The sequence below is a fragment of the Desulfogranum mediterraneum DSM 13871 genome, assembly GCF_000429965.1.
In the GTDB taxonomy this organism is placed as follows: domain Bacteria; phylum Desulfobacterota; class Desulfobulbia; order Desulfobulbales; family Desulfobulbaceae; genus Desulfogranum; species Desulfogranum mediterraneum.
Map to the genome: position 1 here is coordinate 346,176 of NZ_KE387004.1, position 57,671 is coordinate 403,846.

General features: G+C 59.3%; 39 protein-coding genes, 2 pseudogenes and 2 riboswitches (2 of these 43 cut by a window edge). Of the genes and pseudogenes, 29 read left to right on the forward strand and 12 right to left on the reverse strand.

Going from position 1 to position 57,671, the window contains the following annotated elements:
- On the reverse strand, nucleotides 1-865 hold the 5' portion of the coding sequence (locus G494_RS0116410; protein ID WP_232362584.1) for a glycosyltransferase family protein. Its footprint begins 323 nt before the window's first position; only the first 865 of its 1,188 coding nucleotides appear in the window; it begins with the start codon at nucleotides 863-865; its stop codon lies beyond the left edge, outside the window.
- Between the two features lie 316 nt (nucleotides 866-1,181).
- On the opposite strand from G494_RS0116410, the gene G494_RS0116420 reads away from it, so the two are divergent.
- The 4 genes from G494_RS0116420 to G494_RS0116435 all read left to right on the forward strand — a co-directional run bounded on the left by G494_RS0116420 (nucleotide 1,182) and on the right by G494_RS0116435 (nucleotide 6,412).
- A complete protein-coding gene (locus G494_RS0116420; RefSeq protein ID WP_028585384.1) occupies nucleotides 1,182-1,661 on the forward strand; it encodes a hypothetical protein in 480 nt (159 codons plus the stop codon).
- Between the two features lie 138 nt (nucleotides 1,662-1,799).
- Nucleotides 1,800-2,504, forward strand: a complete 705-nt coding sequence (locus G494_RS0116425) for a hypothetical protein (protein ID WP_028585385.1) — start codon at nucleotides 1,800-1,802, stop codon at nucleotides 2,502-2,504.
- A 694-nt stretch (nucleotides 2,505-3,198) separates the two neighbouring features.
- Nucleotides 3,199-4,932 carry an FG-GAP repeat domain-containing protein gene (locus tag G494_RS0116430; RefSeq protein WP_153305920.1) on the forward strand — a complete coding sequence of 578 codons (1,734 nt, stop codon included), beginning with the start codon at nucleotides 3,199-3,201 and terminating at the stop codon, nucleotides 4,930-4,932.
- Nucleotides 4,933-5,182: 250 nt separating this feature from the next.
- Nucleotides 5,183-6,412: a hypothetical protein gene (locus G494_RS0116435; RefSeq protein ID WP_028585387.1), complete on the forward strand. Its 1,230-nt coding sequence runs from the start codon at nucleotides 5,183-5,185 to the stop codon at nucleotides 6,410-6,412.
- A gap of 184 nt (nucleotides 6,413-6,596) precedes the next feature.
- Here the strand turns inward: G494_RS0116435 and G494_RS0116440 are convergent, their stop codons facing one another.
- Complete coding sequence (locus tag G494_RS0116440; RefSeq protein WP_051305783.1) at nucleotides 6,597-8,447, reverse strand: response regulator; 1,851 nt, start codon at nucleotides 8,445-8,447, stop codon at nucleotides 6,597-6,599.
- 157 nt (nucleotides 8,448-8,604) lie between these two features.
- Between G494_RS0116440 and G494_RS0116445 the strand changes: the two genes are divergently transcribed.
- The 9 genes from G494_RS0116445 to G494_RS24070 all read left to right on the forward strand — a co-directional run bounded on the left by G494_RS0116445 (nucleotide 8,605) and on the right by G494_RS24070 (nucleotide 17,989).
- Nucleotides 8,605-9,051 carry a hypothetical protein gene (locus G494_RS0116445; RefSeq protein WP_051305784.1) on the forward strand — a complete coding sequence of 149 codons (447 nt, stop codon included), beginning with the start codon at nucleotides 8,605-8,607 and terminating at the stop codon, nucleotides 9,049-9,051.
- Nucleotides 9,044-11,020, forward strand: a complete 1,977-nt coding sequence (locus tag G494_RS24050; RefSeq protein WP_035247026.1) for an ATP-dependent DNA helicase — start codon at nucleotides 9,044-9,046, stop codon at nucleotides 11,018-11,020. The genes G494_RS0116445 and G494_RS24050 overlap by 8 nt, the downstream gene beginning before the upstream one ends.
- Complete coding sequence (locus G494_RS24055; RefSeq protein WP_051305785.1) at nucleotides 11,007-12,020, forward strand: polyprenyl synthetase family protein; 1,014 nt, start codon at nucleotides 11,007-11,009, stop codon at nucleotides 12,018-12,020. The genes G494_RS24050 and G494_RS24055 overlap by 14 nt, the downstream gene beginning before the upstream one ends.
- Nucleotides 12,021-12,031: 11 nt before the next feature.
- Nucleotides 12,032-12,949: a divergent polysaccharide deacetylase family protein gene (locus G494_RS24060; protein WP_051305786.1), complete on the forward strand. Its 918-nt coding sequence runs from the start codon at nucleotides 12,032-12,034 to the stop codon at nucleotides 12,947-12,949.
- Between the two features lie 2 nt (nucleotides 12,950-12,951).
- Complete coding sequence (locus tag G494_RS0116465; RefSeq protein ID WP_028585390.1) at nucleotides 12,952-14,214, forward strand: glycosyltransferase family 4 protein; 1,263 nt, start codon at nucleotides 12,952-12,954, stop codon at nucleotides 14,212-14,214.
- A 73-nt stretch (nucleotides 14,215-14,287) separates the two neighbouring features.
- Nucleotides 14,288-15,433, forward strand: a complete 1,146-nt coding sequence (locus G494_RS0116470) for a glycosyltransferase family 4 protein (protein ID WP_028585391.1) — start codon at nucleotides 14,288-14,290, stop codon at nucleotides 15,431-15,433.
- Nucleotides 15,430-16,047 carry a histidine phosphatase family protein gene (locus G494_RS0116475; protein ID WP_028585392.1) on the forward strand — a complete coding sequence of 206 codons (618 nt, stop codon included), beginning with the start codon at nucleotides 15,430-15,432 and terminating at the stop codon, nucleotides 16,045-16,047. The genes G494_RS0116470 and G494_RS0116475 overlap by 4 nt, the downstream gene beginning before the upstream one ends.
- A 2-nt stretch (nucleotides 16,048-16,049) precedes the next feature.
- Nucleotides 16,050-17,222, forward strand: a complete 1,173-nt coding sequence (locus G494_RS24065; RefSeq protein WP_035247029.1) for a glycosyltransferase family protein — start codon at nucleotides 16,050-16,052, stop codon at nucleotides 17,220-17,222.
- A complete protein-coding gene (locus tag G494_RS24070; RefSeq protein ID WP_051305787.1) occupies nucleotides 17,219-17,989 on the forward strand; it encodes a DUF2334 domain-containing protein in 771 nt (256 codons plus the stop codon). The genes G494_RS24065 and G494_RS24070 overlap by 4 nt, the downstream gene beginning before the upstream one ends.
- An 18-nt stretch (nucleotides 17,990-18,007) precedes the next feature.
- Here the strand turns inward: G494_RS24070 and ispH are convergent, their stop codons facing one another.
- Nucleotides 18,008-18,928 carry a 4-hydroxy-3-methylbut-2-enyl diphosphate reductase gene (gene ispH / locus G494_RS0116490; protein ID WP_028585393.1) on the reverse strand — a complete coding sequence of 307 codons (921 nt, stop codon included), beginning with the start codon at nucleotides 18,926-18,928 and terminating at the stop codon, nucleotides 18,008-18,010.
- A 148-nt stretch (nucleotides 18,929-19,076) separates the two neighbouring features.
- Here ispH and G494_RS0116495 point away from each other — a divergent pair, with 148 nt between their 5' ends.
- The 6 genes from G494_RS0116495 (at nucleotide 19,077) to G494_RS0116520 (ending at nucleotide 30,754) form a co-directional block, all read left to right on the forward strand.
- Complete coding sequence (locus G494_RS0116495; RefSeq protein ID WP_028585394.1) at nucleotides 19,077-20,393, forward strand: BamA/TamA family outer membrane protein; 1,317 nt, start codon at nucleotides 19,077-19,079, stop codon at nucleotides 20,391-20,393.
- A gap of 52 nt (nucleotides 20,394-20,445) precedes the next feature.
- Nucleotides 20,446-21,096, forward strand: coding sequence for an ABC transporter permease (locus G494_RS0116500; RefSeq protein WP_028585395.1), 651 nt, complete (start codon nucleotides 20,446-20,448; stop codon nucleotides 21,094-21,096).
- Between the two features lie 63 nt (nucleotides 21,097-21,159).
- Nucleotides 21,160-21,888, forward strand: coding sequence for an ABC transporter ATP-binding protein (locus tag G494_RS0116505; protein ID WP_028585396.1), 729 nt, complete (start codon nucleotides 21,160-21,162; stop codon nucleotides 21,886-21,888).
- A complete protein-coding gene (locus tag G494_RS24075; RefSeq protein WP_051305788.1) occupies nucleotides 21,878-26,767 on the forward strand; it encodes an FtsX-like permease family protein in 4,890 nt (1,629 codons plus the stop codon). The genes G494_RS0116505 and G494_RS24075 overlap by 11 nt, the downstream gene beginning before the upstream one ends.
- The gene (locus G494_RS0116515; protein ID WP_028585397.1) at nucleotides 26,764-28,752 is read left to right on the forward strand and encodes a DUF6785 family protein; all 1,989 of its coding nucleotides are present in this window, start codon (nucleotides 26,764-26,766) and stop codon (nucleotides 28,750-28,752) included. The genes G494_RS24075 and G494_RS0116515 overlap by 4 nt, the downstream gene beginning before the upstream one ends.
- A 43-nt stretch (nucleotides 28,753-28,795) precedes the next feature.
- On the forward strand, nucleotides 28,796-30,754 hold the full coding sequence (locus G494_RS0116520) for a hypothetical protein (protein ID WP_028585398.1): 1,959 nt from the start codon (nucleotides 28,796-28,798) through the stop codon (nucleotides 30,752-30,754).
- Between the two features lie 53 nt (nucleotides 30,755-30,807).
- On the opposite strand, the gene G494_RS0116525 is transcribed toward G494_RS0116520, so the two are convergent.
- The gene (locus G494_RS0116525; RefSeq protein ID WP_028585399.1) at nucleotides 30,808-32,613 is read right to left on the reverse strand and encodes an AAA family ATPase; all 1,806 of its coding nucleotides are present in this window, start codon (nucleotides 32,611-32,613) and stop codon (nucleotides 30,808-30,810) included.
- A 276-nt stretch (nucleotides 32,614-32,889) separates the two neighbouring features.
- Between G494_RS0116525 and zwf the strand changes: the two genes are divergently transcribed.
- The 3 genes and pseudogenes from zwf to G494_RS28155 form a co-directional block, all read left to right on the forward strand.
- Nucleotides 32,890-34,350: a glucose-6-phosphate dehydrogenase gene (gene zwf, locus G494_RS24080; protein ID WP_035247033.1), complete on the forward strand. Its 1,461-nt coding sequence runs from the start codon at nucleotides 32,890-32,892 to the stop codon at nucleotides 34,348-34,350.
- A gap of 332 nt (nucleotides 34,351-34,682) precedes the next feature.
- The gene (locus tag G494_RS0116535) at nucleotides 34,683-35,318 is read left to right on the forward strand and encodes a PEP-CTERM sorting domain-containing protein (protein WP_028585400.1); all 636 of its coding nucleotides are present in this window, start codon (nucleotides 34,683-34,685) and stop codon (nucleotides 35,316-35,318) included.
- 422 nt (nucleotides 35,319-35,740) lie between these two features.
- A pseudogene (locus G494_RS28155) lies at nucleotides 35,741-35,935 on the forward strand (hypothetical protein); the annotation flags it as partial.
- Nucleotides 35,936-36,286: 351 nt separating this feature from the next.
- Here the strand turns inward: G494_RS28155 and G494_RS28160 are convergent.
- A pseudogene (locus G494_RS28160) lies at nucleotides 36,287-37,260 on the reverse strand (integrase core domain-containing protein).
- Between the two features lie 255 nt (nucleotides 37,261-37,515).
- Here G494_RS28160 and G494_RS0116555 point away from each other — a divergent pair.
- The 3 genes from G494_RS0116555 (at nucleotide 37,516) to aat (ending at nucleotide 43,975) form a co-directional block, all read left to right on the forward strand.
- Nucleotides 37,516-41,277 carry a hypothetical protein gene (locus G494_RS0116555; protein ID WP_028585403.1) on the forward strand — a complete coding sequence of 1,254 codons (3,762 nt, stop codon included), beginning with the start codon at nucleotides 37,516-37,518 and terminating at the stop codon, nucleotides 41,275-41,277.
- A 300-nt stretch (nucleotides 41,278-41,577) separates the two neighbouring features.
- Nucleotides 41,578-42,294, forward strand: a complete 717-nt coding sequence (locus G494_RS0116560) for a phosphoenolpyruvate carboxykinase (ATP) (protein WP_028585404.1) — start codon at nucleotides 41,578-41,580, stop codon at nucleotides 42,292-42,294.
- An 862-nt stretch (nucleotides 42,295-43,156) separates the two neighbouring features.
- Entirely contained in the window at nucleotides 43,157-43,975 is an 819-nt protein-coding gene (gene aat, locus G494_RS24090) for a leucyl/phenylalanyl-tRNA--protein transferase (RefSeq protein WP_084457001.1), read from the forward strand.
- Between the two features lie 117 nt (nucleotides 43,976-44,092).
- On the opposite strand, the gene G494_RS0116570 is transcribed toward aat, so the two are convergent.
- Nucleotides 44,093-46,198 carry a RelA/SpoT family protein gene (locus tag G494_RS0116570; protein ID WP_028585405.1) on the reverse strand — a complete coding sequence of 702 codons (2,106 nt, stop codon included), beginning with the start codon at nucleotides 46,196-46,198 and terminating at the stop codon, nucleotides 44,093-44,095.
- Between the two features lie 290 nt (nucleotides 46,199-46,488).
- Between G494_RS0116570 and rnr the strand changes: the two genes are divergently transcribed.
- The 3 genes from rnr to G494_RS24095 all read left to right on the forward strand — a co-directional run bounded on the left by rnr (nucleotide 46,489) and on the right by G494_RS24095 (nucleotide 50,320).
- Nucleotides 46,489-48,657 carry a ribonuclease R gene (gene rnr / locus G494_RS0116575; RefSeq protein WP_028585406.1) on the forward strand — a complete coding sequence of 723 codons (2,169 nt, stop codon included), beginning with the start codon at nucleotides 46,489-46,491 and terminating at the stop codon, nucleotides 48,655-48,657.
- A 233-nt stretch (nucleotides 48,658-48,890) separates the two neighbouring features.
- Nucleotides 48,891-49,397: a LapA family protein gene (locus tag G494_RS0116580; protein WP_028585407.1), complete on the forward strand. Its 507-nt coding sequence runs from the start codon at nucleotides 48,891-48,893 to the stop codon at nucleotides 49,395-49,397.
- A gap of 143 nt (nucleotides 49,398-49,540) precedes the next feature.
- Nucleotides 49,541-50,320, forward strand: a complete 780-nt coding sequence (locus tag G494_RS24095; RefSeq protein WP_051305789.1) for an RNA methyltransferase — start codon at nucleotides 49,541-49,543, stop codon at nucleotides 50,318-50,320.
- A gap of 53 nt (nucleotides 50,321-50,373) precedes the next feature.
- On the opposite strand, the gene ribB is transcribed toward G494_RS24095, so the two are convergent.
- Complete coding sequence (gene ribB / locus G494_RS0116590) at nucleotides 50,374-51,024, reverse strand: 3,4-dihydroxy-2-butanone-4-phosphate synthase (RefSeq protein WP_028585408.1); 651 nt, start codon at nucleotides 51,022-51,024, stop codon at nucleotides 50,374-50,376.
- Between the two features lie 107 nt (nucleotides 51,025-51,131).
- Nucleotides 51,132-51,276, reverse strand: a riboswitch (FMN riboswitch).
- A 345-nt stretch (nucleotides 51,277-51,621) separates the two neighbouring features.
- Here ribB and G494_RS0116595 point away from each other — a divergent pair.
- Nucleotides 51,622-52,500 (forward strand): NAD(P)-dependent oxidoreductase, encoded by an 879-nt coding sequence (locus G494_RS0116595; protein ID WP_028585409.1) that lies wholly within the window; start codon nucleotides 51,622-51,624, stop codon nucleotides 52,498-52,500.
- Between the two features lie 30 nt (nucleotides 52,501-52,530).
- Here the strand turns inward: G494_RS0116595 and G494_RS0116600 are convergent, their stop codons facing one another.
- From G494_RS0116600 to G494_RS0116620, 5 genes are all read right to left on the reverse strand, one after another.
- Entirely contained in the window at nucleotides 52,531-53,583 is a 1,053-nt protein-coding gene (locus G494_RS0116600) for a methyltransferase (RefSeq protein WP_028585410.1), read from the reverse strand.
- Nucleotides 53,580-54,650, reverse strand: a complete 1,071-nt coding sequence (gene cobT / locus G494_RS0116605; RefSeq protein WP_028585411.1) for a nicotinate-nucleotide--dimethylbenzimidazole phosphoribosyltransferase — start codon at nucleotides 54,648-54,650, stop codon at nucleotides 53,580-53,582. Before cobT ends, G494_RS0116600 begins: the two co-directional genes overlap by 4 nt.
- Before the next feature lie 76 nt (nucleotides 54,651-54,726).
- Nucleotides 54,727-56,076 (reverse strand): phosphomethylpyrimidine synthase ThiC, encoded by a 1,350-nt coding sequence (gene thiC / locus G494_RS24100; RefSeq protein ID WP_051305790.1) that lies wholly within the window; start codon nucleotides 56,074-56,076, stop codon nucleotides 54,727-54,729.
- A 103-nt stretch (nucleotides 56,077-56,179) separates the two neighbouring features.
- Nucleotides 56,180-56,373: riboswitch (cobalamin riboswitch) on the reverse strand.
- A gap of 179 nt (nucleotides 56,374-56,552) precedes the next feature.
- Nucleotides 56,553-57,200, reverse strand: a complete 648-nt coding sequence (locus G494_RS0116615) for an endonuclease III domain-containing protein (RefSeq protein ID WP_232362586.1) — start codon at nucleotides 57,198-57,200, stop codon at nucleotides 56,553-56,555.
- Nucleotides 57,201-57,202: 2 nt separating this feature from the next.
- On the reverse strand, nucleotides 57,203-57,671 hold the end of the coding sequence (locus G494_RS0116620) for a 6-phosphofructokinase (RefSeq protein WP_028585413.1). 629 nt of this gene lie beyond the right edge of the window; only the last 469 of its 1,098 coding nucleotides appear in the window; its start codon lies beyond the right edge, outside the window; its stop codon occupies nucleotides 57,203-57,205.

Consider the following 57,671-nt stretch of genomic DNA (forward strand, 5'->3'; position numbering starts at 1 on the left):
CCATCCTGGGATAGAAGGGCACCACCTTGATCTGCAGCTTACGCCCCCGCTTGGCCAGCTTACGCCGCTTATCCAGCGGCATGAAGGGACCGGTGACCAACAGGCTTTTCCCGCCCCTGAAGGCCCCGGATTCCTGCATGGCCAGGAAGCAGTCCATGACCTGATAACCGTCGCCACCTCCGCCGGTGGTCACCACGATCATCTGTTCATCCGCACCGACACAAAATTTTTTCCTGGTTTTCACCTTCACCTTGGGCGAAGAGACCCGCCGGGGCAGATAACCGGTAAAATGGATCTTGCCCTCCACCGAAGCGGGAATGGCATACTCCTCCACCGCATCGTAGATATTTTTCCGCCCATAGATCCAGATCTCGGAGTAAAGTTCATCCAAGAGCCGATATACCCCCTTGTTCTCCCAATCACCACGCACGGTCTCACGGTCATCCATGATGTCACGCAGGCCGAGCACGGTCTTGGTCTCAGGGCTGTAGTGGTGCAGCCACTCCAGGGTGGGCAGCACCTCCTTTTTCAATCCAAGGGGTTCCTTGTCCACCAGAAAGAGATTGGGGCGAAAGGTCTTGGCTGTGGAGAGAATGATGGATTGACGGATGTTGAGGGCATGTTCCGGATCGATCCGGATGGAGAGGGAGTGATACTCGTCGTTGGTCTTCTTGATCATCCCTGGGATCCGGACGAAATCGACATTCTCGGGAAAGGAAAAACGGCCGGCTAGGGGAGAGCCGGTGAGGATCAGCACATTGACGTTGGGTGCGCGGAGGTGAGCGGCTATGGCCATGGTGCGGCGAATGTGGCCAAGGCCATAGGTATCATGGGAATAGATGAGTATGTTATAGTGTCCGCTCATGGTCATCGGTCATCTATTCGTTGGTTCTCTGTTATCCAGCCAATATTCCTGATCCGGCCTTCCCCTATCCCTAGAGGAACCTTACCTAAATCTTTCAGCCTAACGTGTAGCCGGGGTTCGGGCAAGCAAAATTCGCAGGCCGGAAACATCTTCCCGGCCATGGCCTGGACAAACTCCCGCCCCTCAGGCCTCTCCGATGAAAAACGAGCCCATGATGACTAAGGTATAACCAAGGATGTTAAACCGTGCTCTCCGGGACTCTGCTCCGGCCGGCTGTAGCCGGAGTCGCCTTCCCCCGTACCCGAGGATTGATCCCATGTACCTTCACCCTCCAAGCTTCCTCTCTCCCCTCCTCCTGCTCTTCTTCCTCCTCGGCTGTGCGCCCAGCGGCCAGGGAGGCCGCTGGCAACTCGACTCCCGAGCTGAGCAGATCTTTACCTCGGTGACCCTGCTTGAGAATCACAGCTACTACTACACCGGCTCTCGAGTGGAACCCACGGCCGTGATTGCCCTGGACAACCGCTTTACCCTAAAGAGCCGCCTGTGGACCAGGCGCGAGGTCGACCGGCAGGTGCTCGCCGGCTGGATGCAACGCTACCGCATGGACCACAGCATCCATTGCCCCTACCGAGGCGGCACTATCCTCACCCCGGATCAGCAGGTCGCCGGTATCTGGTACTCCAGGGATCTGGCGAACACCATTCGAGTTCCGGCAGCCGGATTGATTACCATCTATCTGCCCTACTCACCCCCAGGCTCCATCTGCGAACGGGAAAAGCTGCGGCAAGACTTCTAGGCTCAGGCCCCTGCAGGCAGCGACGAGATACAATTTATTAAACCGCCCCCCAGTAAAAGTACAATTTTTTGGATTGCCTTGCCCGGGGCAACGAGGTATACTGACTATTAAGAATACCATCTATCGCAACCTGGGCTTATGCTGAATCTTTCCCTGAAAACACGCTCCATCCTGGCAGGCGCGACTCTGCTGCTCCTGCTCAGCACGACCCCAGCCTCCTGGGCCGGCGGCAACAGGAGCGCCATGGGCGGAGGCTGGGACAACGCCGTCAACAGCCTCTTGGCTGCCGGGATGTATGGTATCGACAACCTGGAAGGGCGAGGTCTTGCCGTTCAGCTCCAGCACTCCCAAAATCTCTATCAAGGAATGGCGGCGGACAAGATCGCGGTCAACAGCCAGGCCATCACCTTTTCCTACGAAGGATCCTCAGGCCTGCTTGGTTTCTCAGCCGGCTATATCTACACCAGTCAACCGGCCGCAGATGAGGTGGGTGCCGTCTTTCTCGGGATAGACCCTATCCGCAGCGAGAGCTTTAATCCTACCAACTCCTGGTACCTGGCCTTTGGTCTTTCCCACGCCTATGCCGTGGACCGTAACCTCAGCTTCAGCCTGGGCACCACCACCCTGCTCACCCGGAATCCCTTTGACACCGAAGAGGGAAAGACCTTTTCCATGCTGTTCAACATGCCCATCTCCTACAAGAACTACATCACCATTACCCCTGAACTGCAGTGGTCACGCCCCCTCTCCTCGGACCTCTCCTCCTTATCCGGCGACCTCCAGGATACAGAGCGAGCTCAGGATCGTTTTTACGGAGGCGTCTCCATCTCCTTCTCCTACTGAACCACCCCTCTCCCCAGCCAGGGGCAAAAGCGACCCGGGATAGCGTCGGGCGAGCGCTTCCAGCTGCCGGTCACCGCTGTCAATGAGCGCAGCCAGGCTCAGTTCATCCCCATCCCGTCCCAGCGGATCTTCCCCAAAGAAGAGAGGACAAAGAAAACTTTTGCCCCCACCATGGGGCCGCCCCCGTCTGCAGACCTGGCGAATGCCACCCCAATGAGAATAGACTTAAAAATATACTATACTGGGTCCATCATTTTGTGTAGAGTCTGCTCAGTCTTGCCCCCCTCTGGTCTGCTCTGGTCTGGTGGTTGACCCCTGGCACGGCTTTAAGCTGGAAGATGGGTCTCGGCAGTGGCCATGGCGCCTCATCCTCCAGGTCCTGCACAGGCCGGGTCATCCTGCAACGGCCGACAGAGGGAAAAAAGACCGTATGGTGCCTTGTACAGTTGATTTTTCTTCCGATCCGGGCCTTGCCGTCAAAATTGTATCCTCTAGATATCAAACATATCAATCACCTGGCTGCGGGCTGCGGTAAATATGTATCGCGCGGCTTGCACCTTGATCGAAAAATCTCTTTTTTCAAGATACCCTGAGTTCAGACAAATTTTTTTACTTGATTTTTCATCCCTTGATCCTGCAACAGGGTGTTCCCTTAGGGACCGCCCCCAGGACATACACCAGAGAGGTTGTCACCGTGAACCCAACAACTCCCACAGCATCACCTTCTCGTAGGCTCAGCCGGCACCGGGCACAGCCCCTGGTCAGACTGAGCCGACTGCTCCCCCTGCTCCTCCTGGTCATCCTGCTGATGGTGAACCAGGCCTGGGCTGAGTCCGGCCTGGAAAAAAGACCACGGGTGCTGTTTTTGCCCTTTACCATTAACCTTGAGGGCTCCTACACCTACCTGGAAAACGGTTTAACCTCCGTCCTCTCAAGCCGCCTGGCCGGCAGGGCGAACATCCAGGCCGTGGCCGACAACCAGCTCGGCAGCAGGTTGACCACCATGCTGCGCCAGGGCAAGGTCAATGCCTTTAGGCAGGCCCTGACCAAGGCCAGGGCAGATTATCTGGTATTGGGTTCCCTGGACCGAGAGGGCAGCGCCTACAATCTCAGTTGTTTTGTCTTTACCAGCGTCCCGGGAACACGGCCGCTCAAGCTGGAGGAGCCCCTCCCTTCCATCGATGAGGCCATGGCAGCCATGGACAACCTCTCCTGGAAGATCAGCGCCCAGGTCTTTGGCCGGTCCAAACCCGTCAAGGCCGGCAACCCTGCCGAGGCCGGCGACGGTGTAGCTGCCTTTCACACCGCCCATCCTGATCGCTCCTACCGCCAGGGCCTCTTCACCAGCGGGGAACTCGAACTTGGGATGGGCGATCAGTTCCAACTGGTGAACAGTCGGCGCAGTAAACCGATCTACGCCGGAATCCAGGACATGAACAGTACCGACCTGGATGGTGACGGTTCCCTGGAAATTGCCCTGCTCAGTAACGATCAACTGCGTATCTACCGCTACCAACAGGAGCGGTTTCAACAGATCAGCTCCCTTGAACTGAGCAGGCACCTCCGCCGCCATAGCGTTACCTTTGCCGACCTGAACGCAGACGGCCTCCAGGAAATCTATCTCAGCGGCAACAACGGCAACCGCCCCAGCTCAAGCGTTATCCGCTGGCAGGACGGAACCCTCCAGCTCGTGACAGAGGACATCCCCTACTATCTCAGGGCGGTCTCCCTGGCCGGCGAGCAGCCGGTGCTCTACGGCCAAAGCGGCAAGATCGACACCCCCAACGGCGGCGCGATCTACGAGCTGGAGGCCAACCGAGACGGCAGTTTCAGCCGGATCAGGCGGCTTGAGCTGCCCCAGGGAACCGAGATCTATAGTTTCATTATCGCCGATATCAACGGCGACGCCGAGCCGGAGACCGTGCTCATCACCCCAAACAACCGCCTGCAGGTCCGGGACCAGAGCAACAGGGTGCTCTGGACCAGTGGCCGCAGCTATGGTGCGGGCCGCAACTTCTTCGGCACCCTGAGCAGCAACGAGAAACGGGCCATCCGGGTACCGGCCTATATCAAGACCAGACTGGTGGTCAGCGATGTCAACCGGGATGGGGTCAAGGACGTGGTGGTCGGCGACAACGTGGTGGAGACGGTGCCCTTCATGCCCAGGCTGCGCTATTTCGACGGCAGCAGCATCAGTGCCCTCCACTGGCAGGGCAAGGGCCTGACCCCTCTCTGGGAGACCAAAAAGATCCCCGCCTATACCGTCAACTACCAGCTCAGCCCCTGGAAGGGCAGTCCCGAGGGGGAAGAGCTTGAGCTGCTCTTCTGTGCAGCCGATTCCAGCTACCCCTTTGCCTTCTGGCAGACCGACGCAGCCACCATCAACCGCTACCTGCTCCGGCGTACGGCCGAGGCCCCTGCGCCATGAAGGTTCAACTTTTTGGTCGCCACAAGGTCTCACAACCGGAATCGTGCCCCTACGGGCGTACCGAAAAGCGGATCCAGGCCCTGGAGCGGCATGAAAGCGCAGCAAAAACAAAAAAGTTAAAAAAATTAAACTTTGGGTAAAAAAAACTTGACGGTGACCCGGGAGCGATATAGTCTAGAGTTGTACTCGAAAGTAACAACCGCTTTTTTTTTAAGAGCCGTTTAAAAACACCTCTAATAAGGAGAGAACAATGAAAAAGGTACTTGCCACAGGTGTAGCCCTGCTGATGGCCGGAAGCATTGCCACCGCCGCCGAGATGGAAGACAAGTCCGGCGTATCCATCAAGGGTAACGCCCGTGCCCGTGTTATCTATAAAGACAAGTATGACTTCGGCAACTCTGATAACGATGCCAACTGGACCATGGATTCCCGTGTACGTTTCGACGTCACCGGTACCGCTGCCGGCGGCGCCTACATCAAGGGCCGTATCCGCTTGATCGAGCAGAAGTTCAACGGCGAAGCCGACATCTCCGAGAACAACAACATCTACGCTGACAAGGCCTACATCGGCGTTCCCTTCACCGATGAGTTCACCCTGGAAGCTGGTAAGTACCGGGTAACCTATGGTAACGGCTTCATGTACGACGATATCGGCCTGGCCGGTGTGCGTGGTATCTACCAGAACGAGCAGATCCTGGTGGTTCCCTTCTTCGAGGTAGAGTCCGAGGGACAGGTTTCCGATATCGCCAAAGACGTAGAAGAGGACAACGACTCTGTCCGCTTTGGTGCCGCTGTTCAGGGTACCATGGACGCCTGGACCGGTGGTATTCTGGCTGCCTACCAGACCGATGACCGTGTTGAGAGCTACATCGACGATTCAGGTGCCGTGGTTGCAACCGGCAACGGCGAGAACGACGGTTTCTTCGGTTCTGTCTTTGTCAAGGGCACCATGGGCGCCTTTGGCGTAGAGGGTGAATTCGCCTACGCCGAAGAAGGCATCACCGATTTCACCGGCGTTGATGACGGTTACGGTGGTTACCTCCGCGGCAGCTGGACCATGGATGCCCTGAGCCTGGCTCTGGATCTTGGTTTCACCAAGGACGGCTACAAGCCTGACCCCTTCTACGGTTTTGTCATGATCGGTGGCGAGGAGCCCATCGGTGCCCAGGCTATCGGCGAAAACAGTGACTGGATGTGGGCCGGCCTGCGTGCCAGCTACGCCGTTACCGAGGCACTCAGCCTGACCGGTAACCTGGTATATGCCGACATCGACGGCAACGACGACCTGGGTATTACCGATCCCCGTCTGGCCAACATGTACGAGCTCTCCGGTGTCCTGAAGTATGCCGTATCCCAGGGCTGCACCTTCTCCTGGTACGCCGGTTACCTGACTCCTGACTTCGACGGTCGTCTTGACGCCGTTGGCGTGGAAGATGACGGTGCCTTCGGTACCTATGCCAAGTTTGACGTCAAGTTCTAAGCGTGATCCACGCATAGGCTAGACACGGCGCATAAAAAAACGGGCTCTTGAAAAAGAGCCCGTTTTTTTTATCCTGTCACAGCTGGGCAAGGAGACAAGGACTTACCTAACGCTAAAGGACTCAGTCCTCTTCCGGCCGTCCTCCCCCAAGGGGGAAACCGAGAACCATTCAAGAAAGAAGAAGTCAGCCCTCTTCCTCTCCTCCCTCCTCACTCTGCAGCAACGGTAACCTGATCACTGCTCTGGTGCCGCCTTCCGGACCGGCAGCAACCTCCAGGCTGCCATGATGATCCTCCACCACCCGCTTGACCAGGGTGAGCCCTATGCCGGTACCGATGGACTTGGTGGTAAAAAACGGCTCAGCAACCTGCTCCAGGTGATTCTGACTGATCCCCACGCCGTTATCAGCAAAGATGACCTCCAGCTCCTGCTCTTTGGGACAGACCTCAACGATCAGCTCTCCGCCGGCGGGCATGGCCTCGATGCTGTTGCGGATCAGATGCACCATCACCTTCTGGATCAGCTGGGGATCAATCCAGAGCTCCGGATCCTCATCCGGTAAGAGCAGTTGATAGGCAATCTCCTTATCCTTGAAGGCGGTATAGTGGAGCAGCAGGGCCTTCTTCACCAGGGAAGCCATGGGCACCAGCTGCAGGGCCGGCTTCACCTTCTCGACAAAGCTGAAGAGATCCTCCAGGATGCCCTCGATTTTTTCCGCCTCTGTGGTCATCATGTTCAGGAACTGAAGCCACTCCGGATCCTTGGTCTTCCGTGAAAGCAGCCGGGCCGTCCCGCCGATGGAGGTAATGGGGTTACGGATATTATGGGCCAGCTGGGCAGCCATATGACCGACCACCGAATAACGCTCTGCCTCCACCAGCAGGTCCTTGTTCTTCTCCAACTCCCGGGTCATGGCCTCCAGTTCCGCCACCTTGCTCCGCTGTTCCAGATAGAGGCGACAGTGTTCTATGGCCAGGCTTGCCTGGGAGGCAAAGCTCTCCAGGGCCTGGATACGCTCAGCGCTGATGGGTTTGCCGGTAATGAAATGATCGGCAATGATCACCCCCAGGGGACGGTTGGAGGAGAACAGGGGGACCACCACAAAGGACTCTTCCTGGAGCAGGCCGAGCAGTTCCACCGGCACCGGAAACTCACATTCGCCATGGTCTACCAGGATGGAACGTTGACTCTGCACCGCCCGGATAAGGATATGCTCCTCATCGCCGGCATCCACCCGCAGGGCCTTGACAATACGGTTCACCACCTGGTCACGATCGAGCATATCCGGGGAGGAGAGCAGATCCTGAAAGTCCAGCTCGACCTCCTGGATCTGCCTCCAGATCCTGCCGCCATCCTCCCGGCTCCCCGGCCCGATGGCCATCCGTCCCTCCAGCACCTGACCGCTGCTGTCAAACAGGGCCAAGAAGGCCCGGTTAAACTGGAGCCCCTCGTCGGCGGTGATCCCCACCAGGATGGCCTTGAGGATCTCATCCAGATCCACCAGGCTCAGGAAGGCGGTGTTCATCTTGATGGAGAGTTCATGGGCCAGCTGGATACGAAACCGGGCCTGCTCCAGTTGCCGCTGGTAGCGACGATTATTGATCTTCAGGCGCCGCTTCTCCAGGACCTTACGCAGGGTGGCCAGCAGATCCATGAAGTGGACCGGCTTGGTCAGATAGTCGTCGGCACCGTGCCGGATACAGGAGAGGGCGGTCTGCAGGTCATTGACGGCCGTCAACATGATGACCGAGAGGTCCTGGTCGTGGGCGGTGAGCTCCGGGAGGAGCTCCATGCCGTCGGCGTCGGGCAGACCGATATCTAAGAGGACCAGGGCCACATTGTTGTCCCCCAGGGCCTGGCGCAGTCCCTGGGCCGAGTGGGCGGTGATGGTGGGAAACTGTTCCTTGCTAAGGAACTCCTGGAGCAGCTGAACAATATCGATAAAGTCATCAACAACAAGGATGACCTCTCCCGGGTCGAGGAGTTGGTCGTTTTGCAGGTCAGGTGCGGTCAGTTCGTGCGGGGAGATATCCATAGAGCGGGGCCACGAAAAAGAGTTTCCAAAGAAAATCCGATAGCTTTGTTTGTACTCATGAAATTTTGGTGTGTCAAGCGTGGAAAGTGGATTCACGGTTGCCGGGAGCCGGCCGCCATGGTATGCAGGGACAGTTCTCCTTCCAACAGATGAGCCAATGACCGACACAGCCAAGCCTACAGCCTCAGCCATAGCCACACCCAGCCCCCCGGTTCCCGACGCCTCCGAACTGCGCAGGGTGATCGCCGACTTTCTGGCCATGGGCCATGTCGACAACGTCAGGGCCATGTTCAAACAGGAGCCCCGCTACCACAGCTGGACCGGCCTGCTGCTTGAGGATGAGCGGCTCTCGGTCCGCCTCGGCCTGGCAGTCCTCTATGAGTACCTGCTGGAGGAACGGCCCGAAGAGCTCCACCGCGCCATCCCCTCCCTGGCCCTCCAGTTGAAGAGCGACCAGGCCCTGCTCCGGGGAGAGGCCGTCAACCTCCTGGGGATCATCGGCACTCGAGAGGCCCTGGAGCTGGTGGCCACCATGACCCAGGACCCCTCTCCCCAGGTGGTCGAGGTAGCCGCCGACATCCTGGAATGTGGTGAAGATGCGTAACTATTTTGGCCGTGGGGGCCTGCTGGCCCAACACCTGGGGAACTTTGAACCGCGCTCGGGCCAGGAGGAGATGGCCAGCGCGGTTCAGGAGCTCTTGGCCACGGCCATGGAATCGCCGCTGGGTGAGCACGACCAGGCCGATTGCCTGGTGGTGGAGGCAGAGACCGGCCTGGGCAAGACCCTGGCCTACCTGATACCGGCAGTGCTCAGCGGCCGCAAGGTCGTCATCTCCACCAATACCCGCAACCTCCAGGATCAGATCCTCCAGCGGGAGATCCCCTTTATCCGCCAACACCTCGCCCCCAAGCTGGAGGCCATCTGCGTCAAGGGACGGCAAAACTACCTCTGCCGCTACCGCTGGCAGCAGCTCCACAGTGAACAGCAGACCAGCCTGCTGCCCGATGAGCGTTCCGCCTCCATCAGCCAGTGGCTCGAAGAGACAACCTACGGCGACCGGGCCGAACTCTCCTGGCTCTCCAGCGGCTCGTCCCTGTGGCAGAAGATCTGCTGCCTCTCCCACTTCTGCCTGGGCAATGACTGCCCGGAAAACAGTCGCTGTTTCCTCAACCGGCTGCGCCGGGATGCAGCCGCCAGCCAGTTGTTGATCGTCAATCACCACCTGCTCTTTTCCGACCTGGCCGTACGCAAGACCGGCTACGGCGAGGTCCTGCCCCGCTATGAGGCGGTGATCTTTGACGAGGCCCATCACCTGGAAAATGTCGCCACCACCTTTTTCGGCCACTCCTTCTCCAGGTTGCAGATCAACGATCTGCTCGGCGACATCGAACGTAGCACTGCCAGCCTCTCCCCTGGCCCCAAAAAACAGCTCATGGCCCGGACAAGCTCCCTGGCCGCCTCCACCGAGGCCCTGGCCAGCCTCTTTCCCCAGGAGCGGGGACGCTTCCCTCTCCAGCAGCTCGCCTCGCTCCATCCTGCAATCCGCACCGCTGCCGACAGCGTGCTCCATACTCTGGAGAACCTGGAAGAGCGCCTCTCAGACCTGGGGGACAGCAGTGAGCCCTGGGAACAGTACGCCAACCGTTGCCGTGACCTGGCCGAGCGGCTCAAGCTGATCTGCGCAGAGCTGGAGAGTGCAGAGGCAGCCGAAGATCCCCACTATACCTACTGGTGGGAACGCAGCGACCGCAACCTCTCCCTCTTTGCCACCCCGGTGGATGTCTCCCAGGAACTCCAGACCACCCTCTACGCCTCGGTGGCAGCCTGCGTCTTCACCTCGGCCACCCTGACCACCGGCGGCAGTTTCGACTACTTTGCCAAGCGGTTGGGCCTGCCCGAAGAGACCATCACCCTCTCCTTTGCCTCGCCCTTTGACTACCGCAACCAGACCCTGCTCTACGTGCCTGGCCAAAATTTTCCAGAGCCGGCCTCGCCGCTCTATCCCCAGGCAGCCCACGGCCAGATCGAAACCCTGATCAGCCACGCCCGGGGCAGGGCCCTGGTCCTGTTCACCTCGTTCAAGGCCATGGAGACCGCCTATGCCACCCTCAAGGATCGCCTGGACTACCCGGTCCTGATCCAGGGTCAGGCCCCGCGCCATACCCTGTTGTCGCAGTTCAGCCGGGAGACCGACTCGATCCTGTTTGCGGTCTCCAGCTTCTGGGAGGGGGTGGATATCCCGGGTGAATCCCTGAGCCTGCTGATCATCGACAAGTTACCGTTTGAAGTCCCCAGTGACCCTGTTCTCATGGCCCGGATAAACCAGATCAAGGCCAGGGGCGGCAACCCCTTCTTCTCCTTTCAGGTGCCCAGGGCCATCATCAGCCTGCGCCAGGGAGTGGGACGGTTGATGCGCTCCTCCACCGATCGGGGGGTCATGGCCATCCTCGACATCCGACTCTTTACCAAAGGGTATGGACGTCGCTTTCTTAAAAGCCTGCCACCAAGCCCTCTGACCAGAGACCCACAACAGGTGGCCCATTTCTTTACCGATACCCATGGAAACCACTGAAATCGATCCCAGCCGACTCCTCCGCGACTACGCAGCAAAGGTGAACTCCAAGGTGGAGGCGGTCATGGAGGCCGACCTCTCAGGGGTGCTCAGCCAATGCGATCCCCTGCTCCAGGAGATCATCCGCTACGCGATCTTTGGCGGCGGCAAACGGATTCGCCCCCTGCTGACCATCCTCTCTGCCCGGCTCTGCGGCCGTGATGATCCGGACCTCTACCGGTTGGGAGCGGCCTTTGAGTACCTCCATGTGGCCAGCCTGGTCCACGATGACCTGATCGATCACGCCGGCCAGCGGCGGGGCCGGGCCTCGCTGGTGGCCAGGTATGGTTCCGCCCCGGCAATCCTGGCCGGGGACTGGCTGCTCTCCCGGTCCATGCGCCTCATCGGCGAGCTGGGCGGCAGTGCCGGCCTGACCATCTTCTGCCGGGCCACGGAGGGAATGGTTGACGGCGAGTTTCTCCAGCTGCGCTGTGTTGCCCGGACCACGGTGAGCGAAGAGGAGTACTTTGCGGTGATCCGCTGCAAGACCGGCAACCTGATCGCCTCGACCTGTGAACTGGGCGCGCTCTACGCAGGCGCGACCAGCGAAGAGCAGGCCGCCCTGGCCTGCTATGGCGACAAGATCGGCACCGCCTTCCAGGTAATCGATGACCTGCTGGACTATCTCGGTGATGCCGCCACCACCGGCAAGGCCACAGGCAACGACTTTGTCGAGGGCAAGGTGACCCTGCCCCTGATCCGCACCCTGGCCCAAGCCTCCAGCGAGGAGCAGGAAGTACTCCGGGAACTGATCAGCGGCGACCGCAGCCAGGTCAGCGCTTACGAGCAGCTCCAGGGACTGATCCATCGGTATGACGGCTTCAATTCGGCACGCCAAAGCGCTGAACAGCTGGTCCGGGAGGCCTGCGAGCGCCTGGAGCGGGTCTTTCCCCAGGCTGACCGGGAGAGCCTGACCATGCTCCAGGCCCTGGCCCACTACATCCTGGCCCGCAAGTCCTGAGCCCCGGCCCCATGTCTTCCAGCCTCCCCCCTATCCGCAGCCTGGTGCTGCTGCTCCTGCTGGTGCTGCTCAACAGCTGCAGCCCCCAGGCCACGCCCGAGCAGGGTCAATCGTCGTCCCCCTCTGCTCCGGGCCAAGCCTACAGCCAGGCCAAGGCCCCGGAGAGCGTGGCCATTATCTTTGAAGAACCCGATCCCCCGGCCCACCCGGAGCTTGCTGCAGCCGGGGGAGAGCAGGCGCCGCCTGCTGCCGGGCAGGAACACCCCCAGTCACGGGCAAAGGCAGCCATCATCATCGATGACATGGGCTACCATCGCCGGGTGGGCGAAGAGTTGCTGGCCCTTGAGCTCAACCTGACCTTCTCCTTTCTGCCCCACGCACCCTTTACCCCGGAGCAGGAGCAGCGGGCCTACGAGTTGGGACGTGACATCCTGGTCCACCTGCCCATGGAAGCCAAGGACAGGAAATGGAACCCCGGCAAGGGGGCACTGCTGCTCAAGGATAGCGACCAGCTGCTCAAGGAAAAGACCGGCCAGCTGCTCACCCTGGTCCCGCATGCCACCGGCGCCAACAACCATATGGGCTCACGCTTCACCGAGGATCGGGCTGCCATGCGCGCAGTGCTCCAGGTCCTGGCCGGAGGCGAGCTCTTCTTTGTCGACTCCTTTACCACCGCCGACTCCACCGGGATGAGTGAGGCCCGCCAACTGGGTATCCCCACGGCTAGACGACATGTTTTCTTAGACAACGTCCAGGATCCCGACAAGATCTGCCTCCAGCTTGAGACCTTGACCGAGCTGGCCCGGAAAGAGGGCAGCGCCATCGGTATCGGCCACCCCTACCCGGCCACCCTGCGCGCCCTCAGCCGGTGCAACCAAGACCTTCTCGCTGCCGTGGACCTTGTCGGGGTCCACCAGCTGGTACAATGACCATGACTCCTGCTCAACAACCCACCCTCGGTATGATCCTCAAGGGATACCCCCGGATCTCGGAAACCTTTATCTCCAACGAGATCCTGGTACTGGAACGACTGGGCATCCCTGTCCGCATCTTCTCCATGCGCTTGCCCAGGGAGTCCTTCTGTCACGACTCGGTTAAGGAGATCCAGGCCCGGGTGGACTACCTGCCCACCGACCTGTGGCTCGATTTTCCCAGACTGCTCTTGCCCACCACCCTCTATGCCATGGCCCGGCCCAGCCGTTTCCTGGCCGCTCTTGCCCGGGCAGGAACCCGTTTTCAGCGGACCCGCAGTCTGGGCACCCTGAAGCACCTGATGCAGGGCTGCTATCTCAGTCAGCATCTCCTGGAGAAATCTCCTGAGGTGGTCCATCTCCACGCCCACTTTGCCCACTCTCCCTCTTCGGTGGCCATGTTTGCCTCCATGCTCAGTGGTCTGCCCTTCAGCTTCACCGCCCATGCCAAGGATATCTACACCTCCAACCCGGCCCAGCTGCAGGAGAAGATTAAAGAGGCGGAGATGGTGGTCACCTGTACCCAGCATAACGTGGAATACCTCCGCTCCATTGCCGGCACCACCGCCACCCCGCTCCACTGTGTCTACCACGGCATAGACCTACGGCTCTTCGCGCCGCCGGCAGTGCCGAAACAGACGGCACCGCCCTTCCGCATCCTTACAGTGGCCAGGTTGACCGAGAAAAAGGGCCTCCCTGACATCCTCAAGGCCCTGGTGCTGCTCCGGGAGCAACAGCTCCCCTTTCAGTTCACCCTGATCGGTGACGGTGATGACCGTGACGAGCTGATGGCGCAGATCGTGGCCTGCGGCCTGCGGGAGCAGACCCGCTGGCTGGGCACCCTCCCCCACCACCGGGTGATCGAGGAACTCCGGAATGCGGACCTCTTTGTCCTGGGCTGCCGGATCGCGGCCAGCGGTGACCGGGACGGCATCCCCAATGTCCTGGTGGAGAGCCTGGCCATGGCCTTGCCCGCGGTCGGCACCCGGGTCTCGGCCCTGCCCGAGATCCTCCATAACGAGGAGACCGGCCTGACCGTGCCGCCTGACAATCCCGCGGCCCTGGCCGAGGCCATGATGCGGCTGCTCAACGACCAGGAGCTGCGTGCCAGGGTCCGGGCCGCCGGCCAGCGACACGTGGCAGAAAACTTTGACAACCAGGTGCTGATTGAACGGCTGGCCGAGCTCTACCGCCAGGCGATCCCCCAGCTCAGGGGCGACTGAAGTGGCCTTGACCCGGCGGCCGGGCTCGCGCCCTTGCACTCCCCCGGCATCCCTACGGCCGGCCTGACTCCCCATGCGCATCGCCTTCTACGCCCCGTTCAAACCCCTGGATCACCCCACCCCATCCGGGGATCTGATGATCGCCAGGGGACTCTACCAGAGCCTCCAGCAACAGGGCCACCAGCCCCTGATCGTCAGCCGCCTACGCTGCCGCTGGATCTACTGGAATCCCTGCCGCCAACTGGATGCGGCCCGGGAGATCCGTCGGCTCAGTCGACTCCTGACCCGTGAGCCGGTTGACTGCTGGCTGACCTACCACTGCTACTACAAGTCCCCGGACATCCTCGGCCCGATCCTGAGCCGGAGACTGGGGCTGCCCTATGTGATCTTCCAGGGAAGTTATGCCAGCAAGTACCGCAGACAGGGACATACCCTGCCCGGATACCTGCTCGCCAGGCGTGCCCTCAGCCAAGCCCAGCTCCATATCAGCGACCGGGGCCATGACCTGGTCAACCTGGCGAGACTGATCCCCAAAGAGCGACTCCGCTATGTCCGGCCCGGGATCGTGCCCAGGCACTTCAGCTTTGATCCCCGCGCCAGGGCAGCAATGCGCAGCCGCTGGCGCTCGGGAAGACGGCCGGTTATCTGCACGGCAGCCATGTTCCGGGCCGATGTCAAGAGCCAAGGGATAGCCTGGGTGATCGACTGCTGCCAAGAGCTCCACCGTCAGGGGCTTGACTTTCAACTGGTCATTGCCGGAGACGGTCCCCAAGGGGAGACCCTGCAGCGACATGCCCGCCGGCTGCCCGGGGAGAAGGTCCTCTTCACCGGTGCCATCCAGCGGGAGCAACTCTACCGTTTCTACTCGGCAGGCGACCTCTTCGCCTTTCCCGGTTTCCAAGAATCCCTGGGCATGGTCTTTCTCGAGGCCCAGTCCTGCGGCCTGCCGGTGGTGGCCTGCCGCAACGGCGGCATCCCCGAGGTGGTGGCCGAAGGACGCACCGGCCTGCTCTCCGCCCTGGACGACCGGGATGCCTTTTGCACCAACCTGGCCACCCTGCTCCGCGATCCCGAGCATCGCCGGGCCATGGGCCAGGCTGCGGCCCGACATATCCGTCACCACCATGATCGGGAACATAACTATCGCCACATCGGCCGGCTGCTCCAAGAGGTGGTCCACACCCATGGACGACGATCCGGGGCAGGCAACCAGCCATGAGCACGACCACCGTCATCGGATTGATCCGCCACAGTCTCACCCTCTGGAACGAAGAACAACGGATCCAGGGCCAGGCAGACAGCCCGCTCTCTGCGCGGGGGCGGAGCATGGCCATCTCCTGGGGCGAAGAGCTGGCTGGGTTCCACTGGGACCGGCTGCTCTGCAGTGATCTTGAGCGGGCCCAGGCGACTGCGGCCCTGGTCAACCGCCGACTCCGGCTGCCCTGCCACCGGGACTCCGACCTCAGGGAGCAGGATTGGGGAAGATGGACAGGCCAACGGCTGGCAAGGCTCAGGCAGGAGCAGCCGACCCTGATCCAGGCCCAGGTGGAGCGCGGCTGGGGTTTCCAACCACCGGGAGGGGAATCCAGGCGCCAGATCCTGGCCAGGGCTGAGCAGAGCCTGCACAGGGCCGCAGAGCGCTGGCCCGGACAAAGGGTACTGGTGGTCTGCCACGAGGGGGTGATCAAGTGTTTGCTCTATCGCCTCAGCAAGCGGGCCTTTCTCCCGGAAGAACCCCGCCTGCTCAGACCCTATCACCTCCACCTGCTCAGGGTCGACCAGGGGTGTCTGAGCCTGGGCGGAGTGAATCACCACAGCCTGGAGGTGGCTTAACCATGCGCATCCTGGTCTACTGTCAACATGTCCTGGGAATAGGGCACCTGGTTCGCACCTTTGAGATCCTCAGGGGACTCAAGGGCCACCAGCTCACCCTGCTCCTGGGTGGCGCGGCAAGCAGCATCCCGCTGCCTGCAGGGGTGGAGCTGGTCCAGTTGCCGCCCCTGATGATGGACCCGGCCTTCTCCGGTCTGAGGAGCGAGGCGAACAGGCCCCTGGAAGAGATCAAGGCAGAACGCTGCCGGCTGATCCAGGAGACCTTCAGCCGCATCAGGCCCGAGATCCTCTTCATCGAGCTCTATCCCTTTGGCCGCAACAGCTTTCACTTCGAACTGGCCCCCCTGCTGCGCCATGCCCGCACCGAGCGACCGGACTGCCTGATCGCCTCCGGGGTCCGGGATATTCTGGTGGAACGGGACAACCAACAAAAATTTGAGCAACGGGTGATCGATCGCCTCAACAGCTCCTTCGACCTCCTCCTGATCCACAGTGATCCGGCCCTGATCCGGCTGGAAGAGACCTTCAGCCGGATGAACGATATCCGGGTGGAGGTGGTCTACACCGGCTATGTCCATCGACCCGCGGCCTGGGACCGAGATGACCGTCCCCCCGGTTCCCCTGCGGCCCAGGCCGACGAGCCGCCGCTGATCATTGCCAGTGCCGGCGGCGGCAGTGTTGGCTTTGCGCTGCTGGAGGCCACCTGCAGGGCCCACGGTCTCTTGGCTGGGCAGACCAGACTCCACCTCTACACCGGGCCCTACCTGGGAGAAGAGAAACGGCAACGGCTACAGCGTCTGGCCGCGCCCCTGGCCACCGTCGCCACCTTTGCCGTTGACCTGCCCGGAGAGCTGCGCCGAGCCGCCCTCTCGGTCTCCATGGGCGGCTACAACACCACCATGGATGTGATCAGCGCCGGTTGCCCTGGTCTGATCTATCCCTTTGCCCAGAACCGGGAACAGGGCTTGCGGGCCGAGCGGCTCCAGGCCTTGGCCCCGATCATCACCCTCAAGCCAGGCGACCTGGAACCGGAGCGTCTGGCAGGATTGATGCAGCAGGCCCTGGGGCTGCCCACGGGCCCAACACGCATCCGGCTGGGAGGCGGGCCATACTCGGCCAAGGCCCTCCTGGCGGCTGCCCGGCGTAAACAGGGACTGGAACCCGAAAGAACATGAATCTCCCAGCTGCTGCCATCTGGCGCGCTCCCCTGCCCGGGGACTGCGAAACCAGACTCCGCCGGATCCTCTCGGCCCACCGGGAGGTACCGGTCTTCTTTCGTGCCGATGATATCGGAGCCCGAAACGATGATCGTTTCCCCCTGCTGATGGAACTCTTTCAGACCAGCAGAACCCCCCTCTGCCTGGCCGTGGTTCCGGCATGGCTCGACCCCGAAGGCTGGCAGGGCTACCAGGCCTTCCAGCCCCAAAGCTCCCAGTGGTGCTGGCACCAGCATGGCTACAGCCACCACAACCACCAACCAGAGGGCAGGAAGGCGGAATTCGGCGAGGCCCGCAGTGAAGAGGCCATGTTCCAGGATCTCAGCCAGGGCCGGCAGAGGCTGGAACAGATCCTGGGCAGCAACCTCCAGCCCTTTTTCACCCCTCCCTGGAATCGTTGCTCGGCCGCCACCATGGAAGGTCTGGTCCGGCTCCGTTTCAGGGCCATCTCGCGCACCGCCACGGCCCAGCCTGCGGCCCCCCCCGCTCTGCCGGACATCCCGGTCAACATCGACCTCCACACCCGCAAGCTCAAAGAGGACGTCGACCCCTGGGACCAGTTCTACGCGGAAATCGCCACAGCAGCCGCCGACGGAAGAATGGGCTTCATGCTCCACCATCAGCTGATGAACCGACAAGCTGCCGCCTTTCTTTGCCTGCTCCTGGCCCTGCTCCGGGAATATGGCCAGCCCTGCCTCGGCTTCAGCGAACTCCTGGCCCCCTGAAGCGCCTCCCGGCCAAACTCAGACCCTGAGGTCCGGGAGCTGAAAGCTGATGCTCTCCTCCTCACCCGCCATCTCTTCCACCGAGATCTCACCCCTGGCCGCAAACCAGGACACCACCTCGCTCACCAGGTGCTCCGGTGCCGAGGCGCCGGCGGTGATGCCGACGCAACGAACCCCCTCCAGCCAACCAGGATCGATCTCGTCGGCCTGATCGATCAGAAAGGCCGCCCTGCCCTGATGGGCGGCAACCTCACGGAGCCGGTTGGAGTTGGAGCTGTTCTTGGAGCCCACCACCAGGACCAGCTCCACCCGATCGGCCAGCCTCCGCACCGCAAGCTGACGGTTGGTGGTGGCATAGCAGATATCGGTTCGTTCAGGCGCACTGATCCGGGGGAAGCGGAGGCGAACGGCCTGGAGGATATCCCGGGTATCGTCCACACTCAAGGTGGTCTGGGTGACGTAGCCGATCTTTTCGGGATCAGCCACAGCCAGGGCAGCCACCTCTTCGGCCCTGGAGAGGACATGCACCCTGCCGCGGGCATGGCCGCAGGTCCCCTCCACCTCGGGATGCCCCTTATGGCCGATGACCAGGACCTCGTAGCCCCGCTCGTTGAGGCGACTCACCCGATGGTGGACCTTGGAGACCAGGGGACAGGTGGCATCGATGGTCCGCAGGCCCAGGGCCCGGGCCCGCTCCTTGACGGCCAGGGCCACCCCATGGGCACTGAAGATGGTCACCGCGCCCCGGGGGATGTCCTCCAACTCCTCCACAAAGATGGCCCCGCGCCCCTGCAGCTCTTCTATCACGTGGGTGTTGTGGACGATCTCATGGAGCACATAGACCGGTGGTCCGTGCAACTCCAGGGCCTGGTTGACAATGGCAATCGCCCTGTTGACTCCGGCACAAAAACCACGTGGTTGCGCAAGCAGTATCTTCATATCTTTCCTGTAGCCAATTAAAGTTGATTCAAGTGTAATAAAATTAGTTAAAACATCCCCTGAAGGATAGTCATATCCAGAGGAACATGCTACCCTGTAAGCAATGTCTGTTTCTCCTTGACCATACCAACTCAATCGCCTGGAGAAAATGAAATTATACCTCTGCCCCCTGCTGCTCCTGATCCCCCTGCTCAGCCTGCTGGTCTGCCCTGCCCAGGCCAAGCCGCGGGCCTCGGTCAAGGACAGCACCATCCGGGCGGAAAATCCCCGCAAGCAGCAGTCCAGGCTCCTGCTCCCCTACGGCTTCTCTTCCGACGCCATGGGCACCACCCTGGGACTGGGCGGGATGATGAAGGGCTATGGCCAGGACCAGCTCCTGCTCGGCTCCACCCTCTTTGCCAGCTTTGACCAGGCCGTGGGCCTGTTCCTGGGGCTGTGGGACTACCAGCCCCCCTGGAGCCGACGGCTCTTCTTCAGCGCCCAGGGCATGGTCGGCCACTATCCACGTCAGCGAGCCTACAGCGCCCCGGTTTTCAGCTCCGGACTGACCCGGCCGGGCAGTAACGACTCTGCCCAGGCCGACTATCTTGAAGAGAGCGGCTACGACAACTGGACCGACTTCAAGCTGGAGTATGTCCTCCCCCTGGGCAGCGCTCGCCAGCGGGCCACCATGCGCTATGAGCTCCGGGGTGGCCTCCTCCAGTCCTCCCCGGTGGGCGGCGAAGAGTGGAACCCCCTGGAGCATGGCGTCACCACCCTGCTGCTCCGTCAGTTCAACCGCTACCGCAGCCTTGAGGCCGACCAGGGCGAGCTTGCTGCCACCGTCCATCCGCTTGAGCTGGCCCTGGCCCATGACAACACCGACTTCCCCACCAACCCATCCCAGGGCAGTTCCCAGTACCTGGCCCTGACCCACGATTTCGGATGGCTGGAGTCGCCCTATGAGTGGACCTTTATCGAGTTTGAGGCCAGCAAGTACTTCAACCTCGGTCCCTCGGCCCATGCCCGCCAACGGATCGTGGCCCTGAACCTCTGGACCGGAGACACTCCCAGCTGGCAAGAGGACGAAAGGGAGGATGGCTCTGTCCTGGTCAGCCATCGCCCCCCCTTTTACGAGGGTGCCAGCCTGGGAGGATTCTACCGGATGCGCGGCTACCCCCAGGACCGCTTCAACGACCGCGCGGTGATCTACAGCAGCGCAGAGTACCGCTACACCCTGGACTGGAACCCCCTGGCTCGGATCTCCTGGCTCCGTTTCCTCCAGGCCGACTGGATGCAGCTGGTGGCCTTTGTCGAGGGGGGCAGGGTGGCCAATGACTATAGCTTTTCCCAACTGCTCCGGGAGTGGAAGGTGGATGCCGGGGTCAGCCTGCGCTGCCTCTTTGCCGGCTCGGTGGCCCGTTTGGATCTGGCCTCCTCTGAGGAGGGAACCTCCATGTGGGTCATGTTCGGTCACCCCTTTTAACGGAGAGGGGCGGCCGGAAAATCCATCATCAGCAACCACTGCGAGGTATCCCATGGACAGGCTCCCGCCTCTGCCCCTGGCAAAATCCTTTGAGATTGCCTACAAATCCATCAAGGCGCGCTTTTTCCGCTCCCTGATCACCACCACCAGCCTGGTGCTGGCAGTGGCCTTTCTCTGTTACATCCAGGTGTGTACCGACCTGGCCAACGCCCTGCTGGCCAGCGGTACGCCAGAGGCCATCCAGGCCCTGATCCGGGGCGGTTTTGATCTCAGCGACCAGACCGGCACCATCGGCGAGAGTGCCAAACAGCAGTGGCTGGTGGTGCTCTCCCTGCTGGTCTGTGTGGTGGGGATCGTCAATGCCCAGCTGATGGCGGTAACCGAACGGTTCCGCGAGATCGGCACCATGAAATGTCTGGGCGCCCTTGACCGGGTGGTCCTGCTCCTCTTTCTGATCGAGGCCTCCCTCCAGGGATTGGTCGGGGCCTCGGCCGGAGCCCTGCTGGGGGCCATCGCCGGTGTGCTCAGTTCCCTGGCCTCCCTGGGAAGCATGATCCTGACCGACTTCCCCTGGACCGCCATCCTCTCCACCACCCTCAAGGCCACCCTGATCGGCTGCCTGCTCAGCCTGATCGGGGTGATCTATCCGGCCATCAAGGCCGCCCGGATGGAACCGGTGGAAGCCATGCGGGTGGAACAGTAACGCGCCTTTCCGGCCTCGCCCTCGCCCCGGGGAGAGGCTGCCAGCTCAGCTTGGAGGACGACCATGGAGCATGCAATAGTCCGAACCACGGATGTGACCAAAAACTTCCAACTGGGCCAACACCAGCTGGAAGTACTCAAGGGCATCAGCCTGACCATTGCCCCGGGCCGCTATATCTCGATCATGGGCCCCTCGGGTTCCGGCAAGTCCACCCTGTTCAACATGATCGGCGGTCTGGATAAACCCAGCTCCGGCAAGGTCTTCATCGACGAGGTGGATATCGCCCAGCTGGATGCCTACGAGCTGGCCTGGTTACGCTGCCGCAAGATCGGCTATATCTTTCAGACCTTCAACCTCATTCCGGTTATGACGGCCCTGGAAAACGTCACCCTGCCCATGACCTTTGCCGGCACCTCCGGTGACGAGGCCATGGAACGGGGCATGGAACTGCTCAGCCAGGTGGGCCTGGCCAGCCGCTACGGCCACAAGCCCTCGGAACTCTCCGGCGGACAGCAGCAGCGGGTGGCCGTGGCCCGGGCCCTGGCCAACAATCCGGCCATCATCCTGGCCGATGAACCCACCGGCAACCTGGATCTGACCACCGGCGAAGAGATCATCACCCTGCTCAAGGAGATGAGCGTGGAGCGGGGGGTGACGATCATCTCCGCCACCCACGACTTCAAGATGTTGAATGTCTCCGACGAGGTCATCTGGATCCGCGACGGCAGAATCGATAAGATCGAGAAGCGGGAAGAGTTGAACATCTCAGTAGGGACCATCCATGAACGCTGAGCACTGCCCCCTCCACCTCCCGGACGGGCAGCCGGGCCGGAGCTTCCCCTTACAGCTGGTTTGGCTGGCTCGGCTGCCCCTGATCCTGCTCTGGGTGATCCTGCTGAGCGTTCTCCGCGCGCCTGCCCCGGCTCAGGCTGCAGAGTCCATCGCAGCCACAGGGGAAAACGATCTCGGCCAGGAGCTCCGCCGAACCGTGGCGCAGCTCGCTGCAGCTCCGGAACGAACCACCGGCAGCCCGGGCAGCCTGGCTGCCGCCCAATACATCCAGGCCCGCTTAGAGGCGGCCGGTCCGGCTGAACTGGGTGTTATTGACTTTGGTCTGCCCATCCGTAAGCATCGGGGTTCAAGCCTGCGCCGGGGCAGCCAGACCGTAGCGCTGAGCCCGCTGCTCTACAACGCCATCACCCCCCAGGACCTGCCCCCGGAGGGCTTGAGCGGCGACCTGATCTATGTGGGCCCGGGTGAGCTGAGCGACTTCAACGGCCTGGAGGTGAAAGGTGCCATCGTGATCATGGACTTCAACTCCGGTCGTAACTGGCTCAACGCCGCCTCCCTGGGGGCCTCGGCCCTGATCTACCTGGCCGAGGAGCCGCCCTTCAGGGCCAGGTTCCTGGAAAAAGAAGAACTCTCTCCGATCCAGTTTCCCTGTTTCTGGATGAGCACAGCCCAGCTCCGTGCATTTCTGAACCCAGCTACCGGGACCGCCCTGCCCCGGCTGACCCGGGAGGTCAGCCTGACCAGCTCCATCCGCTGGGAAAGAGGGGTCGGCCGCAACCTCTATGCCCTCTTTCCCGGCAGCGATCCCCGGCTCAAGGATCAGCTGCTGGTGGTGGAGGCCTTCTACGATGGTTCCTCCTTTATCCCGGGCAACAGCCCGGCAGCCGACCAGGCCCTCTCCATTGCCGGCCTGCTCGAGCTGGCAGACCGGCTCAGGCGTCATCCCCCGCAAAGACCCTTCCTGCTCATGGCCACCAGCGGCCACAGCCAGAGCCTGGCGGGCATGCGGGAGATGATCTGGACCGCCGGAGTGGCCTCCAAAGAGCTGCGCCGCCAGGCAAAGACCCTCAAGCGTGACGCCGGGAGCCGAAGCCGCTACCTGGAGGTGTTGGCACTCTTCCAGGCCAGAGAGCCGGAGCCGCCCGACGGCCTGCTCTTCCAGGAGGCGCTGGCAGAGGTGCTCAAGCTGGAGATCGACCGCCTCTCCAGCCGACTGATGGAGCTGCGCCTCCGGGAGGGAGAGCAGAGTCCGGAAGAAGAGATCGCCGCCCTGGCCCAGCAGCGGTTGGAGTTGCGCCAACTCAGCTGGCGCACCGATTTTTCCGGACTCAAGGCGGCTGAACTGGAGCTGCTCCAGCCCCTGTGCCTGAGTGCCCAGGCACGCCATCGCCGGGTCTTGGCCGAGATCCGGGAACAGCAGGAGATGCTCAGAAAGAACCGGGCCCTGCGTTCCCTGCTGACAGATTACGAACCCAGGGCGCTGGTCTCCCTCCACCTCTCCAGCCACGGCAACGGCCTGGGCGCCTTTGAACGCGGCTTCATGTATCCCCTCCGCGCCCGGATCAACCGCACCAGTGCCTTTCGGGAGATCGACCGGGTCCTCCAGGAGGTTGCCGCAGCCGCCCCGCCCTCGGCGCCGGTCTTTATCTCCACCCTGCGCCCCAACCGGCTCCAACCCTGGCAGGACCTGCTCCCGGACAAGCCCCAGCTGGGCGGCGAGGTCAGTTGTCTGGCCGGCCTCCCCGGCCTTACCCTGGCCACCACCGGCGACCTGCGCAGCGCCTGGGGCACCCCGGCAGACACCGTAGAGCAGGTGGACTGGCCGAGAGCCGCAGCCCAGTGGCAGCTGGCCAGAGAGCTGATCCTGGGCCTGGATCAGGCCCAGGACCTGCCCCTGGGCTATATCCGTGACGGTTTTTCCACGGTCTCCGGCAAGGCCAGTCTCCTCCTCCATGGCGAGCTCTTTGCCGAACAACCGGCCCCCGGGACCATGCTGCTGGCCTTCCAGGGCCCCAGCCGCTACCATGCCCTCAGCGATCAACAGGGCCGCTTTATCCTCAAGGGCATGGCCGACAAGAAACATGTCCAGGATAAGGTGATCATCGAGGGCTATCGATTTTCCCGCCATGACGGCAGGGTACGTTGGGCCATCGACAAGAAGCTCACCGGCAAGTCCTCCTACCGGATCAAGATGCAGCGCCGGGCCATGCGCACCGACCTGGTGATGTTTCCCTGTGAACAGCTCACCCTCTTCAACCTCCTGGAACCCCGCAGCCTGCGCTACATGACCAAGCTGCAGCTCATCGATGGCCGCCGGGAGGCGCCGCCGCTGCGCTACTGGTACAGCCGGATCGATACCCGCTCCTCCATCATCGCCTCCCTGTTTCTGGAGCCGGGAACCCGGCTTAAGCTGACCCTCTCCGACACCATCCTCAAGAAAAAGATGATCCTCACCCATGGGGATCCGACCACCCCCATGGGCAGCGGCTATGACCTGGACACCAGCCCGGCCCTCCACAACACCGCCTACCTGACCGCCAGGGACCTGTGGAGCCTGCTGGGCCCACGGATCGAAAACCTGGAGCAGCACGGCATTCACAACCAGCGCATCACCACCCTCCAGGAACAGGGACTGGCAGCGCTGGCCCAGGCCGAGCAGGCCCTGAGCAAACGCAGCTACGCCACCTTCTACGAGGCTGCCAACACCTCCTGGGCCCTGGCCGACCGGGTCTATGACGATGTGGAGACCACCCAGAAGGACGTCCTCTTCGGAGTGCTGTTCTACATCGCCCTGTTCGTACCCTTTGCCTTCTGCCTGGAGCGGCTGCTCTTTGGCTATGTCTCCATCTATAAACGCATCCTGGCCTTCTGCCTGATCCTGCTGCTGCTGATCGCCGTCATTGCCCGGGTCCACCCGGCCTTTGCCCTGGCCTACAGTCCCACGGTGGTGATCCTGGCCTTCTTTATCATCGGCCTCTCCCTGCTGGTCACCATGATCATCTTTTTCCGCTTTGAGAGCGAGATGACCCTGCTCCAACGGAGGGCCTCCCATAAACGGCCGGCAGAGATCTCCACCTGGAAGGCCTTTGTGGCCGCCTTTTACCTGGGGGTCTCCAACCTCCGCCGCCGCAGGCTCCGCACGGCCCTGACCTGCCTGACCCTGATCATCCTCACCTTTACCATCATGAGCTTTACCACGGTGAGCACCATCCGCAGTCAGCATAAGCTCAGCTTCGACCCCCAGGGCTCCTACCAGGGCATCCTCTTAAAAAACATCGGCTGGCAGAGCCTTCCCAGGGAGAGCCTCTCCATCTTCCGGGCCCTCTTTGAGGGGACCCCGCTGGTTGGGCCCCGGGTCTGGCTGGCCGCCGATGAACCCAGCCGGGCGGCCCGCATTCAGGTGGAGGTGCAGGAGCAGCCCTTCCTGATCCAGGGGCTGATGGGGCTCAGTCCCCGGGAGCCGCTCCTCAGCAGCCTGGACACCATCCTGCTCAAGGGACGCTGGTTCACGGAAGAGGAGAGCAACGGGGTCCTGATCCCCGCTGCCCTGGCGGCCCGGCTGAACATTGATCCGGACCAGGCAGACCAGCCGCCCCTCAAGCTCTGGGGTATCCCCCTCAAGGTCACCGGGATCTACTCGGAAAAGCTGCTGGCCCAACGTCCGGATCTTGACGGCGAACGGCTCACTCCGGCCATCTTTCCCGCCCAGGGCATGCGGGAGATGAGCGAGGTGGAGAAGGAGGCCCTTGAATCGGGTGAAGACCTCCACAACGTCCAGGGCCGGTACCGCCATATCGGTACCGACCAGATCCTGATCCTGCCGGCCTCGACCCTGCTCACCCTGGGCGGGGAGTTGAAGAGTGTGGCCCTCCGCACCCGGGAGCCCGTCAGCAACCAGATCCTGACCACCCTGACCGATCGCTTCAACCTGACCCTGTTCAGCAGCGAGCCTGACGGGGTCTTTGTCTATAATGCCAGTGACTCCATGAGCTACTCCGGGATGCCCAACATCCTGATCCCCCTGATCATCTCCGTTTTGATCGTCCTCAACACCATGATCAGTTCGGTCTACGAGCGCAAACGCGAGATCGCGGTCTACACCTCGGTGGGCTTGGCTCCCAGCCATGTCGCCTTCCTCTTCATTGCCGAGGCCATGGCCTTTGCCGTCATCTCCGTGGTCCTGGGCTACCTCCTGGCCCAGATCAGTGCCGGCTTCCTGGCCGACACCCCCCTCTGGGAGGGGATTACGGTCAACTACTCCTCCACCGCCGGGGTGGCGGCCATGATCCTGGTGATGGGGGTGGTGCTGCTCTCCGTGATCTATCCCTCCAGGGTGGCGGCCGAGATCGCCATCCCGGATGTCAACAAGAGCTGGGAGATGCCCACGGCCCAGGGCGATACCCTCGGTGTGACCCTGCCCTTTTTGATGCGCTACAGCGAGCACCCTTCCATCTGCGGCTTTCTCTACAGCTACTTCCAGGCCCACCAGGATGTCTCCCACGGGATCTTCTCCACCGGCCCCATCGAGGTGGTCGACGCCACCGACATGCAGGCGCACAACAGCCGCCAGCTGCCCATGGCCGACGGCTGTCTCCATCTCCGGGCCAAGGTCTGGCTGGCGCCCTTTGACTTCGGGATCATGCAGTGGGTGGACCTCCAATTCTGCCAGGCCGCCGAAGGCAAGGACTTCCTGGAGATCAGCGTGACCATGAGCAGGAAGTCCGGAGAATTCACGGTCTGGCGACGGGTCAACACCGCCTTTGTCCACACCCTGCGCAAGCAACTGCTGGTCTGGCGTTCCCTGGAACCCGAGGGGCATCGCCACTACGCCGGGCTCCTGCCCAGCAACCAATCCCAGGCCGAGGAGAAGCGTTCATGAGCAGCCAAGCAAGCCAGCCACGTCCCATCAGGCCCAGGGCCATCATCATCGGCACCCTCCTGGCTGCCCTGATCTGCGGGCTGACCCCGATCAATAACATCTACAACCAGGCCACCCCCCTGGGCGGCGGCCACTTCCCCCTGGCCCCCTTCTACTTCCTGCTGCTCACCACCCTGCTGGCCGGCCTGCTCTCAAGGATGATGCCCAGGGCCCGGCTGATCACCGGCCAGGAGCTCCTGGTGATCTGGATGCAGATGGTGATCGCCTCGGGCATCGCCTATACCGGCCTGACCAGGACCTTCTTCATCAATCTGACCGTGCCCTTCCAGTTTGCCACGGCCGAAAACAACTGGCAGTCCATCCTCCAGCCGCTGCTGCCCAAACTGCTCTACCCCGAGGAGGGGGCGGTGGCCACCCTCTACAACGGCCTGGTGGACGGCCGCCGGATGGACTGGCTGGAGGTCCTGGCCAACATCCCCTGGCACTACTGGAGCCGGCCCCTCTTGGCCTGGTCGATCTTTATCTTCCTCTGCTACACCGTGATGGTGGCCCTGATCAACCTGCTCTCCCGGCAGTGGATCCACAACGAACGGATGAACTTTCCCCTGCTGCGGGTGCCCATGTTGATGAGCGAGAGCTATGACCAGCAGGGACTGGCGGGCTTCCTGTTCCATCCCTACCTGCTCTGGGGCCTCTCCCTGCCGGTGCTGCTCCACCTCTTCAACGGCCTCAACTACTACTTTCCCTCGGTGCCGGCCCTGCCCACCCTGGTCCTGGCCGGGCCCTACTTTCCCAAGGTGGGGTTGCTCTCCGGCTTCATCAAGCTCAAGCTCTACCTCTACCCGGTCTTCATCGGCTTTGCCTTTCTCACCGCCCGCCAGATCTCGCTCTCCTGCTGGTTCTTCTTTCTCCTGGGCAGCCTGCTTGTCGGGCTGCTGACCGTGATGGGCTACAACATCCCGGCCTCTGCCCTGGGAGTGACCTTTGGCCCCACCCTGGCCCGCCCCGAAGAGATCCAGATGATCGGGGCCTACGGGGTCTTTGCCCTCTTTCTGCTCTGGCTCTCCAGACAGCAGCTGGCCTATGTGCTCAGGCAGGCGGTGAGCCCGGGACCGGTGGCGGTCAACACCGAATGGTTCTCGGTGCGGCTCTCCTTCTGGATCGCGCTGGCCGGGATGGCGGCCATCGTCGCCTGGAGTGTGTTCTTCGGGATGCGGCCCCTGAGCGCCCTGCTGCTGGTGCTGGCCTTCTTCATGATCACCCTGGTGGCCTCGCGAATCATCTGCCAGGGCGGCCTGGGTTACTTCACCCTGACCGCCGCCCCCATCGACGGCCTGCTGGTCCTCTTTGGCCCGGCCCTGTTTTCCAAGGCAGGGCTGTTGATCGCAGCCGTGGCCCAGAAGGTCCTGTTTGTCGATCTGCGGGAATCACTGACCCCCTCCCTGCTCCATGCCCGTGAGGTCCACCATCGCCTGGGTAACCGCCGCCTGCTGCTTCTAGGCATCGGCCTGACCCTGGTCACGGCGGTGGCGGTCTCCTTTACGGCCATGCTGGCCCTCTGCTACAAGTACGGCATCCGGGAGCTCCAGCTGGAGTGGGCCACCCGCACCTCCCTGGGGGTCTATGAAAACATCGTCCGCTTCAACGACTCCGGGGTCGAGGCCAGTCGCTGGCTCAAGATCTTCACCCTGGTGGGGGCGGTGGTGATGCTGCTCCTGGTCAGCTGCTACCACCGCTTCTACTGGTGGCCCATCCACCCCATCGGCTACCTCACCGCCTACTCCTCGGCCATGCGGATCCTCTGGTTCTCCTTCTTCCTGGGCTGGCTCTGCAATGCCCTCTGCATGCGCTACGGCGGGGTGAAGCTCTTCAAGAAGCTGCGCTTCTTCTTCATCGGCCTGATCATCGGCGACCTGCTCATGGGAGGAAGCTGGGCCATTGTCGGCCTGTTCGCCGATGGCTCCTACCAGGTCCTGCCGGACTAGAGAGCGCCACTCCACCAACCTGTGCAAGGGATAGAACGACCTGATGTATGATGATAAGGAATTACAAGAATATCGGGACCTGCTGAAGACCCCGGAGCACTTTGAAGAGGGCTTTGACTGGAAGACCGTGGTGGGTGCGGTCTTTATCGGCTTCCTGATGATGCCCGGCTCCATGTATCTCCAGCTGGTGATCGGCGCAGGCATCGGTCCGGCCGCCCGCTGGGTGACGATCATCCTCTTTGCCGAGATCGCCAGGCGCGCCCACACCAGCCTGCGCCAGCAGGAGATCTTCATCCTCTACTACATGGCCGGTGCCGCCCTGGCCTCCCCCTTCCAGGGGCTGTTGTGGAGCCAGTACCTGGTCCAGTCCGATGCGGCCAAGATGCTGGGGGTGGCCGAATTCATCCCGAGCTGGATCGCCCCGGGTGCCGACTCGGAATCCATGCTCCAGCGCAGCTTTCTCCACCGGGACTGGCTGATTCCCATCCTGCTGCTGGTGGGCTCCCAGATCATCCAGCGGATCGACCGTTTCGGCCTGGGCTATGCCCTCTACCGGATCACCTCGGATGTGGAGAAGCTGCCCTTTCCCATGGCCCCGGTGGGGGCCCTGGGGACCATGGCCCTGGCCGAGTCCTCGGAGGAGCAGCAGTCAGGCTGGAAGTGGCGGGTCTTCTCCATCGGGGCGGTGGTGGGGCTGGCCTTTGGCGGCATCTATGTGCTCCTGCCCGTGGTCTCGGGCCTGATCTTCACCGAACCCATCCGTTTGATCCCCATCCCCTGGATCGAGCTGACCCGGCACACCGAAGAGCTGCTCCCGGCCGTGGCCACCGGGGTCCAGCTGGATCTGGGCCTGGTCTTCATCGGTATGGTCCTGCCCTTCTGGGCGGTGATCGGCGGCCTGATCGGCCTGATCATCACCATCGTGCTCAACCCCATCCTCTGGGACAAGGGCATCCTCCACCGCTGGCACCAGGGCATGGGCACAGTGGACACGGTCTTTGCCAACAACTTTGACTTTTACATGAGCTTCGGCATCGGCCTGGGGCTGGCCATCGGGGTGATCGGCATCTGGTCGGTGGTCCGCTCCTTCGGCAAGAGCGGCCCTGATCGGGGCAGCCTCAGAGACCTGTTCCACCCGCCTCAGGGGCGGGGGGACTTCAACTTCTGGATATCCATCGGCATCTACGTCTGCTCCACCCTCAGCTATGTGGGACTCTGCATCTGGCTGGTGCCCAACTTTCCCTGGATCTTTTTTCTTGGCTACGGCTTTCTCTATACCCCGATCATCTCCTATATCACCGCCCGAATGGAGGGGATCGCCGGTCAGTTTGTCAGCCTGCCCATGGTCCGGGAGGCGAGCTTCATTGCCGGGGCCAAGTACTTCGGCTACCAGGGGATCGAGATCTGGTATGCGCCCATCCCCATCCATAACTACGGCGAGGCCACGGTGGGTTTTCGGGAGATCGAACTCACCGGTACCTCGCTCCGGGGGATCATCAAGGCCGAGCTGGTAGTCTTCCCGGTGGTGATGGTGGCCAGCCTGCTCTTCTCCCAGTTCATCTGGCGGCTGGCCCCGATCCCCTCGGCAAGCTATCCCTATGCCCAGGAACTGTGGCACCTCCAGGCCCTCAACACCCTGTTGATGCAGACCTCCACCCTGGAGGGCAACTCCCTCTTCTTCCAGGCCCTCAATGCCGGCTACGTCTTCTCGGGCCTGGGCCTGGGGGTGGTGATGTATATGCTGCTCTCGCTGCTGGGACTGCCGGTGCTCTTGATCTATGGGGTGGTGCGGGGATTGGGGCAGTCAACGCCCCACGGGGTCATTCTGGAGGTGGCCGGCGCCATCTTGGGCAGATACTACTTCCACAAACGCTACGGTACGATGTGGCGGCAGTATGCGCCGGTACTGCTGGCAGGATTTTCCTGCGGCATGGGCTTGACCGGGATGTTTGCCATGGGCTTTGCCCTGATCCTCAAGTCCTTGAGTTACATGGCCTACTGAACAGAGCCTGGGGAGCAAACCAAGACCAGGGGGTCCCCCCCCCCGGCATCCGGTCAGTCTTCGCTCTTTTTCAGGGCCGCGGCAATGGCCACGGCATAGGGGTGGTGTTTGCGAAGAAACACCGGCATGGTATTACGCACCTGCCTGGCCTCTTCCATGGTGGGATAGATGCCGTAATAGACAAACAGGGTGGGCGGAGTGGTTTTTTTACGGAGGATATAGAGCTGGTCCTTGATGGCGAAATAGGCATCCTGGGTCAGCATCCGGGTCAGGTTCTGCTCGGCCTGGGTGGAGGTCAACATCATCAGCTGGATGGTATAGGAGCCACGGTAGGCCTCGGCCAACCAGTTGGCACTGGCCCGCCGACGTTCCTTGAACAGCAGGCTGCCGTCGCGACCGTTGACCGGCTGATCCTGGGGAGGCTGCACCACCACCGGCGGGACGACCAGAGACTGGGCAGCCCTGCTCCCCCTGGGCTGGGGGGGCTCCACCGCGCGTTTCTTCTGCTCCGGACCGATGGTCACCACCACCGGCTCAGCCTTGGTCGCAGGGGCAACCACCACGGCTGCAGGATCTGCAGTCGGCGTATCCAGGGGTTCGAACCGATTCTCCAGGCGCTCTTCAGCAATGGACGCCTGGCCGGAACTGTCTGCCCCTGACTCAGGCTCCTCCAAGACCTCTCCTGCCAGCGCGTCCTCGGTCTGCTCTGCTGCCTGCTCAGATGCCTGCTCAGGTGCCTCTTCAGCTACCTGAGCAAAGCTCCCTGCCGCTGAGCCGGCAACCGGCTCAGCGGCAGGGGGAGGCGTCTCTTCAGCCACGGGTTCCAGCTCCCGTTCTTCCGGAGCAGGGGAGATGATCGCCAACGAGTCTTGCCCCGAAGTCTGGCCCGGCTCCTCCTGGTCCGTCCCATCTCCTGAGAGCAGCATGATCAGCAACACGACCATCACCAGGGCACCGCCAGCAGCACCTGCCAGGAGCCGGTTCTCCCGGAAAAAGCCGGGCAGGAAGCCCAGCTGCTCCTCCATCCGGACAAAAAGCGAATGAACGGCTGGTCCGGCAGGCTCCTCTTCCACATCGACATGATCGAGGAGCACCATAAAGGATTTATCGGTGCAGGAGTTCTGGAGCGACTCTTCGGCCAGGATGTTGATCATCCGCATGTTGCCCTGGGCCGAACCATGGATCTTGGTGATGGCCTCCGAAGAAAAGATCTCCTCATGGACATGGCGGGAGAGGCCAGCCTCCTCCAGGCGGAAGGTGAGGTACTGGCCGGTCTCCTCCTCGCTCAGGGGCTCCAGGGTATAACCGGCGTTGATATCCACATTGGCACAGAAGATCGACAACTGTTCCAGATTGACATCCAGGCCCGGACGACCGGCCAGCAGGATCCGCAGGGTCTGGGCATCCTCGGTATCGCAGATGGCCCGGACCAACCGCTCCAGGGTCGCCAGAAAGAGTTTCTCGGCCTCATCGATGATGATCAGCACCTTCCTCTTGGCCTGTCGCCGCTGGCTGACCAGTTTGTGGAGCTCCTGGGCAAAGTTCACCTCTTCATGGCCGCCGCTGGGATTCATCCCAAGGTCCAGACAGATGATCCGGAGCAGATCGTCAAAGGAGCCGATGGGGTTATCCAGGTAGACCACATCATAGTCGGCTGGGATCTGCTCAGCCAGAAGCCGGCAGATCAGGGTCTTGCCGGAGCCCTCACGCCCGATAAACTTGAGCAGGGGTGAGCCGCCGCTCATATCCCGGATCAATGAGCGGCAGATAGCCTCCCGCTGACCGCCCGGATAAAAGATATGAACATCGGGCTCTTCCTTAAAGGGCGGGTGGTTTAGATTAAAATGTTCCAGGTACATTGCGGTATATGGGAATTCAGGTTGAGGTCTAGGAAAAATACACTTCAAGGGATTCTATCACAAGTCAGGCGATTATCAACGACTTACCAGCTCCTGTACACCTCTTTTTTCCCATCTGCTCCTCTTTTTTCTTAAAAATGGGCAAACGCCGAGCGCTGCCGCCCCGACTGCTCGCTCATTTTTCTGGACATTTGGGCGACCACTGATCATGGTTTAGGGTAATCTCCCGATTCAGCTCCAGCCGGCACAGTCAACAGCACCTCCAGAGGAAGAGCTATGGACCAGCACGCCTGCGAAATCCTTCCCCGAGCAGAGCTCGAGCCCTGCACCATCATCATCTTCGGCGGCTCAGGGGACCTGACCTCCCGAAAGTTGATCCCCGCCCTGCTGACCCTGTTCAACAGCGGCCAACTGCCGGAGCACTTTAGCATCATCGGCTGCAGCCGGACCAGGATGACGGACCGCCAGTACCGGGAACACCTCCAGCGCAGTGGATCGGCAGGGCGCAGTGCAGAGGAACTCCAGGGCTGGCAGGCCTTCAGCAGACACCTCCACTACTTCCCACTGGAGTACAACCCGGCAGGCTTTGCCCGCCTGGCAGCCCACCTCCGCCGACAGAGCGGCAGCCGGCAGCCAAGTGCCAACCTCCTCTTTGAGCTGGCAGTACCGCCCCGACTCTATCCCCTGATCGGCGAACTCCTGGGCCAGGCCGGCCTGGCCGACCAGACCCGAGGATGGTCACGGCTGGTGGTGGAAAAACCCTTTGGCCACGATCTGGCCACGGCCCGCTCCCTGAACACCACCCTCCACCAATTTTTCCAGGAAGAACAGCTCTTCCGGATCGACCATTACCTGGCCAAGGAGACCATCCAGAACCTGTTGATCTTTCGCTTTGCCAACGCCATCTTTGAGCCCATCTGGAACCGCCGCTACATCGACTCGGTACAGATCATGGCCGCCGAACAGCTGGGGGTAGGCACACGGGCCGGCTTCTATGAGCAGGCCGGGGTCATCCGCGACATGTTCCAGAACCACCTGATGCAGCTCCTGGTCCTGACCGCCATGGAACCGCCCTATTGTCTGGAGGCCGAGGCGGTCCACGACGAGAAGATCAAGGTGATCCGCAGCCTCCGGACCTTCTCCGCCGAGCGCGGCAGCGCTATCCGCCTGGGACAGTACAGCCCAGGGATCATCGCGGGCAGCAGGGTGCCCGGCTACCGTGAGGAGGCAGGGGTGGCCCCCCACTCCACCACCCCCACCTATGCCCGCCTGACCACCTATGTGGACAACTGGCGCTGGCAGGGGGTTCCCTTTTTCCTGGTTTCCGGAAAACGGCTCCCACGCAAACAGACCCGGATCACTATCCAGTTCAAGGCCGTGCCCCACTCGCTGTTCAGCGACAGCCTGGGCGACGGGATCCGGGCCAACACCCTGACCATCGAGACCTATCCCGAAGAGGCCATCCGCCTGAGTTTCCAGACCAAGAACCCCAGCCCCCAGCTCTGCCTGCGGACCATGGAGATGGACTTCGCCTACCATGAGCACTATCCTGGTCCTGCTCCGGATGCCTATGGCAGGGTCCTGCTGGACTGTATGCTGGGCGACCAGTTGTTGTTCTGGCGCCAGGACGGGATCGAGGCCTCCTGGGCCTTCCTGGAACCGGTGCTGGAGGCCTGCGCAGACTGCGGCGGCCTCCAGCAGCTTCACTTCTACCCGGCCGGCAGCGAGGGCCCCTGAACCCTCCCCGACACAGCCAACCGCCCACGCCAACCACTAATTCCGGAAAACCGTAACAAACAACCATTCAACCTATTATTCCGGAAAAACACCCCTCCCTCTCGCCCCCCCCCTGTCGCCCCAGGGCATCACCGTGACCTTCAATTTGAACGATTGCTCAATAACTTGGAAATAAGTTGTCGCAAAATTAACAAACTGGCACCCCAAATGCAAAAAAGCTGAGAATGTACAGCCAGGGGCCAACTCGGCCCGTTTCAAATCTTGCCCGACTTTTCTTGAGCGTTTGAGAAGGAGGAGCACCATACCCGACAACGCTACCAAGGAGAGTTACCATGAAAGCAGTACAGATCGTTATGGCCGCCACCCTCATTGCCTTAAGCTGCGTAGCCAGCGGCTATGCCCTGCCCGTTTCCGGTGATAGCGTCACCTTTAAAGATGGTATCGGCAGCACCAGTGGCGGTGAGTTCCAGGCCACGGTGACCGACAACAGCGGCAAGAGTGAAACCTACATCACCTTCTGCCTCGAAAAAAATGAATACATCAACTTCAGCTCAGAATACACAGTGACCAATGTGTCTGATGCCGCCGAAGCAGGAGGCATTGGAGGAGCTACAGGAGGAATGGATCCTGTTGAAGATGCGACCAAGTGGGTCTTCTGGAACTATCTGCAGGGAACCTTCGGAGCAAAGTCCACCACTCTGGCCAACCAGGTGCAGAAAACCATCTGGCAGTTGGAAGGTGAGATTAACTGGTTTGGCAACGACACCTTTTTCAAAAACGTTATGAATCAAGCCGATTACTCCATCCAGGGCGGCGTGGTAAAGGTGATGAACATCGAGCGCAACGGCAAGCCGGCCCAGAGCCAGCTCTTTGCCGCCCCGGTTCCGGAACCGGCCACCACCCTGCTCTTCGGCATCGGCCTGGCCGCCTTTACCGGGATCAGCCGGAGAAGAGGCAAACGGGACTAAGCATTAGCCCCCACTGATCGTGGATCCTGGATCCTGGATCCTGGATCATATATAAGGCAGGCCTTCGGGCTTGCCTTTTTTGTTGGCAACGGGCAGAATGAGCTGCAGTGAACCTCCACCAACACCACTCCTTTATCCCAGCCCCATTTGCCCAGATAGGTGATCAGGCGGGCACAGGCATTTTTTCCTTTTTCCCGGAAATCGACTACCGTGCAATCAGACCCGGATCACCATCCGGTTCAAGGCCGTGCCACACGCGCTGTTCAGCGACAGCCTCACGACAGGATCCGGGCCACCCCTGACCATCGAGACCTAACCGGAAGAGACCTCCGCTTCTGTTTCCGGGTCAAGCCCCCCAACCCCAGATCCTGCTGCCGACCATGGGGTTAAATTAGACCTACCATGAACATTATCCTACCCCGGATGCCTATGTGAGGATCCTGCTTGACTGTATGCTGGGCAACCAGCTGTTGTTCTGCTGCCAGGACGGCATCGAGGCATACTGGGCCTTCCTGGCGCAGCTACTGGCGGCCTGCAGCTGCTTCACTTCTACCCTGCCGGTAGCGAGGGACCCTGAACCTTCACCTACGCAGCCGCAAACCCAGGCTAATCACTAATACCGGAAAACCGTACCAAACAACCAACCAGACCATCATTCCGGAAAAACACGTCTCCCCCCCCTTCCCTGTCGGCCCATGGCATCACCCCAACCTCCAATCTGAACGACCAGTCAACAACTTGCCGACAGCCTGTCACAAAACAGACAAACTGGCATTCCTCATGCATAAAACATGGAAATTTTCATCCCGGGCCAGAGCGGAAAAAAACAGGATCATCAAAATCGTCAAAAACGGGGCCAGTGGATTCAGGAATCTGGAGGCCTTCTCAGACATGATTTTCCTGACCGTGGGGGACCTGGATATTCCGGGGCAAATTCCGGCTGCCTTCCGCACACTATAAATGTACTATCAAACCATTGGCCCACCGGCTGTAGCAGGAATCACCTCCGTCGGAAGGTTCGGATACAGCCAGTTTTTCAACGCCTCTGCTGGAGTGACATGACCGAGTGATTTCTGAGCAATATGATGGTTGTAGAACTGACGGTATTTAAGCAATGAATCCTTGAGATGATTGGCCGACTTGAATCTGGTTTGACAAAGAATATCTTCAGTTCGGCTGTTAAAATGTTCAACCATCCCGTTTATCTGTGGATGCCTGAGCTTGATCAGCGGTGCTCAACACCGTGGATTGCGCAAACCTTGTCAAACAGGTGATTACCAATTGGCTCCCTTTGGCCAGTTGCGCAGAAGCGACCAGTGAACTCCTTACCGTTATCGGTGAGAATCTTGCTAATGACAAAAGGAACCGCTTTAATCAGGTATTCTAAAAAACCTTCTGCAGACCTGGTCGATTTATTGGACCTGATTTCCATATAGACCCAAAGCGTTGCCCGGTAAATAGTCGCAAAGAGATATTTCCTGCTTGTCACAACCGGCATTTGCGGCAAGCACTTGACGTCAGCGTGGATAAAACCTGGGCAGTAGGACTTAATCACCTTCTCGAGATGCTTTTCCCTTCTTGTTCCGGCACAAGCTTCTTCAAGTTGAAGACGCCCTACCGACGGAGACAACGGTCCAGGGCATATCGTGACATGGCAGGTTGAATGAATTCACCTATTGCCAAAAGGAGGTCATCCAAAAAAAGAAGCAGGGATTTGCACAGTTCAACGGCTATGGCCTCTTCTGCCGGGGAGCGTGTTGCATGGAGGTCATGGGGGGCGATGGGAGCAATCTTCCACTGATTCCTTATTCTTCTATTTTCCAACGGTTGCTCTGGTAATGTTATATTTCTCTGCCAACATCCTTTCAGAAAGGGTGGATGGCCGAATTTCCTCTCGGATGGCTGGGGGAGTACCAGCCCACCTATGTAGTTTGATAGGCATCTTAGGTCCCTCTGGGGTTATAACCTACCGCGCTTCGCTTAGTGACCTCAATTTCCATATCAGGCTACGTTCCTCAGCCAGACAGAGAAAATGAGGTGTTATTCTGGCTTCAACTCCCCTTAAAGTATGTGCCAGCTATAACACGGAATAAAGGGTAACTCATTCTAGGGATACAATTACTCGGGACGCAACACATTAATCTCAAGCCACCGGTAAAGCCGGTGGATACTTACTGACAAATGGAGGTCCATCTATATGCTTATCAAGAACAAAAAACGATACCGAAAATATGGCCTGGGTATACCCGCCATATTATGTTTTTTATTATTATTTAGCGTTCAGTCGCACGCATCTGGCATGTGCATGAACACGGACGTGGTCGAAGATGGAGACAGTTTAGGAGAAAAAAGTGTATATGACTTGAAGCGAAAATACAGGAAAAAATATTTCTCTTCCGAGTCTGAAGAAAAAGCATTTGACGATTCCCCATTAAATTATCGCGACAAGGTTGAATACTCACCATACTCACCAGCAAATTCAGAAGCAGGGAAGGCAAGGTTTGAATGGTTTAATAAAACGCACCCAAAGACTGCAGACGCATTGACTGACAAATCGTCCATAATTCCTGTGAGCAGTGACGAAGATTTTGTCGAGAAAATTGGTAAGAATCTGTTGTCGGATACGGAAGGCATACTACTAGAAAGAGGAGAGGCTCTGACCAGCGATTTACTGGGAACTTTGGGTGGACCAGCGGATGTTGTAATGTGGGGGCAATTCATGCTAAGCACATTCAACGATGAGAACGCGACCTCGTATGATAAAGCTGCTGCAATATTGAGCTTTTCGCCAATAGGCGTGGTTATGCAGCTTTGGGGTCCAGCTATTGATCAGTTGATAACTAGAGCCAGGGCATCAAGCATACGTCACAGTAGCCATCCGTTTGATACGACCAAGAGGACCATGGCAGATTACGATACAGATCGTAAAAGATGGTATGGCTTTTTTAGGAATTATAGAGATAGGTACCTTCTACAAGCTGCCCGTCAGGTAATAGATGAAACTGTGCTGCAGTATGACAATGCGTATAAAATATCTGTAAGCAACATAGAAAATGCACTGAACGTCCAATTTGAACATTATGACCATGAACTATACAAAGCTATCCAAATTTCCTGGCTACAATACTTGGATAAACAGGACAATGACGAAGGGGACGGACCGGACAATGGTGAAAATTTAATACATACATTTATGATGGATAGTGGATGGAAATATTGTCTCGACCAAACATTGCCGCTAGGTGACAATTTTGTCAATTTGGCTATTCCGATGGCAAAATGTTTAACCGAGGATATTTACTATGAAGCGTACCCGAGTTTTATTGATTTCGTCACAAGCTCAGCCGATTACCACTCCACTGTAAGGGAGTATATCATTCAAAGGCAATGGGCGACACGCAATGCTATTACCTCTATAGATGATATAAAAAAGACACTAAAGAACGATATCAGCAGACAAGTCAGGGAAGAGTGGGAGGCGATTACGCGTAGCTCATTTGCCATAAAAGCGAACGAGACTCTTGAAAAACACTTCACAGCTAGCGCAATGCATGAATTTGTGGATGCGGAATTAGATAGAATGGCAACCGATGAGGAAATTAGGGAAGGAAGGTTTTTGTATTCGGCGGCATGGACGGAAGATCTCTGCGGGGGGCAAGTCACGGGGGGGAGATTATTCACGAAGAGGTGTTCCAAGAAACGAAATCATCCAGCTGTTTACAAGACATTGCAAGACGACTCCCATCCTGAAGTCAGAGCACAATACAACGAGATCCGATCTGGGTTAAACCAGGAGGAGCAGGCTCAAATTATTGAGATGGAGCTAGATAGGTATTTACCAAAGCTGTTAAGTGGTGATGCGTTGGTATTTACAAAGGATAATTTCATGCATTTACCATCTAGGCAACAAGTTTGGCAACAAGTAGACCGTTGTCTCGCTAATAGTCCGCTGTTGCAATGGTTTCTATCGATGCTCTATCCGGGATCGACCCCAGAGCAAGCCGCGAACCTCGTTCTCGACAATCCGAACCTACTAGCGCAGGTAGCAGCGTTTTGCCCTACGGAACCTGCCAATTCAAAGGAAAATAAATTTTTCCTGTATAAACCTGGCGAGATAAATAAAGCAAACGCTGCAGCTCTTTTCTACGCATCCATTTATTCTTTTTATCCAAATGTATACAATGCTAGCCGAAAAATGGACGAGATGTACGAAAAACTGACCAGTTTATTTGATCAATACAAAGATGATAGAAGAATGTGGACTTCGGTATGGCTGGGGCACAATAAGGTATCAGCTTACGAGGTATTGAACAGAAACGATCTCAATGCCCTTATGCGTTTCAAGTTGTTCCTTGATGACAAGGATAAGACTTCATGCAATGGAGCTATAAATAATAACGGATATATTATCGAATCTTTTCAAGGGGCTTTAGACTTGCGCACTTATTATAAATATTTGGAGTATATTGTTTACCCATATTTTTCTAGTACAGCACTATTGACCCATGCTGATCAAGTAATGAACAACCCTGTATATTCCTACTGGAAGGATACGTATAGTGCGCTTGTTGACGAGGCTGTTAATGCAAAAGATAACTCGATATACTTTGACAATATCGATATAGGACAATTTTATTCTGCTGTTTCCGGTCTATATGCAGATTACATTGAGAGCAACCTGCCAAACGATGCAAAAGAAAATGACTACCAAAAACTTGATAACTTCTATCCATTTAACAACCTATACCACTTAAGGTCGACCATTAACAGTTCTTCGAGCGTCCAGAAAATGGAAGATATGGATGGAGCTTTTTTTCAACATACACTTTCTCCAAAATTTATGAAATGGGTAGAAAATAGAGATGTCGATGATATCATAAGCAAGCTCTCAAGCATTAACGGTTACAAACATGAAAATTACATGAAGGGGTTATCGATAGGAGATAACTTTGGCCTGAACAATATATGTGATTTTAAAAATATTGAGGATGCTGTATACACGATGCTAAAACATGAGGATGCATTCGGGAGCAGATATTTCAAGTTGGTTCCTTTCCTGGAGGACTCTTTTAGAGATTTGCTTGGTGTTAATCTCATGGCTTTAGGTGTTGCAGATATGGTGCAGGATAAAGTGTGCGCAGAAGAAGGAGGTTACCAGGAACAGCTATGGCAGGATCATCAGCTGGAAGCAGATGATGTTTTTTCATTTACCTCCGACAATCAACGTCACTTTTACTCGTTAACCCCTACGGGTTTTGAAAATAAAGAACATCTAACTTGGCCAGACTGGGACGAGTCTGATGGTTTTTTTGAACAGGTTGGGTCTATACGTTTAACCGGAAACAGTGTTTACGATGTATTTACGATAGATAACAACCACGAAATAAAAGAGTTGGAAAACAATTCACAAAGGCTATTGGAATATTTCTCTTGGTCACGGAAGGTTATCATCAACACTTACGACGGACACTGGACACAAAATATCGTCCTCCCGGCACATGTGCCTGAGAACACAGAACTAGAGCTTAATGTAAAATCAACATATCCGGTTAACATACACCTAGGTGATAGCATTTACCCTGTTATCAACAATCAAACAGCGAAATTCTACTACAGTTACGGTTCCTGGACAGTCGACCTTGAAGACTACCTTGTAATAAGTGACAATGAGCAAATAAGAAAACTAGAAAATAACCCTGAACAGCTATTAAGATATTTTGACATTGTCGAAACTGTATACATTAAATTACAAAACGGTCATTGGACTCGCACTTTAATTTTGCCCGACAATGCTCCGGACGGGTCAGAATTAATCTTAGACTGTTATGCAGATTGGCACACTATGGTTTTCAACGGAGATCTTGAATATCGAACACTGAAGAATATGCGCGATAAATTCAGAAAAATAAATGGTAGATGGATAGCTACCGGAAGTGTAATACTGCAACCGAGCGAATGAGCTTTGACCTTATCAGACATCAGGTTTATCGACATGAGGGTTACAGGTCTTGATCGTTGCTCATCAACGATGAAAACCAAAAAGGTAACCCTCACGCCCAGACCTGAACCTTAACTTCTACAAAGATAAAAAAGGATTTCAACTAATAGCACCGCGTTATCCGTGACAACGATAAGGAATCTGGTATCTGGAGTTACCACGTAGAGATACGTTATGAAATTTGACTCTACGATTTTTAGCAAGAAATTGTAAATGCAGGAATTTTGTCTTTAAAGTTTCAACAAAAAGAGGACCAGTTAGATGCGTAGAATTATTCTGATGACAGTAACTGTTTTAGCTGTTTTAGAAGGTGTCGCTACACTTTTGTACGGAGGTGGTACTGACGAGTGTACAGCGGCCAAAATAAAGGGAACAGCATTTGTTCAAAGAGCGGAGGGCGAGAGATTCATTTCTACCTTCGAGCTTGATCGTATCAAAAATATGAATCAGTCCCTAATGTGTGAAGGGAATTGCATGAAAGTTGCAGAAAGAATTTCCGACTATCTGAATACAGGTAATTTAGACCGCCTAAAACTTCCTGGTTTTTTCGATAGACTGCGTTTTAAAGAAACATTTTTTTATGCGGATGATGATGGTGCTTATTGGGCCAATCAAGCCGCTAAAGCTGATAAGCTATCAATCCGGGTTTATCAACCAGGGTCGCTGGAAGGTGCGCTTGATGCTCTTAACGAAGGGGGACCAGGTAGCCACGGAATCGTTTTTGGTACTTTGAAATCAACAGCCAAGGTTTCTCCGGTATCTGAGGCTTTGACGGATGCCTATATTAGATTTTCCGGGGGTGGGCACGCGTTCAATCTTGCAGCTGTTGAAGGTGAAAGCGGCACCGAAATAATTGTGCTGGATGGTTATAGCCAGGGAAAGTTTGATAAAGTAATCAAATACTCATCGGCTAAGGACTATTTTGACGAAAATTACGACTACGACATGGGAATGATCTTTTTCCCTCCTGGACAATAGCAGTGCCCTCACAACCAGATAGCAAAAGATATCGAACGCTCTCAAAGTACGATTTCCCGTAAAATACTTCGTAAGACCGGTCTAAGGGGCTATCGGCACAAACAGGCTAATCGTTTGTAATAGTTCACCTGGGTAGTTGGTATAAACTGAGATATACCCACCGATCAGTAGACCGGCGGGATCTAGGGGGTATTGGACTCAGGAAGGATAGCAGGTAGCGATTTTGTCGCAAATGAGGCAGTCACTAATCCGGAAAGGTATATAAAAAAAAGAGGTGGCTTCACTTGTTCAGACAATTTTTCCTGATTGTTAGGTGGAGCCTCTACTCACATTACGCTGCCAGTTCAACTGTTGGCAGCATTACGGCATATGCCTCATTGGACGTTTTCTTTTCTAATTTTGAATGGGGTTTATTGCGGTTATACCAATCAAGATAGCGCATGATTGCGCTTGCGTGCCGCGGCGATGAGTCATTGTCAAATGTGGTGTACGAGGGTCAGGCAGCTTTCCTGTCAGGCTGATCGGTAACTCGTACTCCATCTCTGAACTCCACCCCGCTTATGACCTCTGCTAACTTTGTCTTAAAGGGCCCTCTGTGTGTTACCTCGGGTACGCTTTGTCATTGTTCTACTCCTTTTTGAGCCTACTTCAGGACTCTATAGGTAGCAGATTTTCCAATTAAGGGCTTGTCCGGATTTTTGGCGCCACCTCTGCCCCCCACACAGATAGTTCCAGGCAGGCCTTCGGGCTTGCCTTTTTTGTTGGCAACGGGCAGAATGAGCTGCAGTGAACCTCCACCAGGAACATCCGGCTCCGTAGCGGAACCTGGCCCCTCTCCCTTAGCCCCGGCCCCAGCACCCCCATGCCTGTCTTCCGCCTCACCCAGGAACTGATCTTTCCCCCACCCCAGCTGGCCGAGCCCGAAGGGCTGTTGGCCGTGGGCGGCGACCTCTCGCCGGAGCGGCTGCTGAGCGCCTACCGAAGCGGCATCTTCCCCTGGTACAGCCAGGGCGAGCCCCTGCTCTGGTGGTCGCCGGCCCCCCGGCTGGTCCTCTTTCCCGAGGAGTTCCACCTGCCCAGGCGACTGGCCCGGACCATCCGCCAGGGGCGGTTCAGGCTGACTGCGGATACCGCCTTTTCTGCGGTGATTGCGGCCTGTGCCCGGACCATCCGCCGGGACGAGCCCGGCACCTGGATCACCCCGGAGATGCAGCAGGCCTATATCCGCCTCCATGAGCTGGGTCATGCCCACTCCATCGAGTGCTGGCAAGGGGGGAAACTCGCCGGCGGGCTCTACGGGGTCGCTCTGGACGGGGTCTTTTTCGGGGAGTCCATGTTCACCCGGGTCAGGGATGCATCCAAGGTGGCCCTGGCCCAACTGGTCCACCATGCTCCCGGGCTTGGCCTGGCAGTGATCGACTGCCAGATGACCACCCGGCATTTGCTCGGCTTCGGGGCCAGGGAGGTGGAGAGGGAGGTCTTTCTTTCCCTGCTGGCCCAGCACATCCGCTCCATCCCGGCGCTTCAGGCGGTAGAGGCGGTTCAGGTAGTACAGGCAGTACAGGCGCAAAAAAAATGGCGTCTGTACCTGGGTAAGGAGGGAACCCACAACACAGACGCCTCTCAGGAAGGAATGATCACCACCCGCCCGCTGGCCTCAGGGGAAGGTGGTGACGGCTGAGTGGCTACTCCTGATCACTCAACCCATGGCCAAGGGCTCTTTTCCCTGGCCATGCCTTTAAAATAAGTACCACAACGTGACTGTCAAGATCAAACAAGAGGATCGAGGGGGCCAGGTTCACATCTCAAGCGCAAAGTCATAGCGCAGGGCAGAGCGGGCCAGGTGGCGGTTGAACTTCTTTAAACCGTAGAGGTTGGTCACCGTAAAGTTGATCTCCCAGTCGCCCACCACCGAGGCCGCATGCTCCAGGTAGATGATGTCCACCACCTTCATCTCCTGGGGGGCCACCGAAAGCAGCATGAACAGCCGGTTGCGCGAGACCTTCATGACGATCACCTTCTGGGGCTTCTCTATCCGGGTCTCCTTGAGCTTCCAGCGCACCTCGATGGCGTCTTCCCGCTGGAACTTGATCCGTTGCAGCTGGGCACAGTCTTTGCGATGGAGCGACATCCCCCGTTCACTCAGCAGGCCGATGACCCCCTTGTCCAGGGGCGTGGGCTTACAGCAGGCCGAAGACTTCATCACCACCGGATCCAGGGTGGCCAGGTCCACCCGATTGAAGACCCCGGTGGGTGAGTAGAGGGTCGGCCGGCCCACATAGAGGCCATTGCGGATCTCAAAGATCAGCTCACGCAGCCGGACCCTGCCCAATCCCAACTGGAGGAAGAGGTCGTCCAGGGACTCCAGGTTAAAGTAGGCCAGAATATCCTTCATCCCCGCTTTTTCGATGACCTCAAAGGGGACCCCGTAGCGACGCATCTCCTGATGGAGGATGGAGGAGCCGATCTTGGAGAGCACCTCCTCACGTCGCAGACGAAAGGTCTTGGCCAGTTCCGACCTGGCCCGGGGGGTCTGACATTTTCTCTGGGTATCCCGGTCAAAGTTGACCGGACTCTCCTGACGAAGAATCTTGACCACATTGCCGTCCTTGAGCGGGGCATCCACCCCGGCCTTACGGTTCCTGATCATGGCGCCCACACAGGTATGACCGATGGCCGTGTGGACCCGGAAGGCAAAATCAAGGACAATGGAATTCACCGGCAGACAGATCAGGTCTCCCTGGGGGGTGTAGGTGTAGATCTCCTTGCGGCCTCCGGCGGCGATCAGATCCCGGTAGGAGACCGAGTCTTCACTGCCCAGGATGTCGAACATTTCCTGGATCTCCTTGACAAACCGTCCCCTGGCCTTAGTGTCTGAGGTCCACTCGCGCACCAGGCCACGCTGGGCCCGGCGGGCCATATTCCGGGTACGGATCTTAAACAGATACTTGCGTCCCGCGATATTGGCCCTGGCATGAAGCCCCTGATAGCCGGAAGGCTTGGGGTTGGCAATAAAATCACGGATGGTCCTGGGAATGGGCGGATAGGTCAGATTCAAGGTTCCCAGGGCTGCGTAGCAGTCCTTGCGCTGATTGACCAGCACCAGGATCTCCTGGGGGGTCTCGATCTCCTTAATCAGGATCCGGTTACGGTAATCATAGTAGCCCCACAAGCCCTTGGAACGGAGGGTCAGGGTGCTCTCAATCCCATCGTCGACCAAGCCCTCCCGGACCTTATTGATAATCTCCAGGGCTGCGGGATCGTTCTGGAGCTTGTTGATCTTCTGCTGAAGCTTACTCCCCTGACGCGGGTACTTGTAGGCCAGTGCCAGGTTGTAGAGTTCACGCTTGATATTGAACAAGCCCAGGATGGTGGCCAGGGGCGCATAGATATCCAGGGTCTCGGCTGCGATCTTCTGCCGTTTATGACGGGGCATGGAGGAGAGGGTCCGGAGATTATGGAGCCGGTCGGCCAGCTTGACCAGCATCACCTCCAGCCGGGCCGCAGCTCCGCTGAAGATCTTGCGATGGACCAGTTTCTTAAAGGTCTGGCGATCACCCGAATAGTGGGTCACCTTGGTGCAGCCGTCGACAATGGCCTCCACCGTGGAGCCGAAGTGGTCGCGAATGGTCTCGTTGCTCACCTCTTCCACGTCTTCCACGGTATCGTGCAGCAGGGCTGCCGCCAGGATCTCGGCATCGATGATGTCCAGCTCTTCAGCCAGAATACGGGCAACGCTGCAGGGATGCATGATATAGGGGTCACCGGAACGACGCCACTGATTGCCGTGGGCCTCCAGGGCAAAATCCAGGGCATTCCAAAAGACCCTGGTTTCCGGCCCCTGGCCGATAAAGCCGCGCATCACCTCCTGGTATGCCGGGATATCAAATGTAAAATAGTGCATGGTCCTTGATCTGGCTGCAGCCTTGTTTGGTATTCTTGAGGGAAATCTGGTAGGATGAACACTGCAGTCATCGCCCGCCGGATGACTCCTCATAAGAGACAAAATAACCACCACGAGGCCGGCTTGACCCCTACACCTCCCCACGACGCCTGCAGGGCAGTCTAGCAGATTGGTGGTAGCGAACAAAGACAATTCTCGCCCCACCCTCGTATCCTTTCCGTCTTCAATCCTTAACCCGGACGTCCTCCATGACACACTATAAAAAACGCCGATCAGCTAAAAATAGGGGTATGCATCGATCCAGGGGCCGCAAACAGCAGGCAACGGCAGCCCACTCTCCTCTGGAACAACAACTCATCGCTCTGCTCGCCGGACAACCACAGCCCCTCGCCCTGCCCGAGATCCAGACCGCACTCCGACTCACCCGCCAGGACCGAACCCAGCTGGCCAAGGCCCTTGAGGAGCTGACCAAGGGCAGGACCCTGAAAAAAAAGAATAAACGCTACAGCCTCTCGGACCAGGACCAGTACCTCAAGGCCACCCTGGACCAGACCAGCAAGGGTTTTGGCTTTGCCACTCCCCTGCAGGGGGACAGCCGGGAAAAGGATATCTTCATCCCTTCCCACGAGATGGGCAGTGCGGCCCACGGCGACACCATCCTGGTGGCCGTCACCGGCCGTTCCAGGGGAAGACGGGAGGGCCGGGTGGCCCAGGTTCTTACCCGGGCAGTGACCCGGCTCTGCGGCATCTTCAACGCCAGCGACAAGGGCGGCTTTCTCAGCCCGGACAATCAACGACTTCCCTATACCGTGCGCATTTCCAAGACCGAGAGCAAGGGGGCGGAAGACGGCCTGGCCGTGGTGGTGGAGATCACCGACTTTGGCGGAGATGACCACGGCCCCACAGGGCGGGTCATCGAGATCCTGGGCGATCCCTGGGAGCCTCGGGTGCAGATCCGGATGGCGATCATGGCCCATGAGCTGCACGACTCCTTCCCGGCCAAGGTCCTTGACGAGGCCGAGAGCCTCCAGCCGGTGGAGCGCTGCGACCAGGGCCGCACCGATCTGCGCGCCATCGAGCACGTCACCATCGACGGCGCCGATGCCCGTGACTTTGACGATGCCATCGCGGTCGAGGCCACGGACCAGGGCTATACCCTCCATGTCTCCATCGCAGATGTGGCCCACTACGTGACCCCGGGCTCTGCCATCGACCGTGAGGCCTACGCCCGCGGCACCAGCGTCTACCTGCCGGACCGGGTACTGCCCATGCTGCCGGAACGGCTCTCCAACAACCTCTGCAGCCTGGTCCCCCGGGAGGACCGGCCGGCCTTTACCGCCAGCCTCTTTTTTGACCACCAGGGACACCGAACCGGAGCCCGCTTCTGCAAGAGCCTGATCCGCAGCCGGCAACGCTTCACCTACGCCACGGTCCACCAGCTGCTCTACCTGGAGGACCCGGCCCTGGCCCGGGAGTACCGGGAGCTCCTGCCCATGCTCAAGCAGGCCAAGAAACTGGGCAAACTGCTCTACCGCCAGCGGATGGAGCGGGGCAGCCTGGGATTTAATATCCCGGAAGCCACCATCACCATCGACAAAGACAAGATTAGCTCCATTGCCCTGAGTGAGCGTAACCAGGCCCATCAGCTGATTGAGGAGTGCATGCTTGCGGCCAACGAGGCCGTGGCCGAGACCATGGCCAGGGAAGGGGTGCCGGTGCTCTACCGGATCCACGAAGACCCTGACCCCACCAAGCTGGAAGAATTCCGGGAGGTCTGTAAGACCCTGGGCATGGAACTCCCCAGGGCAGAGCCCTCTCCCCTCTGGTTTGCCGAGATCCTGGCCAGGACCGCCGGTACAGAGGAGGAATACGTGATCAACAATCTCCTGCTCCGCACCATGCAACAGGCCAGATACACCCCCCAGAACGACGGCCACTTTGGCCTGGCTGCCGACTTCTACCTCCACTTCACCTCCCCCATCCGGCGCTACCCGGACCTGATTGCCCACCGCGCCCTGGCGGCCTTTCTTGAGCGCCGCCCCGAGCCCCCCCGACTCCTGCCCGAGGCCACAGGAGCGGGCGCACTGGTCGATGCCGGGGTCCGCCTCTCCCGCTCTGAACGTAAGGCCATCGAGGTGGAACGTGATGTTCGTGCCCGCCTGGCGGTGCTCTTCATGGAGGACAAGGTGGGCCAGATTTTCCCGGCCCTGATCTCCGGGGTCACCTCCTTTGGGATGTTTGTTGAGTTGGAGCAGTGCTTCATCAGCGGTGCCGTGCCCCTGACCAGCATGGAGGATGACTATTATCTCCACGATGGCAAACGGCACCGCCTGATCGGGGAACGGACCAACACCATCCACCGGCTGGGAGACCGGCTGGAAGTGGTCCTGGAGCGGGTGGACCTGCTCAGCAAACGGCTGACCTTCTCCCTGGCTCCTGCCAAGGGTCCGGGTAGCTGAGGAGAGGCAGAGCCCGGCGGCCGACACTCTGGTTTCTCTTGACGAAGCGCGCTATTTCAAATAAAAACCAGCTTGACGGTCCAAGGGAATCAGGAGCCTTGCCCTGTTCTGACTGCAGCCGCCAAACAAAAAAAATGTTCCAGGCTCCCCCCTTTACCGGGGCAGAGGGAGCTGAATCACGCTAACAACGATAGCCAAGCCGCTATCTTTACCGAGCTCGAGGTATACATATCATGGAAGAGACAGGCCTGATCGGCAGCATTATCGGCAACCCTTTTTTACGTGGACTCACCATCGGCCTGCTGGTGGCCCTGATTCTCTGGGTACGAGCAACCCTGAAGATCAGAGAGCTCAACAGCCAGCTGAAGAAACTGCGGGAACACCTCCACACCAAGCTGGAGATCGACTCAGAGGAAAACGAACGCCGTAAGGGTGAGCTGGACAAGATCAAGCAGGAACGCGACAACCTCCGCAACATGGTCCAGGTCGTCAACCAGAAACCGGGACGCCAGGAGCTTCGCCAGACCCAGGTCTACCAGAAGGCCATCGAGATCATGTTTGAAAAATCTCCCGGCTTCGCCCCTGCCTGGCAGATCACCCTCAAGGAGGCGGAAGAAGAGATCAAACAGGCGGAAAAGGGCATTATTCCCTTTTTCAAACGGATGACCACCAGCTCTGCCACGGCCCAAGGTAAACCGGGCAAACGTCACCTGGAACTGGAAGAGTCCACCGGCAACTGAGTGGACCGTTTCTGACCCCGGCACCAGCCAGGCCTGGCCTGGCTGGTGCCGGGGCTGCATCTTTCCCCCTTTTCTCCGCCTCACCGCGCCAGGCCCATCCTTTTCGGCCCTCCGCTGCTGAACCGACCCCCTGCTGAACCATCATGATGAATCATCACGACAAGACCCCGGCCAGGACCGCCATTATCCTGGTCCATCCCAAATACCCGGAAAATATCGGCGCCTCTGCCCGCATCGCCTACAACTTCGGAATCTCCGAGCTGATCGTGGTCAGCGACCGGCCGCCGGATCAGGAACGGATGCTGAAGATGGCCACCCACAAGGCCGCCCACCTGATCCACAACATGCGGCTCTGTGCCACCACCGCCGAAGCGGCCCAGCCCTTTCACTGCATCGTGGCCACCACCGCCAGACAGGGCCGCCATCGTCCCCAGGAGCTCAGCCCCCGTCAGGTGATGACCGAGGTTGCGCCCCTGGCCGGTCAGCAGCACCTTGCCCTGATGTTCGGCCCGGAAAATACCGGCCTGACCAACGAAGATGTCGACCTCTGCCAGTACAGCTCAACCATCCCCACCGACGACTTCTCTTCGCTGAACCTGGCCCAGGCCGTGGCTATCCACTGCTACGAGCTCTACACCGCCAGCCCGCAGCGGCTCACCGCCGACAGAACCCAGGAGTATGCCAACTCCTTTGACCTGGAGGGGATGTACGAGCACATCGAAGAGGCCCTGACCAGGGTCACCTTTCTCCACGAAACCAACCGGATCTACTGGATGCGCAACATTCGTCAGTTTCTAAGCAGGATACGACTGCGGAAAAAAGAGGCCAGCATGATTCGCGGCATCTGCAGGAAGTTTCTCTGGCACAGTGACCAGGAAGTGAAGGGAAAACAGGCCGGGGAGAATCCCCAGCCACGGGACTGAACGCCCCCGGCAGACGCACCGGCGTCTCCTGGGGGCGGAATGGTGCAAAGGATTCAGGCGGCCTTGGCCCCCTCCAGCCTGTACTGGACCAGATCCTCGATGGTGAGCACCACCATCTGCTGCTGCTTGGCAAAGGCGATGATCTCCGGCAGCCTGGCCATGGTGCCGTCCGGGTTGGTCAGCTCACAGAGCACTCCGGAGGATTCCAGCCCGGCCAGTTCCATCAGATCAACGGTGCCCTCGGTGTGGCCGCGCCTGCTGAGCACCCCGCCGGAACGGGCCCGCAGGGGAAAGACATGGCCCGGGTGACAGAGGTCCTCGGGCTTGGCCTGCTCGGCGATGGCGGCCTTGATGGTGGTCACCCGATCGGCGGCCGAGACTCCGGTGGTCACCCCCTCCCTGGCCTCGATGGAGATGGTAAAGGCGGTCTGATTCTGGCTGTTGTTGTTGCTGACCATGGGCGCTAAGCCCAGTTCATCGGCCTTCTCGCCGGTCAGACAGAGGCAGACGATGCCGCTGCACTCCCTGATCATCAGGGCCATCTGCTCGGCGCTCAGATGTTGGGCCGAGTAAATCAGGTCCCCCTCATTTTCCCGATCCTCATCATCCACCAGCAGTACACCCTGGCCTGCCCGCAGGGCGGCAAGGGCTGTTTCGACCCGCTTACGCGAGTCGCCAAAAAGGCTTGTCAAAGACTGATTCATGGTATGTTCTCCTTAGGTGATACCGCTGAACCAGGGCGCATAGGAGCAAAGAACGGTTGCACGAGCGCACGACCGTATCGGCAGGTGGGCGCACAGCACCACCCCCGCGCTATCCTCTCCCATCCGGACTCTAACCGTCGGCTCCGGGATCACACCGGATCTGCTTGACCCTGCCTTGGGCAGGCGCTCGCGGGCTCGTCCCCTGGGGGCATGACCGCCGGTGGGGAATTTCACCCCGCCCTGAGAATAGTGTGCGTACGACCGGACTGCCGTTTATCCCACGGCTCCTGCCATACACACCACAGATGTAGCTCTGCCAGCGGACAGCTCTCTGCTCTCCGGCAGTGACAAAGCGGCTCCCATTGTACCGAAAATAACAGTTCCGTCAAGGAGGAGCTCCCCCTTGGGGCAGATTTCTCAAGATTGTTCGCCCCTGCTGCCGGCCGAAGCGGTTGCCAGCCAGCTGAGAAAACCGCTCTGGTCTGGCTGCGGGATTGCCTCCCTGGCCACTGTTGTGGTATGGGGACGGAGAGAAGCTGTGAGGAGCAGGCGAAAAAGCCCCTCCTTCTTTCAATACTGCCATCAGGAGTCACTGTAATGAATCTACAGGCACAGGAAACCGTGGTGGGGTTTATCGGCATCGGGGTCATGGGCAGGAGCATGGCCTCCCATCTCATGGCGGCCGGCTATCCCCTCAATATCTATAACCGTACCCAAGCCAAGGCGGAAGAACTCCTGGACCGGGGTGCCAGCTGGCGGGAGAGTCCGGCTGCAGTGGCCGCTCACTCGGAGATTATCATCACCATGCTGGGCTATCCCCGAGATGTGGAGGAAGTCTATCTGGGCCCGGAGGGGTTGCTGGCCCACTGCAGGACGGGCAGCGTGGTCATCGACATGACCACCTCCAGCCCTCAGCTGGCCGAGAAGATCGCGGCTGCAGCCCGGCAGGTCGGGATCGCTGCCCTGGATGCCCCGGTCTCGGGCGGGGATATCGGGGCCAGGGAGGGAACGCTCTCCATCATGGTCGGCGGAGAGCGGAACACCTTTGAACAGGTCCGTCCCCTCTTGGCCTGCATGGGAAAAAATATCGTCTTTCAGGGAACAGCCGGCAGTGGCCAGCACTGCAAGATGGCCAACCAGATTGCCATTGCCTCCACCATGATGGGAGTCTGCGAGGCCATGGTCTACGCGGAGAAGGCAGGTTTGACACCCGAGACCGTGCTGGAGAGCATCGCCTCCGGGGCTGCCGGTTCCTGGTCCCTCTCCAACCTGGCACCACGGATGCTGGCCGGCGACCTTGAACCGGGCTTCTATGTCAAACACTTTATCAAGGACATGAACATTGCCCTGGAGTCCAGCGAGGAGATCGGCCTCTCTGCCCAGGGACTGGCCCTGGCCAAGTCCATGTATGATCGGCTGGCCGCAGCAGGCGACGGGGAGTTGGGCACCCAGGCCCTGTACAAGGCGTACCGATAGCCAGGCAAGAGCGCATCTCTCCAACCAAGCTCAACCGGCCAGCCAGCGATCGAGTACCTCCTCTTCCTCGGCCCAGGCAGCCAGGGCAGAGCCTGAGGCCAGTGACCGCCAGCTGCAGGTTCCCGGCCCCATGGCCGCCTGGAGCATCTCCTCGAAGCCGGTCCTGCTGTAGGTCCGGCCGTTATAGGTGTTGAGCATCATGTGGAGGTCATAGAGCCGCCCGGGGCCTGGGCTGTCACGGAAAAAATCATGGATCACCAGGAGTCCGCCTGGGGCAAGCTGTTGCCCGGCCCTGGCCAGGAGTTCTTGGGTCTCTCTCTGCCCCTGGCAGTGGACCACGTTGGAGAGCAGCACCAGCTCCGGGGCCTGATCACCATAAGAGCACCCTGCCAGCCCTCCGCCATCTTCCAGATAGTTGCCGCTGAAAAAACGGAGCCGCTCTCCAAGCGGCTGGAGCTGGGCTGATCGGCGTGCCCGGGCAACCACCTCCGGCAGGTCAAAGAAGAGCCCCTGCCAGCCGGGATGGACCTGGAGAAAGGCCTGGAGAAAGGCCCCTGAACCGGCCCCGATCTCCAGGATGGTACCCCGCTCCGGCGGCCTCAGCCAGGCCCAGAACTCCGGGGCCCGTTCCCTGGCCGCCTCACCCATGGCTCCCAGATAGCGATCCAAGGCCGTCGCCAGCTCCTCCGGACTCTTGTCCCCAGTCGCATGGACCCGGCTGCCCTGCTTCAGGGTGGCCTCCAGGGTCTGCCAGGAACCAATCAACTGCTGTTCAAAGGCCAGGCTTGCCCCCTGATAGCGGCTGGAGCCGCTCCAGAGAAAGGCCCTGGAAAAGGGGCTAAGGTAAAAACGCTCCCCCTCGACCAGGAGCAGTTCCAGGCCGCAGAGCGCCTGGAGCAGCCGCTCCCCCAGCTCCGGATCCCAGCCCAGGTCCCGACAGATCTGCTCCAGGCCGGAGCCCGCCTCGGCGATGAGCTCAAACAGACCGGCATCATGGACCTGGAGCAGGAGAAAGGAGGAACGATAAGCGGTGAGCAGTTCGCTGAAGCCCAGGTACGCGGACTCCCGGGACGGGCCGCTCACCCTGCCTCCTGCTGAGAGTCGACAATCCCGACCTCGCTGAAGGTCTTGATCTCGGCCAGGACCCGGGTTGCCGCCACCATAAGCTGCATGGCCACGGCCGCACCGGTGCCCTCTCCCAGACGAAACTTGAGATCCAGGATCGGCTCCAGGCCGAGATGTTCCAACATAAAGGCGTGGCCCACCTCCACCGAGTTATGGCTGGCAAAGAGATAGGCCCTGGCCGCCGGGACCAGCTCGCAGGCGATCAGGGCCCCGGCGGTGGAGATCAGGCCGTCACAGACCACCGGGATACCGTGGACTGCGGCACCGATCACCAGGCCGGCCAGGCCGCCGATCTCAAAGCCGCCCACCTTGGCCAGGACCTCCAGGGGATCTGCGGGATCAGGTTGGTGGAGGGCAAGTCCCCGACTGATTACCTCCACCTTGCGGGCCAGACCCTGATCATCGAGACCGGTTCCCCGACCGGTCAGCTCGGCCACAGGAATCCCGGAAAAGGCGGCGATCACCGCTGTGGAGGGCGTGGTGTTGGCGATGCCCATGTCACCGGTACCCAGCAGGTCCAGGGGCCCGGCAGCCACCAGCTGATCGACGATCCTGATCCCGGCCTCAACCGCCTGGATGGCCTGCTCCCGGCTCATGGCCGCTTCCCGGCTGAAGTTGGCGGTGCCCCTGGCGACCTTGGCATGGATGATATCCAGCTCAGGTTCAAAGTCATAGTTCACCCCCAGGTCCGCCACCCTGACCCGGGCCCCGGCCTCTTTGGCCAGCACACTGACCGAGGCCCCGCCCTGGACGAAGTTGTAGACCATCTGAGGGGTGACCTCCTGGGGAAAGCAACTCACCCCCTCGGCCACCACCCCGTGATCACCGGCACAGGTGACGATCACCTTTTCCTGCAGCCGAACATCCAGGGTACCGGCGATTGCTGCCAGTCGCGCCGACAGGGTCTCCAGCATGCCCAGGCTGCCCTGGGGACGGGCCTGATCAGCCAGACGCTCGAGGGCCTGTTCATAGACCACCTGGTCCGGCGGCCGGATGGACCCAACTGCCTTTTCTATTCGTTCCATAGTTGTTCTCCATCTCCATGGTGTCCCCTCGGGTGCTGCCCGGGAGCAGCCTCTCCGCGAGGACGACCAGTGCTGCTCACAGGGTGGCAGCCTCTTGTTCCTGGGGAGTATCCTTGGCCGATACCTTGTCACCGGCAATGTCGCCTGCAAAGACCTCCATCCCCTTTTTCATGGCACAGAAGTCACCGCACATGGTGCAGGTCTCCTCGGCCTCGGGGCTGCGTTCCCGGCGAACCTCCCGGGCCCGGTCAGGAAACATCAGGACCTGCTCCAGATCGTCCCAGCGCATGTCCCGCCTGGCCATGGCCGCCTGCTTCTCCTCATCCCGCCGCTGGGGATACTTGGCCACATCACCGATCCGCACCGCCAGTCGGGTGGCCCGGACCCCCTCGCGGACATCCTCCTCATTGGGCAGGGCCAGGTGCTCTGCCGGGGTGATGTAGCAGACCAGGTCCGCCCCGTAGCGAGCCGAATTGGCCGCACCCACGGCAGCGACGATATGGTCGTAGCCGGCGCCGGTATCCAGGGGCAGCGGACCCAACACGTAGTAGGGGGCATTGCCGCTCATCCTTTTTTCCAGCATGATATTGCCCTCGATCTCGTCCAGGGGCACATGGCCCGGCCCCTCCACCATCATCTGGCAGCCCATTTCCCGCCCCAGCTCGGCCAGTTCACAGTTGATGATCATCTCCGCCATCTGGGCCCGATCATGGCTGTCGTGGATGGCACCGGCCCGGATGCCGTTACCCAGGGAGAGAACGGCATCATATTTCTTCATCAGCCCACAGACCCGGTCAAACTGTTCATAGAGGGGGTTTTCCCGACCAGTGGCATCCATCCAGGCCACCATGAAGGTGCCCCCCTTGGAGGCCAGGCCGCCATAGCGAAAGCCCTGCTTGCGCAAGCGCTCGATGGTATACTGGTTGATGCCGCAGTGGATGGCCATGAAGCTGAGGCCATCGGCCAGCTGGGCCTCGATCAGGTCAAAGAGGTACTCCGGGTCCAGACGGGTCGGATTGCGGTAACGGCGGGCGGTCTCCTTAAAGGCCTGGTAGAGGGGGACATTGCCCACCGGCAGGCGGGTGTTGGCCAGTACGGCTCTCCGGATGGCATCCAGGTCACCGCCGGCGGAGAGCTCCATCAGGGTGTCGGCGCCCTCCTCTTCGGCAGCCTTGGCCTTGCGCACCTCGGCCTCCAGGTCGCAGATATCCGAGGAGGTGCCGATGGAGGCATTGACCTTGGTCCGCAGGCCGCTACCGATACCGACCGCCTTCTGAATGCTACGCATGGGGTTATTGGGGATAACGATCTCTCCTGCGGCCACCCCTTGGCGAATACGTTCCGCACTCAGCTCTTCGTCCTGGGCAACGCGTTCCATCTGGGGGGTCGTGATATCTGCTCTGGCGAGCTCGATCTGGGTCTTCATGGGGCTCCTTTTCCTCTTCTTCATGCTTACAGCAGCTCCCAGAACGCAAAAAGGGTTCTGAAAGGCTACTCCAGCCTTTTCAGAACCCTTTACCATCGCGTTCTCTGCATATAACTGTTGTGTACGTCTTCTGACTTCCGGAAACTGCATGAGCCGCGCCTTCCCGGTTCCCGCGGGGAGCCAGTGACTGCCCCGAAGGGCCTGCGGTCCATATTCCGGTTACAGCGATGGGATCGTCACGGACTTACACCGTGTTCCGTTTACACAACCGTCATTGAATACCACTTTTTCGTGGAACAAAAAGAAACCACTAATCCCTGAAAGCGTCAACTTTTTTCCTCCAAGCAGGGGGATTTTTCATCACCATCGCCAGGCTGAGACAAGAACCTCACCACAACAGCAATTTGCGATTACAGGACAAAAAAAAGATACCCCGACAGGACGGCCTCCGCTGAAGGCTCTGTCAAAACCAGGGCTTAAAATCCGTCAAGGGGACAGTGGCTGCAGTCGGGCCTGCTCTTCCGACAGTAGTGTTTGCCGGTCTGCACCAGGAGGGCATGATACTCGCCAAAGAGGTGGAGATCCGCCTCCAGGTGGTCGGTGAACAGTTCTTGGAGCTGATGGTAGCCGCACTCCTCATCGATGAGTTGGTGGCGGCTGAGGATACGGTGGGTATAGGTATCCACGACAAACACCGGATAACGGGCTGCATAGAGCAGGATGGCGTCTGCGGTCTCAGGACCTATGCCCTTGACCCCAAGCAGCTGAAGGCGCAGCTCTTCAAGAGGCTGGCCCAGAAAATGGTCCAGATCCCCCTGACTGACCTCCAGGACGCGGCTGCAGAGGTTATGGAGCCGGGCCGCCTTGAGGTTATGGTAGCCGGCCGGGCGGATATATTCCGCCAGCAGCCCGCTGTCCAGGGCACTCAAGCGCTCCAGGCTGAGGAGGTCCACATCCCTGAGGTTGGCGATGGCCTTTTCCACGTTGTTCCAGTTAGTATTCTGGATGAGGATGGCCCCCACCATCACCTCAAATGGGGTCTCTCCCGGCCACCAGTGCTGGGGCCCGAAGTGACCTGCCAGCAGACGATAAATCGCCCGCAGCTGTTCGCTGATCCCGGCCACGACTATTCCTGAGTGTCGCCCAGACAGATCCCGATCTCGCGGGCAGTCAGGACCTTATCACTGCTCAGGTCGATCTTTTTGCGGCGACAGATGGCATCGGCAATGGGCACCGAGATCATGTGAGGCGGGGTCCAGGCCACCATGTGATCAAAGATCTCGGCTTCGGCCATCCGCACGGCTGCGGCGCCAAAGCGCAGGGCCAGCAGACGGTCAAAGGTGGTGGGCGAGCCGCCCCGCTGGAGATGCCCCAGGACCAGAGAACGGGTATCCTTGCCCAAGCGCTCGCGGATCTCGTTGGCCACCCACTCGCCGATCCCCCCCAGGACAGCCTCCTCCCTTCCCAATTCGCCCTTGCCCTTGGTGATCACCTCGCCATTCTCCGCGGTGGCTCCTTCGGCCACCACCACGATGGAGTAGTGTTTACCATGGAGTTCATTGTCGGCGATCTTCTCGCAGACCGCATCGAGACTA

What these genes read in the sequence shown, in the direction of transcription:
- G494_RS24095 (WP_051305789.1), top strand. Translation starts at nt 49,541, where the DNA reads ATGATGAATCATCACGACAAGACCCCGGCCAGGACCGCCATTATCCTG.
- ribB (WP_028585408.1), bottom strand. Translation starts at nt 51,024, where the DNA reads ATGAATCAGTCTTTGACAAGCCTTTTTGGCGACTCGCGTAAGCGGGTC.
- G494_RS0116560 (WP_028585404.1), top strand. Translation starts at nt 41,578, where the DNA reads ATGCGTAGAATTATTCTGATGACAGTAACTGTTTTAGCTGTTTTAGAA.
- G494_RS0116580 (WP_028585407.1), top strand. Translation starts at nt 48,891, where the DNA reads ATGGAAGAGACAGGCCTGATCGGCAGCATTATCGGCAACCCTTTTTTA.
- G494_RS0116520 (WP_028585398.1), top strand. Translation starts at nt 28,796, where the DNA reads ATGTATGATGATAAGGAATTACAAGAATATCGGGACCTGCTGAAGACC.
- G494_RS24050 (WP_035247026.1), top strand. Translation starts at nt 9,044, where the DNA reads ATGCGTAACTATTTTGGCCGTGGGGGCCTGCTGGCCCAACACCTGGGG.
- G494_RS24075 (WP_051305788.1), top strand. Translation starts at nt 21,878, where the DNA reads ATGAACGCTGAGCACTGCCCCCTCCACCTCCCGGACGGGCAGCCGGGC.
- G494_RS0116500 (WP_028585395.1), top strand. Translation starts at nt 20,446, where the DNA reads ATGGACAGGCTCCCGCCTCTGCCCCTGGCAAAATCCTTTGAGATTGCC.
- G494_RS0116495 (WP_028585394.1), top strand. Translation starts at nt 19,077, where the DNA reads ATGAAATTATACCTCTGCCCCCTGCTGCTCCTGATCCCCCTGCTCAGC.
- G494_RS0116465 (WP_028585390.1), top strand. Translation starts at nt 12,952, where the DNA reads ATGACTCCTGCTCAACAACCCACCCTCGGTATGATCCTCAAGGGATAC.
- G494_RS0116570 (WP_028585405.1), bottom strand. Translation starts at nt 46,198, where the DNA reads ATGCACTATTTTACATTTGATATCCCGGCATACCAGGAGGTGATGCGC.
- G494_RS24060 (WP_051305786.1), top strand. Translation starts at nt 12,032, where the DNA reads ATGTCTTCCAGCCTCCCCCCTATCCGCAGCCTGGTGCTGCTGCTCCTG.
- G494_RS0116555 (WP_028585403.1), top strand. Translation starts at nt 37,516, where the DNA reads ATGCTTATCAAGAACAAAAAACGATACCGAAAATATGGCCTGGGTATA.
- G494_RS0116525 (WP_028585399.1), bottom strand. Translation starts at nt 32,613, where the DNA reads ATGTACCTGGAACATTTTAATCTAAACCACCCGCCCTTTAAGGAAGAG.
- zwf (WP_035247033.1), top strand. Translation starts at nt 32,890, where the DNA reads ATGGACCAGCACGCCTGCGAAATCCTTCCCCGAGCAGAGCTCGAGCCC.
- G494_RS0116440 (WP_051305783.1), bottom strand. Translation starts at nt 8,447, where the DNA reads ATGGATATCTCCCCGCACGAACTGACCGCACCTGACCTGCAAAACGAC.
- cobT (WP_028585411.1), bottom strand. Translation starts at nt 54,650, where the DNA reads ATGGAACGAATAGAAAAGGCAGTTGGGTCCATCCGGCCGCCGGACCAG.
- thiC (WP_051305790.1), bottom strand. Translation starts at nt 56,076, where the DNA reads ATGAAGACCCAGATCGAGCTCGCCAGAGCAGATATCACGACCCCCCAG.
- aat (WP_084457001.1), top strand. Translation starts at nt 43,157, where the DNA reads ATGCCTGTCTTCCGCCTCACCCAGGAACTGATCTTTCCCCCACCCCAG.
- G494_RS0116595 (WP_028585409.1), top strand. Translation starts at nt 51,622, where the DNA reads ATGAATCTACAGGCACAGGAAACCGTGGTGGGGTTTATCGGCATCGGG.
- G494_RS0116420 (WP_028585384.1), top strand. Translation starts at nt 1,182, where the DNA reads ATGTACCTTCACCCTCCAAGCTTCCTCTCTCCCCTCCTCCTGCTCTTC.
- G494_RS0116475 (WP_028585392.1), top strand. Translation starts at nt 15,430, where the DNA reads ATGAGCACGACCACCGTCATCGGATTGATCCGCCACAGTCTCACCCTC.
- G494_RS24065 (WP_035247029.1), top strand. Translation starts at nt 16,050, where the DNA reads ATGCGCATCCTGGTCTACTGTCAACATGTCCTGGGAATAGGGCACCTG.
- rnr (WP_028585406.1), top strand. Translation starts at nt 46,489, where the DNA reads ATGCATCGATCCAGGGGCCGCAAACAGCAGGCAACGGCAGCCCACTCT.
- G494_RS0116515 (WP_028585397.1), top strand. Translation starts at nt 26,764, where the DNA reads ATGAGCAGCCAAGCAAGCCAGCCACGTCCCATCAGGCCCAGGGCCATC.
- G494_RS0116435 (WP_028585387.1), top strand. Translation starts at nt 5,183, where the DNA reads ATGAAAAAGGTACTTGCCACAGGTGTAGCCCTGCTGATGGCCGGAAGC.
- G494_RS24070 (WP_051305787.1), top strand. Translation starts at nt 17,219, where the DNA reads ATGAATCTCCCAGCTGCTGCCATCTGGCGCGCTCCCCTGCCCGGGGAC.
- G494_RS24055 (WP_051305785.1), top strand. Translation starts at nt 11,007, where the DNA reads ATGGAAACCACTGAAATCGATCCCAGCCGACTCCTCCGCGACTACGCA.
- G494_RS0116505 (WP_028585396.1), top strand. Translation starts at nt 21,160, where the DNA reads ATGGAGCATGCAATAGTCCGAACCACGGATGTGACCAAAAACTTCCAA.
- ispH (WP_028585393.1), bottom strand. Translation starts at nt 18,928, where the DNA reads ATGAAGATACTGCTTGCGCAACCACGTGGTTTTTGTGCCGGAGTCAAC.
- G494_RS0116535 (WP_028585400.1), top strand. Translation starts at nt 34,683, where the DNA reads ATGAAAGCAGTACAGATCGTTATGGCCGCCACCCTCATTGCCTTAAGC.
- G494_RS0116470 (WP_028585391.1), top strand. Translation starts at nt 14,288, where the DNA reads ATGCGCATCGCCTTCTACGCCCCGTTCAAACCCCTGGATCACCCCACC.
- G494_RS0116445 (WP_051305784.1), top strand. Translation starts at nt 8,605, where the DNA reads ATGACCGACACAGCCAAGCCTACAGCCTCAGCCATAGCCACACCCAGC.
- G494_RS0116425 (WP_028585385.1), top strand. Translation starts at nt 1,800, where the DNA reads ATGCTGAATCTTTCCCTGAAAACACGCTCCATCCTGGCAGGCGCGACT.